The following is a 57,671-nucleotide window of genomic DNA, read 5'->3' as shown; positions in this document are numbered from 1 at the left end:
TCGAACTCGATTCCCTGTCCGATACGGTTTGGACCTCCGCCCAGAATCATGATCTTCGGCTTGTCTTCGTTTACCGGGTTTTTATCTTCTGCATTGTAGGTGGAGTAGTAGTAAGCACTGTCCGGCGTGCCGCTAACGTGAACGCCTTCCCATGCCTCTTCCACGCCGATCTCAATGCGGCGGTTTCTGATATCATCTTCCGGAATCTCCAGAATCTGGCTTAAATATTTATCGGAGAATCCGTCTTTCTTTGCAAAAGCCAGCAGTTCATCTGAAGGGAGGTGTCCTTTTTCTTTTGCGACAGCTTCCTCTTCCTCAACCAGTTCTTTCATCTGTGTAATGAACCATTCCTTCACTTTTGTGATCTCGTGGATCTCTTCCACGGATGCGCCCTTGCGGAGTGCCTCATACATAATGAAATGGCGCTCGCTGGATGGCGTGATCAGGAGGTGGAGGAGTTCTTCTTTTGTTTTGGAAGCGAAATCTTTTGCATAGCCAAGTCCGTAACGTCCGGTCTCCAGACTGCGGATTGCCTTCTGGAAAGCTTCTTTGTATGTCTTTCCGATACTCATGACTTCACCGACTGCGCGCATCTGTGTACCGAGTTTGTCCTCGACGCCTTTGAACTTTTCAAATGCCCAGCGCGCGAACTTGATGACTACATAATCTCCGTCAGGAACGTACTTATCCAGAGTACCGTATTTGCCGCACGGGATATCTTTTAAGGTCAGTCCGGTAGCAAGCATAGCGGAGACAAGTGCGATTGGGAAACCAGTTGCTTTGGAAGCAAGGGCGGAGGAACGTGAGGTTCTCGGGTTAATCTCAATGACGATGATTCTGTCGCTCACCGGATCGTGTGCAAACTGTACGTTTGTACCGCCGATCACTTGTACGGATTCCACGATCTTGTAAGCCTGCTCCTGAAGACGTTTCTGGCACTCTTCAGAGATTGTCAGCATCGGTGCGGAACAGAAGGAATCACCGGTATGTACTCCGAGCGGGTCGATGTTTTCGATGAAGCAGACGGTGATCATGTTGTTATCTTTGTCGCGGACAATCTCAAGCTCCAGCTCTTCCCAGCCAAGGATCGATTCTTCCACCAGTACTTGTCCGACAAGGCTGGCCTGGAGACCGCGTGCACATACGGTCCTTAATTCATCCCTGTTATAAACAAGTCCGCCGCCGGCGCCGCCCATCGTGTATGCAGGGCGCAGAACAACCGGGTATCCAAGCCCGTCAGCGATTGCAAGTGCTTCCTCAACGGTATAGGCAACTTCGCTTCTTGCCATCTCGATGCCGAGTTCATTCATGGCTTTTTTAAATTCGATACGGTCCTCCCCGCGTTCAATGGCATCTACCTGAACACCGATAACCTCTACGTCGTATTTTTCCAGAATACCTGCCGAAGCAAGCTCCGAACATAAATTCAGTCCGGACTGGCCGCCAAGGTTCGGGAGCAGCGCGTCAGGACGTTCCTTTGCGATAATCTGTTCCAGTCTCTCCACATTCAGCGGTTCGATGTAGGTAACATCTGCTGTTTCCGGGTCCGTCATAATAGTCGCGGGATTGGAGTTCACCAAAACGATTTCATAACCTAAATTTCTGAGTGCCTTACAAGCCTGGGTGCCGGAGTAGTCAAACTCACATGCCTGCCCGATGATGATCGGGCCTGACCCGATGATAAGTACTTTGTGAATGTCTGTTCTCTGTGACATACTTTGTCCTCCTATTTATTTTAAATTTATGAATTGGCATAACCTGTCAAATAACATTATAGTAGACAAGGGCAGTGGAAGTAAAGAAAATTATCGCGAAGATGAGCGTATATTGTAAAAAAATGTCTAAATATGAAAAGCATATAAAGGCCTGTAATAATTCTTAATAAGCAGATATAATAAATATAGAAGAAACAGGATCACTTATCCTGAAATACAAAATAAAAATATAAATCCCCACTTGACTTTGACGCTGCGTCAACTGGTATATTCGAATTACGGCAGGAGGTAAGACTTATGGAATACAGTATCAGACAGGTATCGGAAATCGCGGGTATCAGTGCACGTACCCTGCGTTACTACGACAGCATCGGATTATTGAAGCCGGCAGGTGTCCGGGAATCGGGATACCGTTACTACGGGGAGCGGGAACTGGAGCTGCTGCAGCAGATTTTATTTTACCGTGAACGCGGGCTTAAGCTGGAACAGATTGCGGAGATTCTGTATGGTGACGATTTTAATATTATGGACGCCCTCCATGAACATCTTGAGGAGCTTGAAAAAGAGCAGCTCAGGATCAACAGTATGATAACTGCCGTGAAGAAGACGATCTCGTCAATGAAGGGAGAAATTACGATGAGCAATCAGGAAAAATTCGAAGCATTCAAAAGGGATGCTGTTATGAAAAACGAGGAGGCTTATGGTCAGGAGATCAGAAGCAGATACGGGGATGCAGAAGTGGATGGATCAAATCAGAAACTGTTGAATATGACAGAAGAGGAATATGAAGACTTTCGGAGGCTGGAAAAAGAGATTTGTGAAAGTTTGAATGTAGCCGTACGTACCGGGGAAGAACCAGAGAGTGAAGCAGGAAAAAGAATTGCCGGGCTTCATAAGGAATGGCTGTGTATGACCTGGAAGAAATATTCCGTACAGGCACATATTGGTGTGGTGCAGATGTACACGGCAGATGAACGGTTTACGAAATATTATGACAGTGACGTACCGGGCTGTGCAGGATTCTTAAAGGCAGCAGTTGAATACTGGGCCACAAAATTGTCATAGGGTATGAAAAAGGGGATGCCTTCACATAAGAAGCGCATTCCCTTTTCGGGGTGTTTATTTATACATCGAGTATTTTTCCATCGGTAGTGAATGTGACAACCTGCCACGGGATCATTTTTTTACTGTTAATCAGCGCAGTTTTCACAGCCTGCTCAAGTCCGCCGCAGCAGGGGACTTCCATGCGTGCGACGGTGACACTCTGAAAATGGTTATGGGTCAGGATTTCGGTCAGTTTTTCTGCATAATCCACCGCGTCAAGTTTCGGACAGCCCACCAGTGTGATTTTCCCGCGCATGAAATCTTTGTGGAAGTTTGCATAAGCGTAGGCGGTGCAGTCGGCTGCGATCAGAAGCTTCGCATCTTCAAAATAAGGGGCTGTGACAGGGGCAAGCCTGATCTGTACCGGCCATTGACGCAGCTGGCCATCCGTTTTTTCTTCCTGATGCTTTTTTACAGCATCGGCGTCATAGGCAGCGGCCTTGCGCTCTACAAAACTGATGGCATTGGCGGGGCAGACCGGAAGGCAGTCCCCCAGTCCGTCACAATAATCGTCCCTCATGAGACGGGCTTTGCCGTCAACCATTTCGATTGCACCTTCGTGACAGGCTTCGGCACACAGACCGCAGCCGTTACACTTTTCTTCGTTGATTTCTATAATTTTTCGTATCATTTTGAATCCTCCTGGTTTTCAACAAGCATTTCTACAAGCATTCATACCCACAGTCTGATGCAGGACTTTGACTTGATATACGTATTGTACTATACTTTAAAATATAATCATGTTGCTAAAACAACGAAATTAGAAAAAGATTGTATAGGTGAAAAAAATGGATTATCAGTTTATTGCGGATACAGAATTATTTAAGGGCTGCACAAAGCAGGAGGCAGAAGAGATGCTGGGGTGCCTGGGGGCGCAGGAAAAATCTTTTCCGAAGGAGTACACCATCTTTCATGCGGGGCAGGCCATACACAAAATGGGACTGCTGCTGTCAGGCGGGATTCATATTGTGAGGACAGATGTGTGGGGGAACCAGAACATTATCGGGAATATAATGCCGGGGGAGGTGTTTGCGGAGACTTATGCCTGTATATCTGAAGAGCCGATGTTCGCGGATGTGATTGCGGTCAGGCCATCGGAAGTCCTGTTTCTGGATGTATGGAAGGTTATGAGCACATGTGCTTCCTCGTGCAGCCACCATCAGCGTCTGATCAGGAATCTGGTGACGATCATGGCGTCGAAGAACCTGAATCTGACGCAGAAGATCAATCATATTACACCGAAAACGATCCGGGAGAGGCTTTTGTCCTATTTGTCACAGGAGGTCCTGCGTCAGGGAGGACAAAGTGTGGTGATACCATTCAACCGGCAGCAGCTGGCCGACTATCTGTCAGTGGAACGAAGCGCCTTGTCGGCTGAACTGTCCAGAATGCAGAAGGATGGGCTGCTGACGTATAAGAAAAATCAGTTTAGGCTGGAAACCCGGTCCGAAGAGTAACGCTTCTTGTACAACACGTGAAAACAGGCTATAATATAAAACAGAGTGTGCTTTTTTCAAAAAGCACGAAAAAAGTATGATGTAAAAACAGGAGGCAGGTATGGATTTAAAATCAATAGGCCTTACCGGTATCGGCAATGCCAGACAGCTCGGCGGCTATACCGGGGCGGATTCAAGGCGCATTAAAAAGGACGTACTGCTGCGCACGGGAAAACTGGCGGATGCTAAAGAAGGGGATCTGGACCGTCTGAAGAATGTATATCACCTGACGGAAGTGGTAGATTTCAGGACAACATTTGAGAGAGAGGCGGCGCCTGACCCTGAGATTGAGGGTGTGTGCAGCTACCACTTTGGTATTCTTGACGAATCAGCGAAAGAGAATCAGGGAATGGCGGCGGCTGCGGCAGGAGGTGCGTTTCCGCTGGAAAAGGTGATGGGGTTCATTACGAGCGGTGCGATGGAGAATATGTATGTAGATATTGCACTAAGCCCGGTATCACAGAAAGGATATTCTAACTTTTTTGAGGTCCTTCTCAATCATGGGGAGGGAGCCATTCTGTGGCATTGTACAGCAGGAAAAGACAGGGCAGGATTTGGCTCTGTGCTGATTTTATCTGCGCTGGGTGTAGACAGGGAAACAATTTTGGAAGACTACATACTTACGAACCAGTATTACCGCGAAAACATTGAGCAGTTAGAACAGTTTATCCGAAGCAAAGGGCTCCCAGAAGAGGCCGTAAAAGCGGCGAAGTCAATGGCCGGGGCAGAACAGGCATATCTGGAAAAAGCACTGGATACGATTGATAAAAACTACGGGTCGATGGATGCTTATCTGGAAAACCAGCTTGGGCTTTCTGTTGATAATAAACAAAAACTCCGGGATAAATATCTCGAAAAATGACAGACTGTTACTTTACGTCTGGAAGTTTAATGTGGTACACTGTATGCTGTCACGGGCTGTTACTGTGCAGACCCGTACTGTACTGATGAAAATTTGTTTTGAGAAGGAGAATAAAACATGGGTGGTTTTTTTGGTGTGGCGTCTAAGACTAACTGTACATTAGAGCTTTTCTACGGCGTGGACTACCATTCTCATCTGGGAACCAGAAGAGGTGGAATGGCAACATTTGGAGAAGACGGATTTCAAAGAGCGATTCACAATATTGAGAACTCACCGTTCCGTACCAAGTTTGATAAAGATGTGGAAGAATTAAGTGGAAATTTAGGGATCGGCTGTATTTCCGATTATGAGCCGCAGCCGCTTTTAATCCAGTCACATCTTGGAAGTTTTGCAATTACAACGGTCGGTAAGATTAACAATATGGATGAACTGCTGGATAAGGTATATGAGAACGGACACACTCATTTCCAGGAGATGAGCGGCGGCCAGATTAACGCTACGGAACTGATTGCATCCCTGATCTGTAAAGCTGACACGATTACCGCCGGAATACAATATGTACAGAAGATTGTAGACGGGTCGATGACTCTGCTTCTGATGACGCCGGAAGGACTATATGCGGCCAGAGACAGGTACGGCAGAACTCCGCTTGTAGTTGGCAAAAAAGAGGACGCATACTGTGTTTCCTTCGAAAATTTCGCATACATTAATCTTGGATACAGTGATTATAAAGAACTGGGACCTTCTGAGATCGTATTTATCACACCGGACGGTGTTGAGACGGTAAGCCCTCCGGGAGAAGAGATGAAAATGTGTTCTTTCCTATGGGTATATTATGGTTATCCCACGTCTTCCTACGAAGGGGTCAATGTAGAGGAGATGCGCTACAAATGTGGAAGTATGCTTGCAAAGCGTGATGCCGGCAGTGTAACACCCGATGTTGTTGCCGGGGTGCCTGATTCCGGAATCGCCCATGCGATTGGTTATGCCAATGAATCAGGGATCCCCTATGCCCGCCCGTTTATTAAATATACACCAACCTGGCCCCGTTCTTTCATGCCGACCAACCAGAGCCAGAGAAATCTGATTGCAAAGATGAAGCTGATCCCGGTTCAGGCACTGATTGAAAATAAAAAACTGCTTCTCATTGATGATTCTATCGTAAGAGGAACCCAGTTAAGGGAGACGACGGAATTTCTTTACCAGAGCGGTGCAAAAGAAGTACATGTCCGTCCGGCATGCCCGCCGTTATTGTTTGGATGTAAATATTTGAATTTCTCCCGCTCTAAATCGGAACTGGACCTGATTACCAGAAGGATCATTGAGGAGCGTGAGGAGGAAGTAACGCCTGAAATCCTGGCCGAGTATGCAGACCCATGCTGCAAGCGCTATGAGGAAATGGTGGAAGAAGTTCGCAGACGCCAGAATTTCACGAGCCTGCGCTATCACAGGCTGGATGACCTGGTGGAATCTATCGGGCTTCCGGCATGCAAGCTCTGTACGTACTGCTTTGACGGAAAAGAATAGGACCTGATTAAAATGGATATAAGAAAACTCCCGGCAGAACAGGCTCTGCGGGGAGTTTTTTGTGGGAAAAGAACACGGACTATGCTTCTACAAATCCGTTGATATCACCATATGTGTAGTAAGCCTTCCCCTCTTCAGGTTTCAGATATACACAAAGCTTTCCAGCAGCCGAAAGCTCGGTTCCTTCAGCTTTGCATTTTTCCCTGATCTTGTCTATAATCTCCCTCTCCAGATATTCCTGATTCTGATATTGGATGAAGAAGTCTGTCTGCATGCAGGCCTTCGGATTGACGGATGGTGCCGGTTCAGATACTGGTGCGGCAAGTGTTGCGCCTGCATTGCCTGAGGTTAAGTCACTTTGTCTCTTCAGTTTTTTCTTATCGATTCTTTTGCTCATCTTTCACTACTCCCTTTTCTATTATGTCTTATGGAATTATATTACTTTTATCAGGATAAGTCAAAGAAGCATTTGTCAAATTTCCATGAATCTGTATAGGAAATCGTGAAAAAATATAGTATAATAAAAAGAATATCAGAGCATAGCAGTATACGTCTGGAAGATGGCAGCTCTTTTACATGCTGAATAATTAATATGAGATGCCTTATGTTTTATGCAGGCGCGGAAGGATAAACAGGTGAATGATATGGTTGAAAAAGAAAAGATATATCCTCTGATTGTGGATGAAAGTGAAAATATAGCCTATATCTCTGATCCGGAAACATATGAAGTGATTTATCTGAATCAGGCTATGCGGGAAACTCTTGACCTGGCTCCGGGGGAAGATTATAAGGGCAGATATTGTTATGAACTCTTTCAGAACCGGAAAACCCCGTGCCCCTTTTGTACGAATGACCGCATAACAAAAGAGCGTTTTTATACATGGAAACATTATAATGAAAAACTGGGGAAATATTTTAAATTGCGTGATAAGCTTGTTGAGATCGACGGGAAGGATTACAGGCTGGAGATCTGCGTGGATATCACGGATAGTGAGGTACACAATAAAGATCTGGAGCGGCAGCTTTCTGCCGAGGAGACAGTTGTACAGTGTATTCATGCGCTTTCAGGGAATGAAGACATGGATGTGGCGATCCATAGTCTTCTGGAGATTATCGGGGGCTTTTACAGGGCAGAGCATGCATTTATCTATGAATGTAATTATTCTGAAAACACGGTGTCTAATACCTATGAATGGCACAGGAAAGATCTGATGTCCAGAAAGGAGAAACTTCAGGATATACCGATGGAGTATGTGGCCCAGTGGAATGAGCATTTTGAGGAGGAAGAGGCGGTTTGTTTCCCAAAATACTGTGAAGAAGGGGAGGCCAAGCTGCCAGAGATACTTCAGGCGCTGGGCGTTAGGAGGCATATGGCGGCGCCGATCTGGGAGGAGACTTCTGAAAAGTATGGGGGTGAAAAGAAGATTGCCGGATTTATCGGTGTGGATAACCCGACGAAGGATATAGAACAGGTCAGCCTGCTTCATTCGGTTGCATTCTTTGTGAGTAATGATATTTACAAACGCCGGATGATTTATAAACTGAAGGATTTAAGCCATGTCGATGCGCTGACAGGATTGGGAAACCGGAACAGTTATCTGGAGAAAATCGAGGACCTAAAAGCTGCACACTTAAAGTCACTGGGCGTAGTATTCGTGGATATTAATGGTTTGAAGTATGCAAATGACCATTTTGGCCATCCATATGGAGATGAAATGATCCGGAGCGTGGCACAGGGGATACGGCGGTATTTCCCGGAATATTCCTACCGGATCGGTGGGGATGAGTTTATTGCATTGTATATAGACGGGACGAAGGAAGAATTTGAGGAGCGTCTGGACGGCCTGAGAGATTATGCGGAGGATGAATGTATCTGCGATTTCTCTATGGGTGTTAATTTTGGCAGGGGAAACGTCAATATTGAGGAGCAGATTGGTTACAGCGACAGCATGATGTATGTGGAAAAGCAGGTCTATTATGGATCCGTACTGGATGGCAGGCGTCTGCAGCATAAAGCACTTGCCAGAAAACTGGTCCGTGACATCGAGGCAGGACGGTTTGAAATCTACCTCCAGCCGAAGATCAATCTGGAAACGGGCGCGATGGTCGGTGCAGAAGCACTGATGCGGCGTGAGGGCGAAGACGGAGAAATCCTTCTTCCGGATAAGTTTATTTCCCTTTACGAAACGGAGGGCGTGATCCAGTATCTGGACTGCTATGCCTTCGAAGAAGTGTGTAAGCTGCTTCAGGAATGGATAAAAAGCGGGGGCACCCCGGTTCCGGTATCTGTTAATTTCTCACGGCTCAGCCTGATGGGAAGCCGCGTCGTGAACAGGCTTGCCGAGATCAGGGAACGGTATGAAGTACCGCCCGAGCTGCTCGTGATCGAAGTGACTGAGAGTGTCAGCCAGATGGAGCCAAGAGCCTTAAAGGGGCTGATGGAAGATTTTGAAAAGTACAAGTTTGTTGTATCACTTGATGACTATGGCTACCAGTATTCAAATCTGGCGATCCTTATTAACATGAATTTCGTGGAACTGAAGCTGGATAAAAGTCTGGTGGATGATCTGAAAAGTAATCCAAAGGCAAGGATTGTGGTTGAAAATTCGATTGATATGTGCAGGAGACTGAATCAGGTAATATCCACGGCAGAAGGTATTGAAAATGAAGACCAGCTAAATATCCTGAAAGAATTTCATTGTGATGTAGGGCAGGGGTACTTTTTTTCAGAACCGCTGCCCCGGGAAGTTTTTCTTGAGAAATTCGGGGGACACCACGTATTTTAAAAATACCGGGTGTCCTGCAAAACAGGGCATGATTCAGACGTTCATCTGCTGAATCATCTTCATAAGCTCAATATCCTCTTCCTTTAATTTAATATTAGAGCTGTAATGTTTCCCTCCGGGAGATGTTACAGCTATTTCTATAATTGTGCCTTCCACAAGGGCATCCTGTGCAACCGCCTGTACAAACATTGGAAATTTCGGATGGTTACTGCGGAACTGGTCGAAGCTGCTTTTGAACTTCTGGAGCATGGCAATCTGGTTCAGATTCATCTCTTTAACTCCTCTCTATATATTTTGGTTCAGGTATCTGGACAGTTATTAATATAAAACAATTTTCAGGGATTGGCAAGAGGGAAGGAGCGACACAGTCTGAAAAGGAACCACCAGTGAAAGGCGCATGGAAAAAATAAGAAATACAAAAAAATTAAAAAAATTTTAAATTAGGTATTGCAATATAAAAAAAGGTATGGTATGATATCACTCGTGTCAGAGATGACGCGGGTGTAGTTCAATGGTAGAACACTAGCCTTCCAAGCTAGATACGTGGGTTCGATTCCCATCACCCGCTTATAAAGAACAGTCGGAATAATCCGGCTGTTTTTTTGTGCCCTTCTATGATATACTTGCTTTATACAGTTTAAAAGAAAAGAAAGAATATAGAGGAGGACATCATATGAATCAGGCGGCAATGTTTAAGCTGACGTACGGCTTATTTGTACTGACGGCAAAAGACGGGGAAAAGGACAACGGATGTATTATCAATACGGCGATGCAGGTGACGGCGGAACCGAACAGGATCATTATTGTAGTTAACAAGCAGAACTATACGCACGACATGATTATGAAGACGAAGGAATTCAATGTTTCCATGATCGATACAGAGGCTGATTTTGAGCTCTTTAAACATTTCGGTTTCCAGAGCGGGAGAGATGTTGATAAGATGGCAGATTTCGCCTTTTCACGTGCAGCGAACGGGATCGCTTATCCGGACAATATGGTGAACGGATATATTTCAGGAAAAGTGATTTCTGAAACAGATCTGGGAAGCCATACGATGTTCCTTGCGGATGTTACAGATGCGGAAGTATTGTCCGATGCCGAATCGGTAACATATACTTATTACCACAAGAATATCAAGCCGGCTCCACAGCCGGTGAAGAAAAAGGGGTGGATCTGCAAGATCTGTGGATATGTATATGAGGGGGAAGAACTTCCGGCCGATTTTATATGTCCAATCTGCAAGCACCCGGCCTCCGATTTTGAGCCAATACAATAGGAATAAAAGGTAATAGCCGCCCGGCCCTTAAATCTTACAATTTACAGGCAGAGCGGCTATCAGTATCTAGATAAAAAAATTCTTGAAATGTGTGTTGTGTCCTTTGGCCTTTTCAAGTATAATTATTTTATGTTTCAAAATCCGGCGTGATTCGACAAGGTGTGACGGAATTCCATTTTGTCCAAATTGCGGACAGATATGGAAACAGAAAGTATAGTACAGCAAGAAAAGAGGAGTAACATGAATTGGACAGATAATGTAGTAATGCGGGCTTTGGGCAGACTTTGTGATTTTATGCTGCTGAATATTCTCTGGGTCGTATGTTCTATCCCGCTTGTGACGATAGGGGCATCGACCACGGCTCTTTATACAGTGATGCTGAAGGTCGTAAAGAATGAAGAAGGTTATATTGTAAAAGGGTTTCTGGGGGCTTTTAAAGAGAACTTTAAAAAGAGTACGCTTATCTGGCTGATTCTGGCCGTACTCGGTATCATAATCGGAATTGATTCCAGAGTGGCTGCAGGAATGTCGTCTACGATGAGGACCGTGTTCCAGAGTATTTTTATTATATTCAGCATTGTATGGCTCTGCGTAGTAATCTATGTGTTCCCGCTGACTGCCCGTTACGAGAACTCGATTCGGAATACATTTAAGAACGCCCTGATACTGTCAGTGGCAAAACTGCCTTATACACTTCTTATGCTCGTGATAACGGCGGGGCCTGTGATTCTGACATTTCTGAATACAAGTACCCTGATGATAGGGATTGCGCTTTGGATCGTGATAGGGGTGTCACTGGTCACATGGCTGAATTCTTATCTTCTGCGCAAGGTCTTTGAGATCTTCCATAAGGATGAAGAAGAAAATTAAAAGAGAGGTTATTTTATCATGGGGAACAGAGAAAAGAAATTTAAGATGCAGATGACGAAAGATTCACTGTATGATTTTATGCTGCACCACTCCTATTCGGGATTAACCGGAATTTTTTCCATAGTTTTTTCCATTGCATTTTTGATAGCAGGGGTGGTGATGTATGCGGTTGGGAGAATCAGTATAAGCTGGATGGTTGCACTGATCGTAATTGCCGCTGCAATGGCTTTTTCCACGCCGTTTCAGCTGAGGACCGATGCAGCAAGGCAGATGCGGAATAATCAGATTTACCGCGAGCCCGTTACATTTTCTGTTTCAGACCGGGGGATTGCTGTGATACAGAACAAGAATAAGAAGTTCTTTACATGGAAAGAGATCAGGAAGGTACGGATTACGAAAAAGGCAGCCGGTTTTTATTATGAGAGGCAGTATGCCCTTGTTATGACAAGAAAGGCGTTTGACGAGCAGGGCGTTTTGGAGATTGTACAGGCCAACATGCCGGAAAAGGATATTAAGATATTAAAATAAAGCAGGGATAAAGAACAAAAGGAGCCGCAGGGATGAATATTTTAGAGGAAAGAATTTTAAAAGACGGGATTGTGAAAGAAGGAAATGTACTGAAAGTCGACAGTTTCCTGAACCACCAGATGGACATCGATCTGTTTGATGAGATGGGAAAAGAGTTCAAGAGGCGTTTTGCGGATAAACCGATCAATAAGATTTTAACAATCGAGGCTTCGGGTATTGGCATCGCATGTGTCGTGGCACAGCATTTCCATGTTCCGGTTGTGTTTGCCAAGAAGGCAAAGAGCATCAATCTGGAAGGTGAGATGTATGTGGCCGAGGTGGAATCTTTTACTCATAAATGTAAGAACAATGTGATTGTGGCTCAGAAGTTCCTGTCACCGGATGACCATGTGCTGATTATCGATGACTTTCTTGCAAACGGGTGTGCACTGCAGGGACTGATCCAGATCGTACAGTCAGCCGGCGCCACGGTGGAAGGAATCGGGATCGCAGTGGAAAAGGGTTTCCAGACAGGCGGGCGCAGTATCCGTAATCTGGGATTCCAGCTGGAATCTCTGGCGATTGTGGAGAGTATGGACGCGAAGACAGGAAAGATTGTTTTCAGGGAACAGTAATATACAGAAGCAGACAAGCACGAAGGGAGAAGTCATTATGGCCAGTAAAAATCAGGAACTTATTCATATGCTTAAGGATGTAAAGAAATCTCTTGTTTCAAAGGACCTCCGCGGGGAAGAGCTGGAAGAAATGGAAACTGCAGTGGGGAAATTGGAAGCGGTTGTCACTTATATTAATGATTGTACAGGCAGAGGGATTTATTTTGAGTAATCAGTTTCAAACACCTATATATGGGCTTGTCTTCGATATGGACGGGCTCATTTTCAATTCCGAGAGAGTCGTCCAGCGCTCCTGGGATTATGCAGGTGAAGTGCTGGGGTATGAAAGGTTCGGCGAACATATTTATAATACGATCGGGTTCAATGTGAAGCGGAGGGAAGCATATTTCCGGGAGCATGTATGCCCGGACTTCCCAATGGACAGGTTTTCTGTCCTGACACGTGAAAAGTACCACCAGATCGTGGACGAGGAAGGGCTGGAGGTAAAACCGGGAGCAGAAGAGCTTTTGAGGTTTGCAAAGGAAGAGGGGTATAAGGCTGCTCTTGCAACTTCTTCCAGAAGGGCCCATGCCTCAAGCCTGATGGCAGAACACGGCCTTTTAAAGTATTTTGACGGTGCGGTTTACGGGGATATGGTTTCAGCCGGCAAACCAGACCCTGAAATTTACCAGAAGGCATGCGCCGGGATCGGGGTTGCCCCGGAGCATGCACTGGCACTGGAGGATGCCCCGTCGGGGATACGTTCTGCCGTGGCTGCGGGAATGAGGGCTGTCATCATACCGGATCTGGTAGAGCCGGATCAGGAGATTCTGAACATGGCATGGCACAGGTATGATACGCTTTTGGATGTTCTTTCGCTGTTAAAGGAAGGAGAGACATGTTAAGGTCATATATCGCATTTGATTTAGAGACAACAGGGCTTTGTCCTGACCAGAATGAGATTATAGAGATCGGGGCGCTGAAAGTCCGGGACGGCAGGGTACAGGACCGTTTCATGGAGTTTGCATGCCCGAAGGAGGAGATATCACCCGTGATCACGAATCTGACGGGGATTACGAATGACATGGTATCCGGCGCAAGATGCAGCAAGGATGTGGTCCGGGATTTCCTCGATTTTTGTGAGGAGGATATCCTGATTGGGCATAACGTGATCTTTGATTATAGTTTCGTGAAGGTCTGTGCGCTTTCCCAAGGGCTTACTTTTGAAAGAGAAGGAATCGACACACTGAAAATTGCCCGCAAGGTGCATAAGGACATGGAGTCCAAAAGCCTTGGAAGCCTGTGTAACTATTACCATATCGACAATCAGGCTGCGCACCGGGCATATCATGACGCGCTGGCTACGGCGAAGCTTTACCAGACGCTGGCGCACTATTTCGAGGAGAAGGAGCCTAAGCTGTTTCAGCCGGTAACCCTGAATTATAAACAGAAAAAGGAGACGGCTGCTACACCCAAGCAGATCGGATTCCTGAAACGCCTTATCCGCAACAATGGCGTGACTCTGGAATGGGATCCGGAGACGATTACAAAAAGTGAGGCATCCAGAATCATCGATGATATTTTAAATGGCGGGCGGAAATAAGAGTTCAGAAACAGGTTCATGGAAATTGAACATGTTTCTGAATTTTTTATTATATCCTGATTTACTGAATTTTCTTATAATGAACTCAACAGATACAACATAGGTTTTATCAAAAGGAGGAAGAAACTATGAAAAAGAAAAGATTGATTGCAGTTCTGTTGACAGCAGCAATGGCAGCGGGCCTTGTTGCAGGATGCGGCAGTAAAGGCGGGGAGGAAAAAGCCAAAACAGATGATAAGGGCGGCGGAAGCGGAAAGGTGTATTATCTGAACTTCAAGCCGGAGCAGGCAGACCAGTGGGTTGACCTCGCGAAGCAATATACAGATGAAACCGGGGTACAGGTAGACGTACAGACAGCAGCTTCTGGAACATACGAGTCACAGCTGAAATCTGAAATGGCCAAGGACGAAGCTCCTACGTTATTCCAGGTAAACGGTCCGGTAGGTCTGGCAACATGGAAAGACTACTGCTATGATCTTGCAGACAGTGATGTTTATAAAGATGTACAGAGCGATGATTATGTATTGAAGGAAGGCGATGAAGTCAAAGGAATCGCATATGTAATCGAGACTTACGGCATCATCTACAATAAAGCACTGCTGAATAAATATTTTGAACTGCCAGATGCAGAAGTGAAATCAATTGATGACCTCAACAGCTTTGATGCTCTTAAGAAGGTTGCAGACGGCATTCAGGCACATAAGGATGATCTGGGCGTAGAAGGCGCGTTTACATCAGCAGGAATGGACTCTTCCTCTGACTGGAGATTCAAGACTCATCTGGCTAACCTGCCGATTTATTACGAATATAAGGATGAGGGAATCACATCTACAGATGCAATTAAAGGAACATATCTGGACAACTACAAAAATATCTGGGATCTCTATATCACAGATTCAACATGTGAACCAAACCTGATTTCTTCTAAGACAGGTGATGATGCGGCATCTGAGTTTGCACTCGGTGAGGCTGTATTCTATCAGAACGGTACATGGGCTTATAATGATATTAAAGACAATGAAGTAGCAGACGAAGACCTTGGAATGCTTCCAATCTACATCGGTGCAAAGGGAGAGGAAGATCAGGGACTCTGCACAGGTTCTGAAAACTACTGGTGCGTGAATAAGAATGCATCCGAAGAAGATATTCAGGCAACTCTGGACTTTATGAAATGGGTAGTTGAGAGCGATGCAGGACGCGAAGCTCTGTCAACTGAGATGGGATTCGTAACACCGTTTACTACTTTTGATGATTACCTTCCATCCAATCCGCTTGTAGAAGCAAACGACGAGTACACAAAAGCAGGCAAAACACCTGTAAGCTGGAATTTCACAACAATGCCTTCCGAAAACTGGAAGAATAATGTGGGAAGCGCTCTTCTGGAATACGCACAGGGAACCGGAGAATGGGATGCAGTGAAGACAGCATTCGTTGACGGCTGGGCTGAAGAATACAAGGCAGCAAACGAGTAGATCTGAAGATATAGCATAGCAAAAAAAGCTCCGGCAGTTCTGGCGGAGCTTTTTATCTAAGTGAGGAGTGAGAAGATGGAAAAAGCGATAAAGAAATATTTTCCGGTGTTTGTACTTCCTACACTGATTGCATTTACAATTGGATTCATAGCCCCGTTTTTGCTGGGAATCTATTTATCCTTTTGTAAGTTTACAACGGTGACGGACGGAACATTTGTCGGTTTAAAGAACTATGTTAAGATACTGGATGACCCGACCTTTCTGCATTCGATGTGGTATACGGCGCTGTTCACGGTTGCATCCGTGCTGCTTATAAACGTGCTTGCTTTTGCGGTGGCGCTTCTTCTGACAAAAGGAATTAAGGGGACGAATATCTTCCGTACAGTCTTCTTTATGCCGAACCTGATCGGTGGTATCGTGCTCGGGTATATCTGGCAGCTGCTGCTGAACGGTATTCTGGCAAAGTTTGAGCGGACACTGACATATTCATCCGTCTACGGGTTCTGGGGGCTGGTAATCCTGATGTGCTGGCAGCAGGTCGGATACATGATGATTATTTACATTTCCGGTATCCAGAACATACCGGGGGAACTGATCGAGGCGGCCAAGATTGACGGCGCAAGCCCACGGCAGATTTTAAAGAGCGTTACAATTCCTATGGTTATGCCGTCGATAACGATCTGTACATTCCTGACGCTGACAAACGGATTCAAGCTCTTTGACCAGAACCTGGCACTGACGAACGGTGCTCCGTCCAAGATGTCTGAACTGCTCGCCCTGAATATCTATAATACATTTTATGGAAGGACCGGGTATGAAGGCGTCGGACAGGCGAAAGCCGTTGTATTCTTCATCATTGTAGGCGTCATTGCAGTCTTACAGAATAAACTGACGAGGTCGAAGGAGGTGCAGCAGTAATGAATCCAAGAAAAACGAAACACGGATGGCTCTTGACCCTGATATTTACAATCATCAGCCTGCTGTACTTATATCCGATCGCGCTGGTTATTCTCAATTCTTTTAAGAAGAAGGCATATATCAGTAAATTCCCGTTTAAGATCCCGACGGACAATATGTTTGTAGGTCTGGAGAACTATGTACGCGGTATCGAAAAAACTGGCCTGCTCGAGGCATTCGGCTGGAGTTTGTTTATCACAATCGGCTCGGTAGCTGTGATTATACTTTGCTGCTCAATGTGTGCATGGTATATCAGCAGAGTGCATACGAAGTTTACCAAGATCTTGTATCTGATGTGTCTGTTTGCGATGATCGTGCCGTTCCAGATGGAGATGTATACACTGTCCAAGATTGCAAACATGCTCAAACTGGGAAATCCCTGGGGGATTATTATTATCTATCTGGGATTCGGGGCGGGACTATCGGTCTTTATGTTTACCGGGTTCATGAAATCCATCCCGCTGGAGATCGAGGAAGCGGCAATGATGGACGGATGTACGCCGATCCAGACATTTTTCAGGATCGTTATGCCTGTCACGAAACCGACCTGTGTTACAGTCACCATCCTGCAGGCCATGTGGATCTGGAATGACTACCTTCTCCCGTCACTTGTACTGGATACAAGGAAGTATAAGACAATTCCGATCGCGGTGCAGTACTTAAAAGGCGGGTACGGCTCTGTAGATATGGGGGCAATGATGGGGACACTCGTACTGGCGATCGTGCCGATTATCATTTTCTATCTTGCCTGCCAGAAATACATCATCGAAGGCGTTGTCGCAGGGGCAGTGAAGGGCTAATAAGCTTGTAATCCTGAGTTATATGATTTACAATAAAAGGGACTCGTTAATATGGAAGCAGCAGTATTCTTCTGTCAGGTGTGGCAGAGGAATACTGCTGTTTTCGGACATGTAAAAGGGAATGGGAAATGATTACGATATTGATTGTAGACGATGAGAAACTGGAGAGAAACGGAATCAAATTTCTTTTGAAACGGGAGGAAGAAGAACTGGAGATCCTGGAGGCGGAAAATGGGAAGGCGGCCCTTGGGATTTTGAGCGCAGGGCCGGTTGATATTTTGTTTTCCGATATCAAGATGCCTTATATGAACGGACTGGAGCTGACGAAGAAGGCGAGGGAGATGTATCCCGATATGGAGATCGTGATCTTTAGCGGCTATAACGATTTTACATATGCAAGAGATGCACTGCGGTACGGTGTTGTGGATTACGTCCTTAAGCCGGTAGACCCCGCGGAGTTTCATAAAACATTTACAAGGATTACAGAGAAGCTTAAGGCACGGTTCGAACAGGAGAAAAAGCGGACTGTGGAAGAAAGTTATCTGAAGAAGTATTTTCTGCTGAATTATCTCTATACGGGAAATGAGGAGGAAGAACGGAAACTGGATGAAATAGCGGGCGGGGAGCTCGATGGATATGTGAGGATGATTCTTGCGGCGAGTTCCGATAATTTTTTCGAGACAGAGGAGGAGCATTTCGTTTCAAGCCTGAAAGAGCAGACCGGCAGGGCCTTTTTTTACCTGAACCTGAATTCGAATGAGTCCCTCTTTTTATTCAGGGAGAAGTACGCGGATTATGAAATGCTTGCGAACCAGATGTACCAGTTCTTCCGCCAGCGTTACGATACGGAGTGCTATTTTGTGATCAGTGAAGAGACAGGGGATACCTCGAAGCTGCCCGGACAGTTCCAGCGGATGGAAGAACTTTTGGAGGAGCAATTCTACCAGCCGAAGCAGCATGTGTTCACTGTGGGGCAGGAGCAGGAAGATGTTAGTACGGCGGCCGTGAAGGATGCAGAAATCCTCGGGAGCATTTCAGAGGATATCAAATATAAAGATATGACGCACCTGCGGCAGGATTTTCACAGGCTCGAACAGAAGTACCGCACGGAGAAGCAGTTTTCAGAGATGTATGTAAAATTTGTCTTTTCAAGCATTGTGAAAGAAATCTTTCAGGCCATGTCTTCTGATGCAGAAAAGGAACTGTCCAAAACCGTGGACAGGCTGTACCGTTGCAAGACAATCCGTGAGGTGCTGGATATTACCGAGAAGTCGATCCGGGAACTGGAGGCTTACCAGCAGGAGACGAATGAAGGATTCAGGAGAGAAATTACGCAGGTGAAAAGTTATATTTACCATAACTATGATAAAAACCTGAGTGTGGAGATGCTGGCCGAACAGGTTTACCTGTCCGCCGGTTATTTAAGTGCAGTTTTCAAAGAAGAGACCGGGATGAACCTAAACCGTTTTATAAGGGACGTGAGGATGAACAAAGCAAAGGAAATGCTGCAGGATACAAACATGAAGATTACGCAGATTGCAAAGTCGGTGGGATTTTCAAATACGTCTTATTTCTGCAGGAGTTTCCGGGAGTTCTTCGGGACTTCGCCGGAATCCTGCAGGCGGGGAGATGCGAATGAACAGGAAAATACTTCAGAAGTATAAAGATTTAAAATACCGCTACAAGATTGCGCTGCTTACGATCGCGGCGGGGATTCTGCCGGTTATTATCATTGTTGCCTACATGCAGACGGGCATGATCAGGCAGTTGAAGGAGCGGGAGACTGACAGTATGGATAAGTCAGTGAACCAGGCCGTGGAGAGTATCGAGAACCAGGTGCAGATCTATGAGAACCTGATTGATTATCTGTCGTATTCCCAGGATCTGCGCAATGTCCTGAGCCAGAAGGAGAGCCGGGACTATGAAACCTATATCCGCTATACGGATGTCGTTGACCCTCTCCTTGAGATGCCGCTTGTTTACCATCAGGAAATCAAGGGGATCACGATATATTCCGACAATATCGAGGTGGCGCACGGGACGACCCTGATTCCGATGTCTGAGATCCGTGATCAGGAATGGTATTCACGGCTGACAGGACGCAGCCTTCTGGAATGGTTTGTGAAGAGGGGGGCCGACCGTGAGATCGTGGCCGCGAGGAAGTTCTACGGGAATGAAGATATCTCGGCGGTCCTTGAGATGCGTCTGGACTATGCGAAAGTACTGGAGCCCTTCAGCAACCTGCTGAAGGACAATACGGGGGGACTTGTGTTTGACACGGAGGGGAATGTCGTCTATTCCAGTTATTCGATGGAACCGGACTACCGGCCAGAGAAGGCTGAGTCTTTGGAATACCTCCGTGAGAATTACGTCTGTTCCGAGCAGAAGATGTCCAATACAGACTGGACGTTCTGCATATACCGCCCGGAAAAAATCATTACGAAATCCACATATCTTCTGGTTATGCGCAACATTCCCATTATCGGAATCTGCATTATCCTGCTTGCGGCGCTTAGTTATTTCTTTTCCAAAAGGCTTGTGTCCTGTCTGGAACGCCTGACAGAAAATATGAACCAGGTACATCTGGGATTCCGCAAGGTAACTGTGCACAGTGACTCTAAGGATGAAGTCGGGACGCTGATCCGTTCTTTCAGCCGCATGATGGATGAGCTTGATAAGCTGATTTCAGAGGTATACGAGGCAAAGATCGAACTCCAGCATACAGAGATGCGTGCGCTTCAGGCGCAGATTAATCCCCACTTCCTGTATAACTCGCTGTCTATCATCAACTGGAAGGCAATCGAGGCAGGTGAGGATGACATCAGCAGGGTTACATTAGACCTGTCCACCTATTACCGGACAAGTCTGAACCGTGGAGAAACGATGACTACGGTTGAGAGTGAAGTGAACAATATCCGTGCCTATCTTCGGATCCAGCTGATCATGCATGACAATAGCTTCCGGGTAATCGAGGACGTGGATGAGGCGGTATATGGCTGTGAGATTCCGAAATTGATTCTCCAGCCGCTTGTTGAAAATGCGATCGACCACGGTCTGGACCCTTCGGAAAAGGATGACAGGCAGTTGTGGATTATCGTGAAGGAAGAACAGGACATGCTGTCGTTTATTGTCAGAGATAACGGAAATGGGATGCCAAAGGAACAGGCAGAACAGATTCTGGGATATCAGTCTCCCGGATACGGCGTACATAATGTATATGACAGGATTAAACTGCTTTATAAAGAGAAGGGCAGTGTGACGATTGAAAGCAGAGAAGGGGAAGGGACCAGCGTGGAGATCTGTATTCCAAAACAGATAGACGAACCACAGGAAAGGAGCGGGATTGAGACGGCATGAGGAAAAAAAGGTGTAAGAAGCGCTTGAGGAAATCCCTGCTGACCAAGTGTTTTATTTCTGCGGGGCTGGCTGCGCTTTTGCTGGGCAGCTGTGGAAAATCGGAGGGACAGGAACGTACAGCTTCAAAGGCTGATGTTCCGGCTGCATCAAGGACAGAACAGGAAAAAAAGGATTCCGTCCAGATGGTGGAGGCTATCCACACACCGTATGGCAAATATCCCGAAACGGTTACTTATACACTGGGGAAAATATCAGGGGCGAATCACGCTAATCTTCCCGTCGGGGCGACCTATGAGGACAATGCATATACCCAGTATTTAAAAAAGATGCTGAATATCCAGAATAAGGATGTTTTTGAACTGGAGGATGGTTCTACATATGAACAGGCGGTGGAGATGGCTATCGAGGACAACGATATTCCTGATGTGCTGGTCATTAAAGGGCGTGACACCCTGAAACGTCTGGCAGACAGGGGGATGATCGAGGATTTATCCCAGGTATACGAGGAATGCACAACAGACCGTATTAAGGAAATGTATGAAAGCTACGGGGACGGACTTCTTGGTTCGGCAACATTTGACGGGAAGCTGTATGCATTTCCGGATACGGTAATTGACCACGGTACGATGTTGCTCTGGATGCGCGCCGACTGGATCGAGGAGCTCGGCCTTCCGGAACCAGAGACAATGGAAGATGCGATGGAGATTGCCCGGCGTTTTGTGGAAGAGGACATGGCAGGGGACAACAGTACTGTGGGGCTGGCCTGCAGCACGGAGCTGATCTCAGGGAGCAGTTCGACTTACGGGGCGGACCCGATTTTCACAGAGTTCGGTGCAGTCCCGGGCAAATGGACACTGGATGATACGGGAAATGTCGTCTATGGTTCTGTGATGGAAGAGACAAAAGCGGCCCTTGGCTATATGCACGAATTGTATACAGAGAAGATACTTGACCCGCGGTTCCTCCTGCGCAGTACGGAGAATCTGGACCAGATGGTAGCGGAAGGAAAGTGCGGCGCCCTGTTCGGTTACTGGTGGGCGCCAAACAATCCGCTGAGCACGACAAGCAAAGGGAACAGAGCAGCAGTCTGGAAACCCTATCTCTTAAGTGGGCAGAAAAAAGCTGTACTGGAGTCTTATAACGACTGGCAGTATGTGGTTGTGAGGAAGGGCTATGAACATCCGGAGGTAGTAGGGAAGTATGTGAGTGTCCTCTTTGACTATACGAGGTATGAGGATCTCAATGCCCACGATATTAATGATTATTTCTCCATGAATGTAGACCCTACTGCCCGGCCTATGAATATCAATGTGGATTACTGGGACGGCCTTTACCGGACAACTGCGAATATCAAACAGGTGATGGATGGGGAGATGCGCGTTCAGGAACTAAACGGGATGGAGAGAGCTTATTATGAGACAAGTAAATCCTATATGAACGGAACGCTGACGACTGTAAATGCATGGGCGGCCTATGCATCCCGGATTCAGGCGGTCAGCCTGCTGTCCGAATCCGGAAGGGGGACGCTGCCGCTGCCGATGGGGGATGCAGACGGGGAGATTCCGCATCATTTGAAAAGGCTGGAAACCGAAACATTCCTGCAGATTATCTGCGGTGAGAAGCCGCTTAATTATTTTGATGAATTTGTGCAGAAGTGGTATGAAGAGGGAGGGGCGGAACTGACCGCTACTGTTCACACCGTGCCGTGTACCTAGCTGCACGGCATCGGGAACGATAAAGTGATTGATTCGTATTTACAGAAGAGCAGTGATGTTATATTTGAAAATAAGAATTATTCCTGTTTTTGTTGACCTTATGATTTTCCGGGTTTATAATGAAATCAATATGATGCAGATTACATTTGGTAAAAGGAGGATACGGCATGGCAAAGTTTAAGTGTGGAGTATGTGGATTCATTTATGATGAGGAGAAAGAAGAGGTTCCGTTTTCTGAGCTGACGGCATGTCCGGTGTGCAGACAGCCGGTACGTGTATTCCAGAAGGAAGAGGGGGAAGAGGAGAAAAAGGAACATGAGATTCCGTCCGTTGAGAAAGAGCAGGACCCTCTCGCTTATTCCCCGGAGTTCTACAGAAAGGATGATTCCTGCCGGTATATGGAAGAGATCCACCAGATGGCAGTGAGCGGGAAATCCATCATCGAGGCGATGGGGACAAAGATGCCGATGCCGAATTGGGATGATATCCTCTTGCTGGGGGCACAGCTGAATCCTCCTCCGCTGGATGAACATGCAGAAGTCAATATTAAGACTGTGATCGGTAAGAATGCGAAGAAGCCGATGGTGCTGGACGGGCCTGTATATATTTCCCACATGTCGTTTGGTGCGCTCTCCAGAGAGACGAAGATATCGCTGGCAAAAGGATCGGCTCTGGCAGGGACGGCAATGTGCAGCGGCGAGGGCGGTATTCTGCCGGAGGAAATGGAAGCGGCACATAAGTACATATTCGAATATGTTCCGAATAAATACAGCGTGACACCTGAGAACCTGCGCAATGCCGATGCGATCGAGCTGAAGATCGGGCAGGGGACAAAGCCCGGCATGGGCGGCCACCTTCCGGGAGAAAAGGTGACTCCTGAGATTGCGGCGGTCAGAAACAAACCGCTCGGCAAGGATGTGATCAGCCCTTCAAAATTTGAAGAGGTCAATTCCAAGGAAGACCTAAAAGATCTTGTCACACAACTGCGCATTGCGTCAGACGGCCGGCCGGTTGGAATCAAGATTGCGGCGGGAAAGCTGGAGAAGGACCTTGAGTACTGCATGTATGCTGAGCCGGACTTTATTACCATTGACGGCCGCGGCGGCGCCACAGGTGCAAGTCCGCGCCTTGTGCGTGATGCAACAAGTGTTCCGACTATTTATGCCCTGTACCGTGCAAAGAAGTATCTGCGCGAGCACGGCGCCGATGACATCAGTCTTGTGATTACCGGGGGGCTCCGCGTATCTTCTGATTTTGCGAAGGCGATCGCAATGGGGGCAGATGCCGTGGCTGTTGCTTCCGCAGGATTAATCGCTGCGGCATGCCAGCAGTACCGTATATGTGGAAGCGGCAACTGTCCGGTAGGAGTTGCGACACAGAATCCGGAACTGCGGGAGAGGCTGAAAGTAGATGCTGCATCGAGAAGGGTCGGAAACTTTTTAACGTGCAGTTTTGAGGAACTGAAGACATTCGCCAGAATCACAGGACATGAAGACATCCATGATCTGAGTACAGAAGACCTGTGTACGATCAGCAGGGAGATTTCCGAATTTACAGATATCCCCCACGCTTAGAAACGAGCGATAAGGTGCAGCAAAAGACAAAGGCATTACAAGAGGGAGCGTCAGAAGATGAATGAAGATACACCGATCCGCAGACAATTATTTTCAATACCTAACTTAATGGGCTATTTCAGAATCATATTGATTCCGTTTATTGTGTGGAGATATGTAACAGCAGAGACAATCAACGATTACTACGCGGCAGCGGTCATTATAGGGATTTCGGGCATTACTGACTTTCTGGACGGTTTTGTGGCTCGCAAATTCCATATGATTACGAAGGTCGGCAAAGCATTGGACCCGATTGCGGATAAGCTGACACAGGGAGCGATCGTGCTGGCACTTTCCTTCCGGTTCCGCTGGATGATACCTTTGATTATTTTGTTCATTGTAAAAGAAGGATTCATGGCCATCATGGGAATTGTTATGCTTCGCAGAGGAAAGATGCTGGACGGGGCAAAATGGTTCGGGAAAGTCTGTACGGCTGTCCTGTATGTGGTTATGTTCATCCTGATCCTGTTTCCGCAGATCCCGATGGGCGCGGCGAATGGAATGATTGCTCTTTGCGGGGCGCTGATGCTTTTCTCTTTTGTTTCTTATATACCTGTGTTCTGGAAGATGGCACACGATTCATAAATTCTTATAACTTATTAAGAAATTCTTTTGATTCTTATGTAAGCCTCCTTTAGAAATCTGTTTTATTCTATAAACAGTTAAAGGAGGCTGATTCTATGAATATCCAAACATTAACTCAATATTTTTTGCAGTATGGTGCCTTTTTTATCTACCTGATTGTCCTTTTGGAGTATATGAACCTCCCGGGATTTCCGGCAGGCCTGATAATGCCGCTGGCGGGAATCTGGGCAGCGAAAGGAGAAATTAGTTTTCCGGTCGTGATGATATTGACTCTGGCAGCAGGGCTGACCGGGAGCTGGGTTTTATATTTCCTTGGAAGACTGGGCGGACCGAAAGTGATGGGATTCTATTTTAAAAAGTTCCCAAAGCAGCAGGCCGTGATTGAAAATAAGATGGAGATGATCCGTGAGAAGGGAAGCACCGGTGTTTTTGTCAGCAAACTGCTCCCAATGGTAAGGACGATCATTTCTATCCCGGCAGGTATGGTAAAAATGGATTTTATGAAATATACAATAAGCTCGGCAATGGGGATCTTTATATGGAACCTGGTATTTGTAGGGGCCGGGTATTTCTTCGGTGAAGCAGCTATAAAGGTTTTGGGATAAAGGAGGAGTAACAATGAGGATTGCAATGTTGACGAATAATTATAAACCATTTGTAGGCGGCGTGCCGATCTCGGTAGAGAGGCAGGCAAAGGAACTGGTAAAGCTCGGACATCAGGTGATGGTTTTTGCCCCTGAATATAAGGAGTTACCGCAGGATTGTGACGAGTACAGTGAGGAACACGTTATCCGGTACCGGACCAGCAGGCGGAAGATGGATAACGGAATGGTATATCCGCGTATGATAAGCAGAGAGATTCTCGAAGCATTTGAAACAGAGAAATTTGACTGCATCCATGTGCACCACCCGATGTATGTAGGACCGATGGCCCTGTACCTTGGAAAAAGATATAATCTCCCGGTAATCTATACCTACCATACGAAGTACGAAGATTATCTGCATTATATACGTCTTTTTGAAAATGTGGAGGAAAGAAGCGCTGCAAGGCAAAATGTTTACAGGTTCGGAAAGGAAAAGCTAGTACCCGGATATATGAAATGGTTTACGAATCAGTGTGACCTGATACTTGCGCCGACGGCCAGCATGCAGGAGGCTATGAGAAAAGGCGGGACAAAGACTCCCACGGCTGTTTTCCCGACAGGGCTGGAAGATTCATTTTATATTAAAGATGAAGAGAAGTCGGCAGAACTGAGGGAAAAGTACCTTCAGGGAAGAAAGCATCTGTTTTGTTCGGTATCCCGTCTGGAGGCGGAAAAGAATCCGAAGTTCCTGTTAAGAGGAATTGCAAGGCTGAAAGAGAGAATGGACGAATCTTTCAGGCTGCTTCTTATCGGCGAAGGAAGCATGAGGGACGAGTTAGAAGAAATGGCGGCAGAACTTGGTATTTCTGAAGAAGTTGTATTTGTCGGGAATGTAGAAAATACAGAAATGAAGCATTATCTGAATGCCTGTGAATTATTCCTTTTTGCATCAAAATCAGAGACACAGGGAATCGTATTGGCAGAGGCTTTTGCAGCCGGGAATCCGGTAGTCGCGGTTAAGGCAACCGGTGTGGAAGATATCGTGGCAGATGGGAAGAACGGTTATATGACGAATGAAGATATTGAAGAATGGACGGGAAAAGTTCTAGAAGCGCTGAATGAAGAACGGTATCAGAAATTAAAACAGCAGGCAGAGATAACAGCAGCCGGTTTCCGCTCATCCAGCCTGGCAGTATATGAGGAACTGCTTTACACACAGTGTATCAATCAGAGAAAAGAAGAGGGAAGAGAATATGAGAATGAGACAAATTGGGCAGGAAATCTTAGTGCATCTATTTACAGGTTATTTAAAGCTTCTTGAAAAAACGGTAAACGTACAGTGGGCCGAAAATTCCATGTGCGGAGGCAGCCAGATATTCGGTTTCTGGCATGAAGACAGTTTCTTTATGAATCTCGTGCTCGCGGAGCTGGCAAAGCAGACCAGCCCGGTAGATGTGATTGTGACCGCAGATAGAAGGGGCGATTATATAGAAAAGATGATAAAGCGCTGCGGCGGCAGTGCACTCAGGGTTCCGGACGGCTTCGCAAGTTTCGGCGCATTGAAAGGAATTTTACAGAATGCTTATGAAAGGACACGTTCCATTGCAGTTGCACTGGACGGACCGCTGGGACCAAGACATGAGCCGAAGAAACTGGCATTCTACTTGTCAGAGCAGGCACAGGAGGATTTTGTCGGCATATCCGTATCTTATTCCTCCAAGCTGCGTCTGGGCTGGAGATGGGATAAATACGTGATACCGCTTCCGTTTTCTACCGTAACAGTAGCCGCCCATAACTATGGAGAAGTTGATAAAAAGCATATTCCGGAGCTTCCTACAAGTGCAAATGCACCAGAATGTGGTATACTGGTAAAAGAAATCTAAGCAAAGGGGTCAGACCCCTCTGCAGACATCATTGAATTGCTGAAAGTACTTTCAGCATAAATACTCATTTAATATATACCAGGGAGGAAGAGATGGAAACAAATCATATTTTAATTGTAGAAGACGACAAAGAGATCAGAGAAGGTGTACAGATTTACCTGCAGAGCCAGGGATATCAGGTGTTTCAGGCGGCAGATGGTGTGGAAGGACTTGAAGTGATGGAGAGGGAAGAAATCCATCTTGCTATTGTAGATGTTATGATGCCGAGAATGGATGGAATCCGCATGACGATGAAACTGCGGGAGAAGTACGATTTCCCGGTGATTATGCTTTCCGCAAAATCAGAAGAAGTAGATAAGATTATGGGATTGAATATTGGCGCCGACGATTATGTGACGAAGCCTTTTACGCCGATGGAGCTTATGGCCAGAGTAAATTCACAGCTTCGGCGTTACAGGCGGTTTATGGAAAAACTGGAACCGAAGGAAAATGTGCATGTGATCGGCGGGCTTGAGATAAACGAAGATACGGTGGAGGTTTCGGTGGATGGGAATCCGGTGAAAATGACTCCGATAGAATATAAGATTCTGCTGCTGCTTGCGAAGAATCCGGGGCGTGTATTTTCTGCCGAGGAGATTTATGAAAGAGTGTGGCAGGAGAAGGCGATCAGTACAGATACGATCATGGTGCATGTCAGGAACATCCGTGAGAAGATTGAAGTAGATCCAAAGAATCCAAAATACTTGAAGGTGGTGTGGGGAGTTGGATACAAAATTGAAAAACAGTCATAGGCTGGCAGTCATACTGGCAGTGGTCGTACTGCTCATCTGTTCTCTGGGGATGATTGCGGCATACCCTGTTTTTTCGGATCAGATGCAGGACGGACTGGACGGGAATGATGCCAATCTGGATTCTCTCAGGAATATGTCAGTAGCGCTGATCGAGGGGAACTATATTTTATACAACGAAGTAAATGAAGAAACGGACAAAGCATATATACTGCAGGAGTACGGGGGAGACCAATTCGATCTCCTGCGCAAATACATGGATTATGAAATCTTTGACTGGAGTGGTGATGCACTGCTGGATAAGAACAGCGGTGATGTGATAGCCGATCTGGGAAAAAGGAATAATACCCCGTATGCGTTCAGGGCAGCATTTACTTTCGATGAAGACGGTGAACTGACAGATATTGAAGTTGGCGGGAACCAGTTGAATGCCCGCTCACAGTATGAGGTGGAACAATATCTTTTGGAGTCACAGACGGATGCGAATGAATGGCAGTCGATTTCAGAACCATCCACAGTACAGGTGATTTATGGTTTTACAGAAGAGAATCTGAATGCCTATTTAAATGATAATGAATTTACCCAGGAATATCACATCTATGATTTAAATGGGAATATCACTTATAACGGCTTTATTACTGCATTTGTTGTTCTTCTTGCATTCACAGCGGTATTCCTGACTGTGAAAGAGAGCTTTGCATTTGGCAGGGGGAAGATAAACAATGTACCTTTTGAAATTGTACTGTGCGTAATGGGATTTGTAACTGGCAGCGGATATCTGATGTCAAAATTAGTGTGGCTTACAATCAGCAGCCAGCTCCCTTTGATATCATCCAATGCCGGATATCCCGCAAAGGATATTCTGTCATTTGTAATAAATGCGGCGGCATGGCTGCTCGTATATGGTATTGTTTTCTGGTGCTTTGTCTGTCTAAGTTCTATATTTACAATGAAAAAGGAGTATTGGATGCAGAGGACATTATGTGCGAGAGTGATACGCTGGTCGAAAAGAGGTGGAGACGCGTATGGTAAAAAAGTAAAGGATGGGGCAGACAGTCTCTGGAGCAGGGGAAAAGCGTTTTTCAAAAAACAGTATAACGCGCTGATACATCTGGATTTCCAGGACCGGACCAACCGCACGATTTTAAAGATTGTACTGATAAACTTTGCAGTTCTGATTGTTGTTTGTGCACTCTGGTATTATGGAATGGTGGCACTGGTTATTTATTCCATCGTCCTGTTTTTATTCCTGAGGAAGTATTTCCACGATACCCAGAAGAAGTATAAGCTGCTATTGCGGGCGACGAACCAGCTGGCAGAAGGGGATCTGGATACACCGATCGAGGGCGACATGGGAATCTTCAACCCGATCGAGGAGGAACTGAAAAAGATTCAGAATGGCTTTAAAAAGGCGGTGGAGGAAGAAGTAAAGAGTGAACGTATGAAGACAGAACTTATCACAAATGTCTCTCATGATTTAAAGACTCCGCTGACAGCGATTATCACCTATACGGATTTGCTGAAGAATGAGAAGAATGAAGATAAGAGAAAGGAGTATATCGAAGTATTAGACAGAAAATCCCTGAGGCTGAAGGTCCTGATCGAAGATTTATTCGAGATCAGCAAGGCAGCCAGCAAGAATGTCGCCATGAACTTTATGGATGTAGACATTGTGGGCTTGCTTAAACAGGTAGGTTTAGAGTATGATAATAAGATAAAAGAATCAAATCTGGATTTCAGATGGAAACTGCCTGAACACAAGATCGTACTCTGGCTGGACAGCCAGAAGACCTATCGGATTTTTGAAAATATGATCGTAAACATTACCAAATATGCAATGCCGCATACACGGGTATACATCGATATGCAGGAGACAGATCAGGAGGTACGCATCTCCATGAAGAATATTTCAGCCACAGAACTGAACTTCAATACAGAAGAGATTACCGACAGGTTTGTCCGCGGAGACTCCTCAAGAAATACCGAGGGTTCAGGACTTGGGCTTGCGATCGCAAAGAGCTTTACAGAGCTGCAGTATGGCACACTGAAGATATCCACTGAGGCCGATTTATTCAAGGCGGATATCATATTTCCGAAGCGGGAGAAGCCTCCTGAGGAAAAAGTGGAGGAGCAGATACAGATCACCGCAGATACCATGTTCGGCCAGAATGCGGAAAAAGAAGAAGATGGCTGTAAATACAGGAGCGTGAGGTCAGATACTTAAGTGGAGGGGGGAAACCCTTCCGCGAAGGGGTCTGACCCCTTTGCGTTCCGTTTTCAGAATTGTTTATCATGAAGTCAGGCTTTTATGGTTGGGAGGTAAAATGGATAAAAATTATAAACAATTAAAACTATGGCAGGGACTGGTCGTGCTGGCTTTTGCAGCATTGATCATTTTTGTTGTTTCGCCGAAGATGCTGGCGCCTTTCGGGTTATATGGAACGCTGCTTGCGGAGTGGCTTATGCTTGCCGGGGCGCTGCTGCTCGTTCTGGTATTCAGGGGAGATCCTAAACAGCTGTTTCCGGTGAAAAGGCCGTCTGCCGGCGGGATTTTTGGTACGGTTCTGATGTGGGTGGGAGCGCTTTTGATTGAAATGACATTAGTGCTGCTGCTGAGTATCTTCTTTCCGGAACGAATCCTGAATGTGAATATCGGGTTAAGTACCCAGATGATCAATGTTCCCTTTATAGCCGCATTTCTGATTGTTGCGGTTACTCCGGCCATCTGTGAGGAGGCCATATTCAGGGGCGTCTTTTTGCGGAGCATGAATCCGGAAAAACATAGGTGGGCCGCAATCGTCGTCTGTGCAGCGGTATTCGGAATTTTCCACGGGGACCCGGTCCGGTTTGTGCCGACAGCGATCGGTGGTGCAGTGATGGCCTATATTCTGTTGGAAAGTGAAAATATGGTCTATAATAGTATTTTTCACTTTATCAATAATCTTCTCCCAATCATCCTGCTGTTTGGAATGAGCGGGGTATATGAGAAGCTGGGAGTGTGGGATTCCCAAGGTTCATTGAATATGGCGGCGGTGCAGGGCAGCTATACGTTTATGCTGAGTGCGGGCCTCTATATGATGATGTGTGCTGCCGCGCCATCGTGTCTGTACATAGGAAATTATCTTCTTCACAGCGGCAGGCCGGGATACCGGGATAAACTTTTCCCGGGCGGAAAGCCCGGGATCGTTATTTTTCTCGTGGCCGCATCGGGAATACTGTTTATCGGAGGTTTGGTGCTATTTTTGTTCGGCATGATGCACATGCCTGTTACTTTGATTTAATCCGGCCTTTTGTTTTTGTGGATTTACAGGTCTGGAAACATTTCTATGCTTCTTTTTAGAATCCCGTTCATATGAGCTATGGCAATCCCGTAGTTTGTGATCGGGATTTCCTGATCTCCGGCACATTTCAGACGGTATTTCATCTCGCGCTCGTTTAGGGTACAGCCGCCGCAATGGATGATCATTCTGTATTTTGAAAGGTCCAGAGGAAACTCGGTCCCGCTCGTAAACTCAAAGTTTATTTCTTTTCCTGTATGTTTCTTTACAAGGAGGGGAAGTTTTACCGTGCCGATATCCTCGCATTGGCGGTGGTGAGTACAGCCTTCGGATATCAGGATTGTATCACCGTCCTGCAGTTCGTCCAGCGTGCCTGCGCCATGTACCACGGTTTCCAGATTTCCTTTATACCTTGCGAAGAGGATGGAAAATGATGTGAGAGGGACGTCTGCAGGGACTTCTCTGGAAACCTTTCCGAATGCCTGGCTGTCCGTTATGACAAGGGACGGTTTTTTCCCCAGACCGGCAAGCGTATCTTTCAGCTCGCTGTCCCTGACAACGATGGAAACGGCACCCGTATCCAGAATGTCGCGGATCGTCTGCTGCTGCGGCAGAATCAGACGACCTTTAGGTGCGGATTTATCAATAGGAACCACGAGTACGATGAAATCTGACGGCCTGATCAGATCAGCCACGATCCGGTGCTGCTCGTCGGAAACGGGGGCCTGGCGCGCAATCAGTTCTTTCAGTTCATAGATGTTTTCCCCAGTGACTGTGCTTACGGCGATAAACTGGCCGGCGGCAATCTTGGCGGTGCCTGACAGACTGCCCAGCTGTTTTTCGGAAGACAAATCTGCCTTATTGCATACGACGACATACGGGATTTGCTTTTTCTGTATCCGCCCGAGGATTTTTTCATCTGCCGCAGTCATTCCGACGGATGCATCGATAACGAGTACGGCAATGTCTGTCTTGTTCAGTACCTGGTAGGCTTTCTGGATCCGCAGCAGGCCAAGTTCGCCTTCATCGTCCAGCCCGGGGGTGTCGATGATGACAACGGGGCCCAGAGGCAAAAGTTCCATCGCCTTAGTCACAGGGTCTGTTGTTGTGCCTTTGATGTCTGAGACGATTGCAAGATTCTGCCCGGTTATCGCGTTGATAATACTGGACTTTCCTGCGTTTCGCCTGCCAAATATTCCGATGTGGATCCGGTCGGATGAGGGTGTGGAATTTAAGCTCATGTAAAACCTCCTTAAGTCTGTCTGAAAAATTTAGAATCCAGAGTCGTTATGAATCTGGATTCCAAAATTTATAACCATATGTTAAAATCTGAAATCCCTGCGGTTATCCTGTGCGATCAGGCGCAGGTTTTCCTCTACTACCGCACGGGCTTTTTCATTAGGTACATTTAACACTTCTTTTTCGATCAGTTTGTCACCGATTGCCTTTGTTTCAGGAGATGCATAGTCCATCAGATATTCTTTTAATGTCATCAGTGCGTTAGGATGGCAGCAGTTCTGGATCTGGCCGCTCTTGCATAAAGACATGAAACGGTCACCGGTACGTCCCTCACGGTAGCATGCCGTACAAAAACTCGGTATGTAATCCATTTCCATCAGCCAGCGCACAACTTCATCCAGAGTTCGTTTATCGCTGACGTCAAACTGTTCAGATTTTTCATCGTCCGGTTCCGGCTCGCAGTAACCGCCTACACTTGTGCGGGACCCGCCGCTGACCTGGGAAATCCCGAGGTGAAGTACACGCTCACGGCATTTCTGGCTTTCTCTTGTAGAAATGATCATGCCGGTGTAAGGCACGGCAATCCGGATACAGGCTACGATCTTGGCAAACGTATCATCATCGATCCCGTTGTCAAATGCATCGGCGTCGATATCATCTGCATGGCGCAGTCGGGGAACGCTGATTGTATGAGGCCCGACTCCGAAAGCAGCTTCCAGATGCTCGGCGTGCATCAGAAGTCCTGCAAATTCGTAGCGGTACTTATCCAGCCCGAACAGTACGCCAACACCAACATCATCGATGCCGCCCTCCATAGCGCGGTCCATAGCCTCTGTGTGATAATCATAGTCGTGCTTCGGCCCGGTCGGATGAAGCTGAAGATAGCTCTCCTTGTGATATGTCTCCTGAAACAGGATGTAAGTTCCGATTCCGGCTTCTTTCAGCAGGCGGTAATTATCGACAGTTGTTGCCGCAATATTAATATTGACACGGCGGATTGCCCCGTTTTTATGCTTGATACTGTAAATAGTCTTGATTGATTCCAGATAATAATCCATCGTATTGCGGACCGGGTCTTCACCTGCTTCCAGTGCGAGACGCTTGTGCCCCATATCCTGCAGCGCGATAACCTCGCGGCGGATTTCATCCTGCGAAAGCTGTTTTCTGGCAATGTGTTTGTTCTTACTGTGATACGGGCAGTATGTACATCCATTGATGCAGTAATTGGAGAGGTAAAGAGGGGCAAACATAACGATTCTGTTGCCATAGAAATCTTTTTTGATCTGCTCCGCCAGCTTAAAGATTTCCTCGTTCTTTTCCGGAATCTGACAGGCTAAAAGAACAGAAGCCTCCCTGTGCGTAAGTCCCTTCCTCTTTTTTGCCTTCTCGATCAGGGCATCGATTAATTCCACATTGTCTTTGTTTTCGTCTGCGTAAGCGAGTGTTTCTTCGATTTCCTCATGGTTAATAAAATCGTCCGCATGTTTTGAGTTTACATCATACATATTTTGTTACCTCCATCTTTCATTGAAAATTGTATTAGGGTTCAAATATTTTTTAAAAGCTGTCATATATCGTTACACTTACGGCCGTGTATCCACATTCAGTGAATCCCCGCGTGCGACAACTACATCGTAACCAATCGAGTTCATCCGTCTTTCCATACAGCCCCTGCATTCGGCGGCTTCATCCCCCGTACAGATTTTGTTGTCATAGAGTAAATAATCTTTCCGGACATCGGTAGGGGACAGGTTCGGCATCACCACATTTGCACCCGCGAGGATCCCTCTTTCCCTGCCGTCCGGGGCAATTGTGCCGAGGGCAGTTGTTGAAGGGAGGAGGACTTTTGGAAGCATCAGCCGGATCAGTCCCAGCATAAACAGTGTCAATTCCAATGTACCGGCTTTCTGGTCTGCAAAGGGGGTATCGTGGTGCGGGATAAAGGGCCCGATCCCAACCATCTGCGGATTAAGCTCTTTCAAAAACAACATATCATCCGCCAGATTTTCTGGCGTCTGCCACGGAGAACCGACCATAAATCCGGTTCCAACCTGGTATCCGATCTCCTTTAGATCCCGGAGACACTGCTGCCGGTGGGCGGCTGTCAGCTCCTGCGGATGAAGCTTACTGTAATGCTGGGGATCATAAGTCTCATGGCGCAGGAGATACCGGTCGGCCCCGGCTTCAAACAACAGCCGGTAACTCTCATAAGAACGTTCACCGACCGAAAGCGTGATGGCACAGTCAGTATACCGGCTCTTGATTGTCTTCACAATATCCGCCAGCATCTCATCCGTATAGTGTCCGTCTTCCCCGCCCTGCAGGACGAAAGTCCGGAAACCAAGCCGGTAGCCGGTTTCACAGCAATCCAGAATCTGCTCTTTGGAAAGCCTGTACCTGTGCGCATTCCGGTTACTTCTGCGGATACCGCAGTAATAACAGTCATTTTTACAATAATTTGTGAACTCAATCAGTCCACGGATATACACATCATGTTGATAATACCTGTGCCTGACCTCACGGGCCCGTTCAAACAAGTAATCCGCCGTTTTGGGCGTCCGGCCGCGGATAAGAGCAGACCATTCTTCCTTAGAAAGAGACTGCGTTTGCTCTAATTTATTCACCAAGTTATTCATATTTGAGTACCTCATTGGGGACGTAGTAAACCTTAGAAATACTACGTGCAAAGTTAATAATTTAACGAGCTTCATTTGTTAATCTGTCTGTTTTGTTTTTGCATATATCGTCTTTGTGCTGACTCCGGGCAGCATTCCGAGCTTGCCGGAGAGGGCGCTGATGACATCACCCGGCGCATCCATTGCGATGCTGATGATGGAGATGTTTTTCTCACGGTACGGAATCCCCATCCTGCCGATGATATACTGTGCGTACTGGCTGAGCAGGTGGTTCAGTTCATCTACGGATTCGTTACTGTTGAGGATGATTCCTACCTGAGCGATTCTTGTTTCCATAAGACCTCCTTGTTTTCAAGTCAAATATTTGTTACTGTTCACTTATCTCGTTGCCCGAGGGAACAAAATTGAGTTTCGCTTGAAATAAAAAATACCCGCACCAGAAGGCGCAGGTATCCAAAGGGTAAACTTTCCCCCTAATTATCCACAAAAAGTGATAAGGGACCCCATTTTGTATGTTGTCTGTGCGCCTTTTTACTCAGGTGTGACCCTTCGTAATCAGAACAAATATATAATAAACTATAACACAGAGGATCATTATTCACAATATCAACAGGGAAATGTTTTTCTTTTTGTGCAAAGTGTTCAAAAATGTGCTTCTATAACGATGGTGTTTTCGTTGTCTAACTACAGGACTTAAGTGACCGGGTATGGGACAGGATGTGGTATGATATATACGAATAAAAAGTTTAGAAAGAAGGCGGAATATGCAGGGTATCGTTTTAAGAAATATGGACTTATCCGGCATGGATCTCAGGGGGATAGATTTTTCGCGTGCTTCGTTTCATCATATCTGTTTTGACAGGGCAGACCTCTCGGGCTGTATTCTGAAAAATGTCTTGTTTGAGCAGTGTTCCCTCTGCGGTGCAGTGCTTCGGGAAGCTGATCTGGAAGCAAGTGCGCTTCGCGGGGCGGACATGAGGGCGTGTGACATCCGGGGTGCGAACCTGTTTTGCGCGGTACTGGAGAAGGCAAAGCTGGAGAACTGTATTTCGGATGAAAATACAAAATTTTTCCGGCTGTACTGTCCGGAAGAAGGGGCGTTTGTTGGCTATAAAAAATGCTGTGACAATAGGATTGCGGAACTTCTGATTCCAGCAGATGCGAAGAGGACATCTGCAACCCGCAGTTCATGCAGGTGCAGCAGGGCAAAGGTGCTTGTGATTAAGAGTATTGACTGCTCGGTTTATTTTGACGAGGCATGGTCTACGGTGGATGAGAATTTTGTTTACCGGACAGGGGAGTGGGTGGAAGTACAGGACTTTGATGAAGACAGGTGGAATGAGTCTACGACCGGGATTCATTTCTGGATGACCAGGGAAGAGGCGGTACGTTACTAAAATTAAGAATAAAAAGAAAGTTATAAAATGTTTATAAAAAGTGCATTTTTATATTGATAAATTATTGACAAACAATGGTTTATATGTTACTTTTAGACTATAGTACGAACGGCAGTCTAAAAGGAGAAAAACTGCTGTTCCCGACAAGTTTAAGAGAGGGATTAAATCATGAGTCTGATCACTGATATCCAGAAGTATTCTATCCATGACGGAGACGGGATACGGACGACGGTTTTTTTCAAAGGATGCCGTCTTAAGTGTGTCTGGTGCCATAATCCGGAGACACAGAATTATAAAAAAGAGCTGCTTTTTGATCAGGAGAAGTGTGTAGGCTGCGGAGCATGCGCGGCGGCCTGTCCGAACGGGGCAGTCACGATATCTGGCGGGAAAGCGGTCACTGACCGGGAGAAGTGCACGGTGTGCGGACAGTGTATAGACGTCTGCAACCTGAATCTGCGGGAGATCGCAGGTGATGAATATTCCGTGAATGACCTGGTTAAAGAACTGAAAAAAGATGAGATGTTTTATGAAGAGTCAGGCGGCGGCGTCACTTTGTCAGGCGGAGAGGTTATGACAGCAGACATGGATTATGTGGAAGCACTTGTCAAAAAGCTGCACCGCATGGGGATTTCCGTCATGATCGATACCTGCGGCCAGGCGCCTTATGGGAACTTTGAGCGGATACTGCCCTATGTGGATGCGTTTTTATATGACATCAAGACGATGGATAATGAGATACATAAGCGATACATGGGTGCGGGAAACGAAGTTATACTCGGAAATCTGGAAAAACTAAGCCAGGCAGGGGCAAGGATCTATATCCGTATCCCTACGATAAAAGAAGTAAATGGAAATGACGAAGCAATGAAAGCAATTATTGCATGGCTTCAGGAAAAGAACATTCATGCGGCGAAGGTAAACCTTCTCCCTTATCACAATACAGGATCAGGAAAATACCCGAAAGTCGGGATGTGTTACGAAGGCAATGACCTTCATGCACCGGATAAAGAAGAGATGAATCATTTTGTGGAGTTGTTCCAACAGGCCGGATACCATAATGTAAAAATAGGAGGTTAAGAAAATGGAAGAAAGAGGAATGAACGAACGTATCAAAAAACTGAGAAAGTTAAGTCTGGATACTCCTGCGCATATTGATCTGGAGCGTGCGCTCAGTGAGACGGAGACTTATAAGAAGTATGAAGGAGAACTGTCAGTGCCGGAACTGCGCGGACAGGTGCTGAAGGATTATTTTTCAAATAAAACATTATATATCGGTGAAGGAGAACTGATTGTCGGAGAAAAAGGTGACTCTCCGCAGGCGGCGCCTACTTTCCCGGAGCTTTGCTGCCATACAGTGGAAGATATGCATGTCATGAATGACAGAGACCTGATCAACTTCAAAGTTAAGGAAGAAGATTATAAGATTCAGGAAGACGTTATGATCCCGTACTGGGATAAGCGTTCTATGAGAAACAAGATCCTGCGCCAGATGACACCGGAATGGAAGGACGCTTATGAGGCAGGAATTTTCACGGAATTTATGGAACAGAGAGGACCCGGGCATACAGTCGGATCTGTTAAGATTTATGAGAAAGGTTTCCTTGACTACAAAGAAGATATCCAGAAGTCAATCGACAGTCTGGACTTCATGAATGATCCGGAGGCACTGGACAAGAAGAATGAGTTAGAAGGTATGAAACTTGCCTGTGATGCCATCATGATCCTGGGCGAGAGATATGCAGCCTATGCAAGGGAATTAGCCGAAAAAGAGACGGATGCAAAGAGAAAAGAAGAACTGCTCCAGATTGCGGTAAACTGCGATGTCGTGCCGGCACATAAGCCGGAGACCTACTGGCAGGCAATCCAGATGTACTGGTTTGTACACCTTGGAGTTACAAGCGAATTAAACCCGTGGGATGCGTACAGCCCAGGACGCCTTGACCAGCACCTGAATCCGTTCTATGAGAAAGATACAGAAGCAGGAATCATGGACGACGACAGAGCCCTCGAACTGCTGGAATGCCTGTGGGTGAAATTCAATAACCAGCCGGCACCACCGAAAGTAGGAATTACGCTAAAAGAGAGCAGCACATACACCGATTTCGCAAACCTGAACACAGGCGGAATCACACCGAACGGGGAAAATGGCGTCAACAATGTCAGCTACCTGATTCTGGACTGCATGGACGAGATGAAACTCCTCCAGCCAAGCTCCAATGTCCAGATCAGCAGAAAGACACCACAGAAGTTCCTCAAACGTGCATGTGAGATTTCCAGAAAAGGATGGGGACAGCCTGCATTCTACAACACCGAGGCAATCGTGCAGGAGCTTTTGAACGCAGGAAAATCTCTGGAAGACGCAAGACGCGGCGGAACAAGTGGATGTGTGGAGACAGGGGCATTCGGAAACGAGGCTTATATCCTCACAGGATATTTCAATATCCCGAAAGTATTTGAACTGACACTGAACAATGGTTTCGATAAAATGACGGGCAAACAGCTCGGACTGAAGCTGGGGAATGCAGTAGATTTCAAGTCATATGAAGAGCTGTTTGAAGCTTTCCAGAAACAGATGAAGTATTTCATAGACATCAAGGTGCAGGGAAGCAACGTGATCGAGAAGATCTATGCAGAAAATATGCCAGTTCCGTTCCTCTCTATCATCACAAATGATTGTATTTCCAAAGGGAAGGATTACAACGGCGGCGGTGCAAGGTACAATACCAAGTATCTGCAGGGCGTAGGTATCGGAACAATCACAGACTGCCTTGCAGCTGTAAAATATAACGTCTACGACCAGAAGACATTTACAATGGAAGAACTGATGAAAGCGCTGGATGACAACTTCGAGGGACACGACAGAATCGCAAATCTGGTTCGCAACAAGACGCCGAAATACGGTAATGACGATGATTATGCAGATGATATCATGAGATCCGTGTTTGAATATTACAGGAGCCAGGTAACGGGACGGCCGAATATGCTGGGCGGAATGTACAGAATCAACATGCTGCCGACAACCTGCCATGTTTACTTCGGTGACGTCATGATGGCAAGCGCCAACGGACGTCTGGCACACAAACCGGTATCCGAAGGAATTTCCCCGGAGAAGGGTGCAGATACAAACGGTCCTACAGCTGTTGTAAAATCCTGCGCGAAGATGGACCACCTGCAGACAGGCGGTACACTGCTGAACCAGAAGTTTACCCCAAGTGTCGTGGCAGGAGAAGAGGGTCTGGAACAGATGGCGAACTTAGTCCGTGCGTACTTCAACATGGACGGACACCATATTCAGTTCAATGTTATTGATAAAGAGACATTAATTCAGGCACAGAAGCATCCTGAGGATTATAAAGACCTGATCGTGCGTGTGGCAGGTTACAGTGACCACTTCAGAAATCTGAGCAAGGCACTGCAGGATGAGATTATTGAAAGAACAGAACAGAGTTTTAATTAAGAACCAATCTGAACAGAACATTGATTCATAAATGAAAAAAGAGACTGCCTGGCTATCCCAGTGCGGTCTCTTTCCCTATTGTAAAATGATCTGCTTTCAGTATTGCGTAGGCTTTTTCATAATTATTTTCGCGCATGTACTGGACCATTGTTTTTAAATTTTCATTCGTTTTTACAATATCCATTCCGTTCTTTACGGAATTCTGTCCCATGCGGATGAGTTCTGAGAGATTGTTTTCATAAATACGGTTAATGCGGTCGTTTTCATAGACGCTGACGATCTCCAGATGCATGTTCGTATCGGCGACCTCCCACTGGTAAATATCCCCGGCCGCGGCGCACATACGCACGATTTTTTCCTCGATCCGGTAGGAGTACTCTTCATAGCGGCCGGAGGTGAATATGAGCTGGAATGCATTGCCCTCCAGAAGTTCCCGCAGCTGGTAGATTTCCCGGATGTCCTTTTCCGTGATTTCCTTCACGGTCATGGACTTATAATAATCGGTGACGATCAGCCCCTCTGCCTGCAGCATTTTGATGGCTGTGCGCACTGGATTCCGGCTCATATTGAGATCGGCGGTGAGCTTTGCCTCGGTCAGCTGCATGCCGGGCGGATAAGTAAGATTCAGAATATTCGTGCGGATCGTCTCGTAAGCCTGGTCCGCCAGAGAAACATGTTTTTCGGCCATAATGATACCTCGTTTATATAGATTATGATGCCGCGCAGCAGGGTGCACGGCACGGAAAAATCCTAATTGTATACAAATTATAAAGTAAATCAGGACAGAATGCAATATTATTCCAGATATGTTATGATATAGAGTAGCAGAATGGAAGATATAAAGGGAGGGGGAAGAAAATATGGCAGAGGTAAGAAAGCATATTACCTTCTACGGAAGAGTGCAGGGTGTAGGTTTCCGCTATACGGCAAAATATCTTGCCCAGTCACTGCAGCTTACCGGATGGGTGAAAAATGAATGGGACGGCACCGTTACGATGGAAGTGCAGGGACGTGAGCCAATGATTAATAAGCTCCTTGTGGGCCTGAATCAAGGCAGCTTTATTTCTATAGAATGGATGGACACAAAGGAGATACCATTGGAGAAGGAGAGCAGCTTCTATGTACGATAGAATTTCATGAAATAACGATTGACATAAAGCACTGAAAATGCTATATTGTATGCAAGAGAAAGAATTGTATACAAATTATGAATATGTATACAATTACGAAGCTTTAAGACAGACTCGGAGAGAAATACTCCCTTTGGATCTGATGAACAAAAAAGAAACGAGGAGAATGATTATGAAATTAGGATTTATTGGTACAGGTAACATGGCAGGAGCCATCATGGGCGGAATCATCAAAAAAGGAATCTTCAAACCAGAGGAGATTATCGGTTCTGACATCTTTGAGCCGGGAAGAGAAAGAGCGAAGGCTGAATACGGCATCAATGTGACAGCAGATAATAAAGAAGTAGTAGAAAGTTCTGAGATTGTAGTCCTTTCTGTAAAACCACAGTTCTACGCATCTACAATTGCAGAGATCAAAGATAGTGTAAAAGAAGGCCAGATCATCATTACGATTGCACCGGGCAAGACTCTGGAATGGCTGGGAGAGCAGTTTGGCAAAGCAGTGAAGATCATCCGTACAATGCCGAATACACCGGCTATGGTCGGCGAAGGTATGACGGCAGCATGCCCGAATGAGCATGTAACAGAAGAGGAACTGAAGTATGCGGTCAGCATTTTGAGTGCGTTCGGTAAAGTCGAAGTAGTTCCGGAAAGACTGATGGATGTTGTTGTTTCTACAAGTGGAAGTTCACCGGCATACGTGTTCATGTTCATCGAAGCGATGGCGGACGCAGCAGTTGCAGACGGAATGCCGAGAGCACAGGCTTACAAGTTCGCAGCACAGGCTGTATACGGAAGTGCGAAGATGGTACTTGAGACAGGCAAACACCCGGGCGAATTAAAAGATATGGTATGCTCACCGGGAGGAACCACGATCGAAGCTGTTAGGGTTCTCGAGAACATGGGATTTAGAAGTGCAGTAATCGAGGCAATGAAAGCGTGTGCCGAGATTTCCAAAAACATGTAATCTGTTTAAAGATTAAGATTTTTTATCATACAAGGACAGGCCCACTCCAAATGCATATAGAAGCATTTGGAGCGGGCCTGTCCTGTTTTAGGATATTTATCATCTTCTGCATCAGGTGCGGAACCGCCTTCGATATGACAACGGACTACAGTATACATATTTTTTAAACACGGAACAGAAGTAGTTGCTGGATGAGAACCCAGTATCAAAAGCAATGTCTATGATCGGCCGTGATGTAAGTTCCAGCTGCTGCTTGGCGTATTCCACCCTTCTCCTGGTCAGGAACTCGGCGGGGGTTATACCGACCTCTTCCCTGAATTTCATCTTAAAACGCGAGAGTGAATATCCGGAGACATCAGCGAGCTGTTCCAGACTGAGCTCCTCGCGGAAATGCCCGTCTATGTAAGAAACAACTTTTTGTATTGGGGTGTCAGAATGGGCCTCTTCTTCCGTCACCGGTTTTAGGTTCTGCAGTTCGAACAGAAAGCAGCAGAGATACTGGACACCGGCATAGTAGCGGGCCGTGTTCTTGGATTGAAGCCCCTCGAATGCCTTTTTCAGCATATGGATCCCGGTGCTTGTTACTTTCAGATGCCTGTTAGGGAGTGAGGTGAGCATGTCGGCTAAAAATCGGCTGTACTTGGCATCCAGCCCGAGCAGGCTCTGCTTCTCCTTAAGGTCGATCTGGAATCCGTAGAATTCACAGGGGGATTCTGCGCTTGCAGTGGTCTGGTGCAGTTCATAGGGGAACGTAATAAACAGCTCGTTCCCTGTAATGATGTAATGATTATTGCCTACCGTAGTCTCCCGGGTGCCCTTGGCCAGACAGTGGATTTCAACGATGTCAGAATGATAATGAAGGGGAGTCGGCTTTGAGGCATGGTTGATATTCCAATGTGCAAAGTTTTTAAGCCCTACAATCTGATGAAAGTCAAATGTAAGGACCTGCTTATGTTTCTCCCAGCAATACTCGTCAAATATTTCCCTCAATATGATCATCCTCCTGTCTGATATTATAATTTATGATACCATAAAAAACAACTTAATTATGCAAAAATGATAAAAACAGCTCCTGAAATGAAAAAAAGTACAGCAAAAACATATGCATTATGCACAAATAGTATAAAATTGTACTCGGGATGATGTTAAATGCGCAAAAAATAAAACGATATTATAATTGTTTTATACAAAATAATCAATTGGACTTCAAAGATGTTACAGATTTGACCAAAGAAAGTGAGGGTGTATATGAGAGTAATTCAGGACGGTGTATGGCCGGTCATGATCACACCATTTACAGAAGACAACAAAATCGACTATAATCAGGTACTGAAACTTCTGGAATGGTATGAAGGACAGGGAGTAGCCGGGGTCTTTGCAGTATGTCAGTCAAGTGAGATGTTTTTCCTGACAAAGCAGGAGAGATTTGAACTGGCTAAGTTTATCATCGACAATGCCCCGGAAAATATGGGGGTTGTTGCTTCCGGACATGTTGCAGAAACGGTGGAAGATCAGGTAGAAGAAGCAAAAGCCGTAATTGATGCAGGTGCAGATTCTTATGTGTTTATATCTAACCAGTTTGCGAAGGAAGGCGGAAGTGAGGATGAGGCAAAAAGAGGAATTGAAACTCTGATCAGCCAGATCCCGGCGGAGAGTTTTGGCATTTATGAATGCCCATTCCCTTATAAGCGGGTACTGTCGCCGGAACTGCTGAAATTCTGTGCGGAAACCGGAAAGTTTTCATTCCTGAAGGATACGTGCTGTGACCTGGCCCAGTTAAAAGCGAAGACAGATGCTGTGAAACATACAGACCTTAAGATTTTTAACGCGAATGCAGCTACACTGCTTGAAAGCCTGAAAATGGGATGTGCGGGATACAGTGGTGTGATGGCAAACTTTCACGCGGACCTATATACATGGCTCTGTGAGAATTTTGAAAAAGAGCCGGAGAAGGCGGAGAGAATGCAGAACTTCTTAGGAGCTGCGTCATTGGTGGAATGCCAGGTCTATCCGGTCAATGCAAAATACCATATGCAGCTGGAAGGGCTTGAAATGTCTACATACTGCCGGACAAAAGACGCCGCAGAGCTGACTGCAAGTAAACAGATGGAAATTGTACAGTTCAGGGCAATGGAGCAGGCGTTCAGGGAGAATTTTTTTAAGTCATAATACCGCTGGATAAATACGGCGGGAACAGGAAAGAGAATAAAAAAGAATCATAGCTCCGGCGCGGCTCAGTAGGCAGCCATCTGTGCAGGAAGGGGCATGAGATAAACGAAAATAGGATTCCTGAAAAGGAAAATCATGAAAGAGGTATGGAGGATATTATTATGAGAAAAAAATTAGTGACAGTATTGTTGACCGTGGCAATGACAGCAAGCTTACTGGCAGGGTGCGGAAGTGGAAAGTCTGAGGACGCAGGAGACAAAAAAGCTGACGGTGCATCTTCCGGGGAAAAGGTGGAGCTGATCTTCACATCTGTATCTGTATCAGGCGATTCCCATACAAAGGCAATGCAGGAGTTTGCCGATAAGGTGGAAGAGCTTTCTGACGGAAGCGTGACATGCAAGACATATTCAGATGGCACACTGTTTTCTTCTGAAAACGAATTTGATGCACTTCTCTCCGGGGAAGCGGATCTGGCGTATATTTCCTTCCAGACACTTTCCACGCAGTCAGGGCTGGAGTGGTGTTCCATGTTTGGTTCCGGATATTTCTGGGATTCCTATGACCATATGACAGGAACATTAAACGGTGAGACCGGACAGGAAATCTTTGATAAGATTTCAGACAATGTAAACTGCAAGCCGCTTTCTGCATTCTATCTGGGAAGCCGTATCATCAATACAAGGGCAAAAGAAGTAAATAAATATGAAGATATGTCAGGACAGCTTTTGAGAATGCCAAATTCCGAGGCATGGCTGAACTTAGGGGAAGCACTCGGCGCGAACCCGACCCCGCTTTCCTTCTCAGAGCTGTATACCGCGCTACAGACAGGTGCCGTGGATGCGCAGGACAACCCGCTTCCGACATGTATCAGTGCAAAATTCTATGAAGTTGCACCTTACTTTGCAATCACTAACCATGTAGTAGACTCTGTCATCCCATGCATCAACACAGATACATGGAACAGCATGTCAGAAGACCAGCAGAAGGCAGTGACAGAGGCAATGGAATACGCAAGGACAACCAATGACGAGGCAAGAATCGCCGACGAGGAATCTGCCATCGAGACTCTTGAGTCTGAAGGCTGCACAGTTACTTATCCGGACCTGAAGGCATTCAAAGAAAAGGTTACAGCTTATTACGAAGGCCATGATGACCAGACATCCACATGGGACATGGATATGTATAACAAGATTCAGGATGAAGGCGCGAAATACGAGTAAACGTATCTGAAATAAAAGAGATAGAGAAATACAGCGATCCGTGAGGCTTCGCTGTATATTCTCCGACTGAGAGGAAGGGAGGCTTTACATTGGAGGCATTCAAGAAGGCGGGAAAGAAAATCATGGATTTTCTGGGATATTTTGTGCCCAGCGTCACATTCACTGTGATTTTCGTTGTGTTCATGGTTTCTATTATCTGCAGATATTTCTTAAAACAGCCCGTGACATGGAGCTATGAAATATCCGTGCTGGGTTACATGTGGACGATGTTTTTCGGGGTGGGGCAGGCAATTAAGGCGGACGAGCATGTCGTGTTCGGGCTCGTATACGACACATTGAAGCCAAGAGGGCAGTTTATCTGCATGGTAGTTTATAATGTCGCCCTGGTTATACTGCTGGCGATTACGTTTATACCATGCTGCAGGACACTGCTTGGAAAGCAGATGGTGACGGGGGTACTGAAACTGCCTTATACTGTTATATTTGCACCATTTATCTACATGCTTGCAGAAATGATTATCCGATCTGCACTGAAAATCGTCGAGGCATTTAAGACATACAAAGAATCACAGGGAGGTGCGAAATTATGAATACAGCCGTGATTGTACTGTTCGTAGTTATGGCAGTCTGTTTTATAATACGTATGCCGGTATCGTTATCTATGCTGGCGGCGTCTATCGTGTATTTCCTGATTTCCGCACCGGATAATTTAGGACAGGTATTTTCTGTTATTACGGGAAACATGTTTTCAAACTACACCATGCTGGCAGCGCCGCTGTTCATCTTCATGGCAAATGTGCTGAATGAGGGTGAGGTTACGGATAAGATATTTTCTTTCTGCAACGGACTTCTGGGACGGCTGAAGGGTGGCACGGCACAGGTAAATGTATTTATTTCCCTAATCTTCTCTGGAATGACAGGATCGGCGATTGCAGATGCATCCGGAATCGGCCTGATGGAGATTGAACAGATGAAAAAAGAGGGATATGATCCAGAATTCAGCTGCGCGATTACGGCAGCATCCGCAACGGTCGGACCTATTTTCCCGCCGTCTATCCCGATGGTCATCTATGCCATGCTTTCCGGTGCATCCGTAGGCAAGCTGTTCATGGGCGGTATGGTGCCCGGAGTGCTTCTGGCAATCCTGCTGATGATCTATGTAGGATTCGTTTCACATAAACGTAACTACCCGGCAGGGGTAAAAATGAGCCTGAAACAGTTCGGACGTGCGACCCTTGTTGCAGCACCAGCACTCTTTACTGTAATCCTCCTGCTGGGAGGTATTTACTCAGGTATATGTACACCGACAGAAGCCGGGGCGGTTGCATCAGCGTATGCGTTACTGATCTCTGCATTTGTATACAGAACTCTGGGATGGAAAAAACTGTTTGGAATCATTAAGAAATCAGCGGCGAATACGGCAACACTTGCACTGCTGTGTGGTACCTCCATGCTGTTTTCCTACATCATTTCACTGGAGCAGGTGCCGAACGCAGTTGCAGCCCTGTTTACAGGACTGACAGACAATAAGTATATCTTCCTTTTTGTTGTGAATATTATTTTCCTTCTGCTGGGATGTGTACTGGATGTCAGTACGATCCAGCTTGTATTCGTACCGATGGTGCTGCCTCTTGTGAATGCATTCGGCATCGATCTGGTCCACTTTGGCGTAGTGATCTGCCTGAACATGATGATCGGACTGTCAACACCTCCTTTCGGCATGCTGCTGTTCATCGTATCCGGTCTTGGGCGGACGAAGATACAGGGCGTCATAAGGGAGATCATTCCGATGGTCGCAATCATGATTGGCCTGTTGTTCCTTGTGACTTATATACCGGACATTATCCTGTATATACCGAATCATTTTATGTAACTAAAATAAAAATTTTAAGAAGGCTCCGTTCTGAGGGATGAGGGCCTTCTTGCTGTATGGAGACTGATATGGGATTAAAAAGCTTGAAAGAAATACAGGAAATGCTTGCAGACCCGGACAACACTTACAGGAGTGCACCTTTCTGGGGATGGAATGCAAAATTAGAAAAACAGGAACTGCACCGGCAGATGCAGGAGATGAAAAAAGAAAAAATGGGGGGATTCTTCATTCATTCCCGGGAGGGACTGGAGACAGAGTACCTGTCAAAGGAGTGGATGGACCTTGTAAGAGATTCCGTGGCGTATGCAGAATCACACGGGCTGGAGGCATGGATATATGACGAGGATAAATGGCCTTCCGGTAGTGCGGGAGGGATGGTGAGCGCTTCCGATCCGGAGCGGTTTACTGCAAAGGGACTGACACTGGAGGTACTGGACGGAAAAAATGCCCGGGTGGTGGAAGACGGTGATATCCTCGGCATATTCCGGCAGGAGGGAAAGACGCTGGTATTCCGGCAGGAGACCTCAGGCCCGAGTGAATGGTACAACGGGATGGCCCCGACGGATAATCTGAATCCGGATGCCGTGAAGACATTCATCCAAATGACCCATGAAATGTATCAGGAGGCATGCGGGGATGCATTTGGAAAAACGGTAAAGGGATTTTTCACGGATGAACCTAATTTCTGCGATTTTTTCAGCGTTTTTACTAAGGGGCGTCCCTGGCTTCCCTGGAGCGGGGGATTTGCGAAAGAATTCAGAAAACGCCGCGGGTATGACCTGCTGGAAAAGCTTCCCGGACTGTTCTATGACTGTGGGGACTGCAAGAAAACCCGCCATGATTACTGGTGGACCCTGACAGAGCTGTTCGGGGAAAACTATATGAAACAGCTGTATGACTGGTGCAGTGACCGTCAGCTTATGCTGACCGGACATGTGCTGTATGAAAACGACTTGGGTTATGGGGTCCGGGTCAGCGGGGGCGCTATGCCGCACTACCAGTATATGCATGCGCCCGGAATTGACATTTTGGGGGAGCAGGCGCAGGAATATCTGACGGTGAAACAGTGTACCAGTGTGGCAAACCAGTATGGCAGAGAGATGGTTGTATCTGAGACTTATGGATGCACAGGCTGGGGGCTGACCTTTGAAGGACAGAAGTGGCTGGGGGACTGGCAGTTTGTGCTCGGCGTGACGAGGCGATGCCAGCACCTTGCACTTTACTCTATTACCGGATGCAGGAAACGGGATTATCCGCCGGTGTTCAACTATCAGAATACCTGGTGGAAGGACCTGCATGTGCTGGAAGACTATTTTGCAAGGCTTGCCGTATGCACCACGGCGGGGAAAGCAGTAAGGGATGTTCTGGTGATCCACCCGCTGACAACGATATGGACAAAAAGCCGTTCGGCGCCGTGGGAAGATTTGAACCGGGTGGAAATGAACATGGGATGGCTCGATGAGAATCTTTTTGGCCTGAACAGGGAAGGCGAGCGCTATAACCGTCTGGCAGCGGCACTGGCAGGGATGCACTATGACTTTGATTTCGGGGATGAAATGGTCATGGCAAAGGAAGCTCGTGTGGAATCAGGGAAGTTCTGGGTGAAGGAGGCGGCGTATTCAGTTGTAATTGTCCCCCCAGTTATTACATTATTCGCTTCGACTGTGGATAAGTTGGAGGAATTTCTCCGTGCAGGTGGAAATGTAATCTGGATCGGCGGCATGATCGGCATGATTGAGGGGGCGCCGTCAAGAATGGCCGGCGTGCTGAGAAATTATGAAGGGTTCTGTCAGGCGGAGGATGAGGAGCATGCTTACCGGATGCTTGAGAAAGTGCAGCCGCGCATCATTTCCCTGAAAGACCCGAAAGGCTGTGAGGCAGGGGATATCCTGACGATGGTAAGGAAAACAGTGGATGGATATGTTGTATTTCTGGTCAACCACAACCGGGAACATGGAGTATCGGTCAGAGCTTCTTTCCCAGACTGTAACCAGATTGAAGAATATATACCGCTGACAGGAAAAATAAAAAAAGCATCGTTTTACGCGGATCAGAACCGGACCAGATTACAGATCCATTTCTCACCTGCTGAAAGTAAAGTGTTCTTTTTAAAGTGTGGAAAGAAAACGGAGGCGTCTGCCTGCGGACAAGGGCCGGGAGTATTGGAATTCCCTTACCTTCATCCGCACAGGGCAGACAAAGTATGGTGTGTGCTGGGACCAGAGGCGGACATATCCTTAAATATGGAGAATGCACTGACGTTAGATACATGCAGGGTGTATATGGGGGAAAACTGTCTCAAACTGTTGTCGGAGGAGGAACTTCCGGTGTGGAAAGCACAGAAGCTTTTGAGGGAAACACTGGGGATGCGGCAGGTTTACTATAACGGTGCACCCCAGAGATATACGTGGGTCCACACACCGTGTGAGAACGGCGGAACCGCATTTAAGCTGGAATTTGAAGCCAAGGTGCAGGACGTGCCGGAAGGAGACGTTTTTCTGGCCGTGGAGCACCCGGAAGGACTGGAAGTATCCTGCAACGGTGTAATATGCCCGGCATCCGGAGACTGGTTCCTTGAGCGGGGGATACAAAAATTTAAGGTGTCCGGGCTGACGGAAGGGACCAACACATTGACTGTATCCGGTAATTATAAGAATGATATGGAACTGGAGGACATATACCTGACAGGAGATTTCGGTGTCGATGTCAGGAGGTACATCGTAAAGCCGGTGAGACACCTTTATTTTGGAGACTGGTGCCTGCAGGGGCTGTTCCACTATGCGGGTGATGTCTCTTACCGGTTCCTGATACAGGAGGAAGTTCCGGCAGGGGCACGGATTATGCTGAAAGCAGGTGCATATAAAGGAGTGCTTGTCAGCGTCCGGGTCAATGGTGAAGAGGCGGGGGTCCTGATTGGCAGGTCGTGTGAAGCTATGGAAATCACGCCGTATCTGAAGAAGAAAGTGAATGAGATAACCCTGACAGTCACCGGCAGCCTGAGGAACCTTATGGGGCCGTTCCACCAGACGTATACCGGATGCAGCAGGTTAAGCTGGGAAGATTTCAGGACAGAAGGGAATCTTTATACCCCGCAATATGTAACAGAGCCTTATGGACTCATGGAACAGATCGTACTGTCAGTTGAGGAAGGAGAGGGACGATGATCGTTGATAAGATAGAACATTTGCCACAGTACCAATTATTCAGGGAGGATGAATTGGACTTTATCCTGGATTTCTGTAGAAAAGCAGTGGAAGAAGATACAGAAGAGGGAAGAGCAGACTTTTATGGCGGGGGTTTATATGCCCTTGTACAGATCTATGATACAAGGAAGAGAGAAGAGTCCGTCATGGAGGCGCACAGGGAGTATCTGGATTTGCAGTATATTGCAGAAGGAGAAGAATATTTTTATATCCACGAGACTTCTGAATGTAAAGTAAAAGAGGATATGACGCCGGAAAAAGATGTCATATTCCTTGAGTGTGGTGAACCGGATGTGAGGGTGAAAGCAAAAAAAGGAATGTTTGTGCTGCTGTTCCCCCAGGACAGCCACATGCCCTGTATTCAGACGGGGCGGAAGGAAAAAGTGAAGAAGATTGTATTTAAAATCCGTATAAAAGACAGGAATCAAGAATAAGTCAAAAAAATTGTCCCTTAACTTCCGATTGCAGACTTGTGATTTTATGGTAGAATGGTATATATGAAATCTATGAAAAAGAAGGGCTGGGGATTATGGAAACTACGGAGAATAAAGGTGTAAAAGCCAGAATCGTGTCGGCGGCATGGCAGCTGTTCCATGATAAAGGATATGATCATACGACAGTGGATGATATTATTGAATTATCGGGAACTTCGAAGGGATCTTTCTACTATTATTTTAATACAAAGGATGAGCTGCTCAGCACGCTGTCCACGGTTCTGGATGATTACTACGAAGAACTGCATGTAGATATGGACAAGGAGATGAATAATTACGACAAGCTCCTGTATCTGAATTATAAAGTACATTCCATGATTGAGGAGCGGATCAGCATCGATCTTCTTGCTTCTCTTTATTCTACACAGCTGATTGCAAAAGGACAGAGGCACCTTCTTGACCAGAACAGGGTATATTACCGGCTGATATCAGGAATTATCGAGGACGGGCAGAAAAAAGGGCAGATACGTCAGGACAAGTCAATTAGTGAGATTACAAAATATTATTCGCTGTGTGAGCGAGCGCTGATTTCTGACTGGTGTCTGAGCAGGGGGGATTATTCACTGGGAGAGTACAGCAAGGCTTATATGCCGATTATGATGGAGCACTTTAAGGCCTGAAGCGGTTTTTAACAGAATATCCGTATGAGTTACAGATGCATACGGCGCATGAACAGGGAAGGAGAACCGTGATGAATATTCAGGGATTACAGAAACTTACACTTTTAGATTATCCGGAAAAGGTGGCCTGCACGATTTTTACTGCCGGCTGTAACTTCAGATGTCCGTTCTGCCATAATGCTTCACTGGTTACTCATGTAGATCCGGATAATCATATACCGGAAGAAGAGGTGCTGGCCTTCCTGCAAAAAAGGAAGGGAGTCCTCGACGGTGTATGCATTACAGGCGGGGAGCCACTGCTGCAGCCGGATCTCGCAGCATTTATGGAAAAAGTGAAGGCACTCGGCTATTCGGTCAAGCTGGATACAAACGGAAGTAATATTGGCAGGCTTAGACAGCTTGTGGAACAGAATCTGGTTGATTATGTTGCTATGGATATTAAAAACGCCCCGAATAAATATGGTGAGACGATCGGAATCAAGGAATACAATCTGGAAAATATTCTGCAGAGTGTGGATTACTTAAAGTCGGGGGCAGTCTCTTATGAATTCCGGACGACCGTTGTCAGGGAATTCCATAAAAGGGAAGACTTTGCCGCGATCGGCCGGTGGCTGAAGGGGGCAGAGCGCTATTACCTTCAGGGGTTTGTGGATTCGGGGGACCTGATCCGGCCCGGACTGCGGGCGTATACAAAGGAAATTATGGAGCAGGCTCTGGAAATTGTGAAAAGGAATATACCGGGTGCAGAACTGCGCGGTGTGGAATGACACATTTCGTTTGGATAAGTGAACAACAATATGTAGTTAGAAACTAAAAAGTTGCATACTACATATTGTTGTTTTATATTGACAAGATATTAGCTCAGTGATAGAATAATTTCAGATGCCCAACTGAAAAGGTTGGGCAAAAATTATCTCAATTCGATTCGAGTATAAGAGAAAGGGGCGACCGTACAGTATGTATCAGGTTACAAAAAGAGACGGAAAAATAGCGGACTTCAATCTGGCTAAGATCAGCGAGGCGATCAGAAAAGCATTTGAGGCCCAGGAGAGGGAGTACAATCAGGACATTATTGATCTGCTTGCATTGAAAGTTACAGCAGATTTTGAACCAAAAGTAAAGAACAGCCTTGTGTCAGTGGAGGATATTCAGGACAGCGTAGAGTCTGTGCTGATCAAGACCGGTTATGCAGATGTAGCGAAAGGCTATATCTTATACAGAAAGCAGAGGGAGAAGATTCGTAATCTGAACTCTACACTGCTCGACTATAAAGAAATCGTGGACAGTTATGTTAAGATCACGGACTGGAGGGTAAAAGAGAATTCTACAGTCACATACTCTGTCGGGGGACTGATCTTAAGCAACTCCGGTGCAATCACGGCTAACTACTGGCTCTCTGAGATTTATGATGAGGAGATCGGGAAGGCACATAAGAATGCGGATATCCATATCCACGACTTGTCCATGCTGACAGGATACTGCGCGGGATGGTCACTGAAGCAGCTGATTCAGGAAGGGCTTGGCGGCATTACGGGAAGGATCACATCATCACCGGCAAAGCATCTGAGTGTACTTTGTAACCAGATGGTAAACTTCCTTGGCATTATGCAGAATGAATGGGCCGGAGCTCAGGCATTCTCATCCTTTGATACCTATCTGGCGCCGTTTGCAAAGGCCGATAACCTGACTTACCCGGAAGTAAAAAAATGCATTGAATCCTTTATTTATGGTGTGAATATCCCGTCACGCTGGGGAACACAGGCACCATTTTCAAATATCACTCTGGACTGGACCGTGCCGGACGACCTGGCAAACCTTCCGGCAATTGTCGGCGGGAAAGAGCAGGACTTCACCTATGGCGACTGTAAGGAAGAGATGGATATGATCAACAAGGCTTTCATCGAGACGATGATCGAGGGAGATGCAGACGGACGTGGATTCCAGTATCCGATTCCGACATACTCTATTACAAGAGATTTTGACTGGGCGGATACAGAGAATAACCGTCTGCTGTTCGAGATGACTGCCAAGTATGGTACACCTTATTTTTCAAACTACATCAATAGCGACATGGAGCCGAGCGATGTAAGGAGTATGTGCTGCCGCCTGCGTCTGGACCTGCGTGAACTTAGGAAGAAATCCGGCGGATTCTTCGGAAGCGGTGAGAGTACAGGTTCTATCGGTGTCGTTACGATTAATATGCCGAGAATTGCCTATCTGGCGGCGAATGAAGAGGAATTCTACAAGAGGCTGGACAAGATGATGGACATTGCGGCTGACTCCCTCCATACAAAGCGGACTGTCATTTCCAAGTTAATGGATGAGGGATTATATCCGTATACAAAGAGATATCTCGGCTCATTCGAGAACCATTTTTCAACGATCGGGCTGATCGGTATGAACGAAGCCGGACTGAATGCAAAATGGATCAGAAAGGACATGACAAGTACCGAGACGCAGGAATTTACAAAGGAAGTTCTGAACCATATGAGGGCGCGCCTCTCCGATTATCAGGAAATGTACGGCGAATTATATAATCTGGAGGCAACTCCTGCCGAGTCAACGACATACCGCCTTGCTAAGCATGACGTGGAACAGTTCCCGGATATTATCACAGCTGCAGAAGGCGACGGAACACCGTACTATACGAATAGTTCCCACCTGCCGGTAGGATATACGGAGGATGTATTCGAGGCACTGGATATTCAGGACGAGCTCCAGACATTATACACATCAGGAACCGTATTCCATACATTTCTGGGTGAAAAGCTTCCAAGCTGGAAGTCGGCGGCGTCACTGGTGAAGAAGATTGCAGAGAATTATAAACTTCCTTACTACACGATGTCACCAACATATTCGATCTGTAAGAACCACGGGTATATTTCCGGCGAGCACTTCAAGTGCCCGGACTGCGGGGAAGAGACAGAGGTTTACAGCCGTATTACGGGATACTACCGTCCGGTAAAGAACTGGAATGACGGAAAAGCACAGGAGTTCAAGGACCGTAAGGTATATGATATTTCCAATTCTCATTTGAACGTGCATACGTCAGAGGCAAAAAAAGTGGAGTGTGAGACTGCGGCACCGGAAGGTGAGATGAGAACACTTCTGTTTACAACAAAGACCTGTCCGAACTGCAGGATAGCGAGCAGTTCGCTGGAAAAGGCAAATATTGCATATGAAGTAGTTGATGCCGAGGAAAATGAGGAGTTAGTAAAGAAATATGGTGTGATGCAGGCACCGACCCTGATCGTAATCAGCGAGTCCGGTGTGCAGAAAATGGCAAATGCTTCGAATATAAAAGCATACGCTGAGAAACACTAGAATAAGAATATAAACGGCAGTTTTGAAATGGCATGGAGGAATAACTATGTATGATATTGGAATTATCGGAGGTGGTACGGCAGGCATGACGGCTGCCATATACGGCCAGAGGGCCGGGAAACGCACGGTGATCATCGAAAGCATGAACTTTGGCGGACAGATCACGGCATCCCATAATGTAGAGAATTACCCGGGAATTGCCAGTGTAAGCGGAAGTGAATTTTCCATGAATCTTCTGGACCAGGCTATGAAACTTGGAACCGAGACTGTCATGGAACAGGTGACAGGAATCCGCGACGAAGACGGAATCAGGATCATAGAGACAACAGGCAAAGAGTATCCCTGCAGAACGGTGATTCTGGCAACAGGGGTGACACACAGACATCTTGGCATCGAGAAAGAAACGAAACTGACAGGGTCCGGAGTTTCCTACTGTGCGACATGTGACGGGGCGTTTTTCCGGGGGAAAGATGTAGCAGTGATCGGAGGCGGGAATACCGCACTGCAGGATGCAGAGTTTTTGTCTAATTACTGCAGCAAGGTTTATGTGGTTCACAGGAGAGACGAGTTCCGCGGAGACAGCAGTCTTGTGAATGTGTTAAAAGGAAAAGACAACGTAGAGTTTGTTTTAAGCGCAACTGTAAAGGATATTGTCGGTGAGACAATGGTAGAAGGACTGATCCTGAATAATAAAAAGACAGGGGAGGACTTTACAATAGATGTGTCAGGGGTCTTCGTCGCGATCGGCCAGATTCCACAGAATAACATCTTCAGAGAATATGTCAGACTGGATGCGGATGGTTTCATTCAGGCCTCGGAAGACTGCATGACCTCACGTCCGGGCGTCTATGCAGCCGGTGACTGCCGTACAAAAGAAGTACGCCAGCTGACAACGGCTGCAGCTGATGGAGCAGTTGCGGCGCTCGCTGCATGCAAGTATCTGGCAGGGGCATAATAGTATATAGACAATAAAAAACGTTCTGTCTGCTGACTTTCTTAACCGAATCAGCAGGCGGAACGTTTTTTTGTTTTAATTCTATCAGGACCTAATCCATATAAAACTTGGAGCCCATCCAGCCGCGGATGTGTCCGAGCATTGTCTGGTCAGGTTCGATAATGATACATGTATTCTTCTGGTCCAGAGAGATCATGATGGCGTATGCTTTCGCACTGGCATCTCCGGAAGAATAGTCAATCGTCTTCTCCGGATGGCTGGAGCCCAGTCTCGGAGATCCTTTCGGGGCGATAATCTCGGCCTGCTGGATATCAAAAGTGATTAGTTTCTTTCTTTTGGCCTTATTGTAAATCGCATCTACCTGCATATCATGATTCAGCAGAGTATATTCATATTCTACGTTTAATTTTGGAAACACGAAATAATAGGCGAGGAAAGCAAGGACCACAGTGATGAGGATTCCCAAAAAGCCTAACAGGGGAAAGGTAATAAGCAGGATGAGCGCAAGAAGCACAATAATCGCAATGCGGATTACCATATCTGTGGGACGGGATTTGCGGGCTACAAGTTGTTCGTAAAAAGCATCATTCATATCAGGAATTCCTTTCTGTCTGTAAATAGTTGATAACCATAGTGGCTATTTTAAATGTCATGGCGTCTTCGAACTTTCGGATGTCCAGGCCTGTCCGTCTTTCAATCTGTTCGAGGCGGTAAATCAGGGTGTTTCTGTGCATATGCAGCTGCCGCGAAGTCTCGGCGATATTCAGGTTATTCTGAAAAAACTTGTTGATCGTGGCAGTAGTCTCTTCATCAAATGTATCGGGAACCTCACCGCGGAAAATTTCTTTCAGGAAGTTCTCGCAGATGGTTACAGGGAGCTGGTAGATCAGACGGCCAATCCCGAGCTGGTTGTGCGGAAAAACAGTCTGCTCGGAGTAGAACAGTCTGCCGACTTTCAGCGCAAGGCTTGTCTCCCTATAGGCACCCGGCAGATCCATGAGTGTGTCTATCGTGCCGCTGTATGCTACCTGAACATGGGCCAGTGCCTCCATATTGAGCGTATCCACGATCATATGTGCAATATGGCTGATATCCTCCGGTGTCTCAGATGATTTCAGAGGGCGCAGGATGACAAGGCTGCGTTCCCCCATGCTGACCTGATAAGTCTTGGACTGAGAGGGGAACAGGTTCTTCAGGACCTCTGTAATGGTGTCGTCCACAGGGTTCTTTGTCTCAATCAGAAACAGGACTCTGGAGGTCTCTGGTTCGATATGGAGGCGCGCCGAGCGTTCGAATATATCATATGCCGGTATCCCATCTGCCATTAAATTCTGCAGAAAGTGGTTCTTATTATACTTCTCCTTATAGGCAAGCGAAAGACAGTGCACCTGATTGAGGGCGAGTTCCAGTTCTTCCGGGGTATCTGCCCTGACTTCAAGGGTAATACCGGTAATCCGTTTTAATTCCGCCAGTGCCTTTTCGAGTTCCTGCGCAGGTCCCATACGAATCTCCTTTTGTCTAAGAATTATAGATATCAAATAATAGAATCAAAATGGTTACTGTTCACTCCCAATGTCAGTTAGTTAAGTTACAAG

The 57,671-nt window shown here is 46.4% G+C and carries 53 protein-coding genes and 1 tRNA gene (1 of these 54 running past the window's edge); 42 read left to right on the top strand and 12 right to left on the bottom strand.

The features are described from left to right. A protein-coding gene (carB, locus tag DWX43_RS18615; protein ID WP_118621398.1) for a carbamoyl-phosphate synthase large subunit crosses the window boundary here: on the bottom strand, positions 1–1,715 show its 5' portion. It extends 1,510 nt beyond the left edge of the window; only the first 1,715 of its 3,225 coding nucleotides appear in the window; its start codon is at positions 1,713–1,715; its stop codon lies beyond the left edge, outside the window. Between the two features lie 297 nt (positions 1,716–2,012). Here carB and DWX43_RS18610 point away from each other — a divergent pair, with 297 nt between their 5' ends. Beyond that, a complete protein-coding gene (locus tag DWX43_RS18610; protein WP_118621397.1) occupies positions 2,013–2,780 on the top strand; it encodes a MerR family transcriptional regulator in 768 nt (255 codons plus the stop codon). A gap of 58 nt (positions 2,781–2,838) precedes the next feature. Here the strand turns inward: DWX43_RS18610 and DWX43_RS18605 are convergent, their stop codons facing one another. Then, entirely contained in the window at positions 2,839–3,450 is a 612-nt protein-coding gene (locus DWX43_RS18605) for a 4Fe-4S binding protein (RefSeq protein WP_109730155.1), read from the bottom strand. Positions 3,451–3,607: 157 nt separating this feature from the next. Between DWX43_RS18605 and DWX43_RS18600 the strand changes: the two genes are divergently transcribed. The 3 genes from DWX43_RS18600 to DWX43_RS18590 all read left to right on the top strand — a co-directional run bounded on the left by DWX43_RS18600 (position 3,608) and on the right by DWX43_RS18590 (position 6,704). Continuing rightward, on the top strand, positions 3,608–4,276 hold the full coding sequence (locus tag DWX43_RS18600; protein ID WP_118621396.1) for a Crp/Fnr family transcriptional regulator: 669 nt from the start codon (positions 3,608–3,610) through the stop codon (positions 4,274–4,276). A gap of 100 nt (positions 4,277–4,376) precedes the next feature. Beyond that, complete coding sequence (locus DWX43_RS18595; protein WP_109730157.1) at positions 4,377–5,177, top strand: tyrosine-protein phosphatase; 801 nt, start codon at positions 4,377–4,379, stop codon at positions 5,175–5,177. 117 nt (positions 5,178–5,294) lie between these two features. Continuing rightward, positions 5,295–6,704, top strand: a complete 1,410-nt coding sequence (locus DWX43_RS18590; protein ID WP_109730158.1) for an amidophosphoribosyltransferase — start codon at positions 5,295–5,297, stop codon at positions 6,702–6,704. A 79-nt stretch (positions 6,705–6,783) separates the two neighbouring features. Here DWX43_RS18590 and DWX43_RS18585 read toward each other — a convergent pair whose 3' ends face one another. Next, positions 6,784–7,101: a DUF6465 family protein gene (locus tag DWX43_RS18585; protein WP_118621395.1), complete on the bottom strand. Its 318-nt coding sequence runs from the start codon at positions 7,099–7,101 to the stop codon at positions 6,784–6,786. A gap of 247 nt (positions 7,102–7,348) precedes the next feature. On the opposite strand from DWX43_RS18585, the gene DWX43_RS18580 reads away from it, so the two are divergent. Then, positions 7,349–9,490: an EAL domain-containing protein gene (locus DWX43_RS18580; protein ID WP_118621439.1), complete on the top strand. Its 2,142-nt coding sequence runs from the start codon at positions 7,349–7,351 to the stop codon at positions 9,488–9,490. Positions 9,491–9,523: 33 nt separating this feature from the next. Here DWX43_RS18580 and DWX43_RS18575 read toward each other — a convergent pair whose 3' ends face one another. After that, positions 9,524–9,760, bottom strand: a complete 237-nt coding sequence (locus DWX43_RS18575) for a hypothetical protein (protein ID WP_118621394.1) — start codon at positions 9,758–9,760, stop codon at positions 9,524–9,526. Positions 9,761–9,987: 227 nt separating this feature from the next. On the opposite strand from DWX43_RS18575, the gene DWX43_RS18570 reads away from it, so the two are divergent. From DWX43_RS18570 to DWX43_RS18470, 22 genes are all read left to right on the top strand, one after another. Further along, positions 9,988–10,058, top strand: a tRNA-Gly gene (locus tag DWX43_RS18570). Between the two features lie 105 nt (positions 10,059–10,163). Then, the gene (locus tag DWX43_RS18565; RefSeq protein WP_118621393.1) at positions 10,164–10,766 is read left to right on the top strand and encodes a flavin reductase; all 603 of its coding nucleotides are present in this window, start codon (positions 10,164–10,166) and stop codon (positions 10,764–10,766) included. Between the two features lie 240 nt (positions 10,767–11,006). Then, on the top strand, positions 11,007–11,636 hold the full coding sequence (locus DWX43_RS18560) for a DUF624 domain-containing protein (RefSeq protein ID WP_118621392.1): 630 nt from the start codon (positions 11,007–11,009) through the stop codon (positions 11,634–11,636). 18 nt (positions 11,637–11,654) lie between these two features. Beyond that, positions 11,655–12,164, top strand: coding sequence for a hypothetical protein (locus DWX43_RS18555; protein ID WP_118621391.1), 510 nt, complete (start codon positions 11,655–11,657; stop codon positions 12,162–12,164). A gap of 32 nt (positions 12,165–12,196) precedes the next feature. Next, positions 12,197–12,778, top strand: coding sequence for a xanthine phosphoribosyltransferase (locus DWX43_RS18550; RefSeq protein ID WP_118621390.1), 582 nt, complete (start codon positions 12,197–12,199; stop codon positions 12,776–12,778). Between the two features lie 37 nt (positions 12,779–12,815). Then, entirely contained in the window at positions 12,816–12,989 is a 174-nt protein-coding gene (locus DWX43_RS27045; protein ID WP_181368593.1) for a hypothetical protein, read from the top strand. Continuing rightward, positions 12,982–13,662: an HAD family phosphatase gene (locus tag DWX43_RS18545; RefSeq protein ID WP_330405260.1), complete on the top strand. Its 681-nt coding sequence runs from the start codon at positions 12,982–12,984 to the stop codon at positions 13,660–13,662. The genes DWX43_RS27045 and DWX43_RS18545 overlap by 8 nt, the downstream gene beginning before the upstream one ends. Further along, a complete protein-coding gene (locus tag DWX43_RS18540) occupies positions 13,656–14,360 on the top strand; it encodes a 3'-5' exonuclease (RefSeq protein WP_118621389.1) in 705 nt (234 codons plus the stop codon). Before DWX43_RS18545 ends, DWX43_RS18540 begins: the two co-directional genes overlap by 7 nt. 128 nt (positions 14,361–14,488) lie before the next feature. Beyond that, positions 14,489–15,832, top strand: a complete 1,344-nt coding sequence (locus DWX43_RS18535; RefSeq protein WP_109730167.1) for an ABC transporter substrate-binding protein — start codon at positions 14,489–14,491, stop codon at positions 15,830–15,832. A gap of 75 nt (positions 15,833–15,907) precedes the next feature. After that, positions 15,908–16,750 (top strand): sugar ABC transporter permease, encoded by an 843-nt coding sequence (locus DWX43_RS18530; RefSeq protein WP_109730168.1) that lies wholly within the window; start codon positions 15,908–15,910, stop codon positions 16,748–16,750. Continuing rightward, positions 16,750–17,589 carry a carbohydrate ABC transporter permease gene (locus DWX43_RS18525; protein WP_109730169.1) on the top strand — a complete coding sequence of 280 codons (840 nt, stop codon included), beginning with the start codon at positions 16,750–16,752 and terminating at the stop codon, positions 17,587–17,589. The genes DWX43_RS18530 and DWX43_RS18525 overlap by 1 nt, the downstream gene beginning before the upstream one ends. Positions 17,590–17,717: 128 nt before the next feature. Beyond that, a complete protein-coding gene (locus tag DWX43_RS18520; RefSeq protein ID WP_109730170.1) occupies positions 17,718–19,253 on the top strand; it encodes a response regulator in 1,536 nt (511 codons plus the stop codon). Continuing rightward, positions 19,225–20,946 (top strand): sensor histidine kinase, encoded by a 1,722-nt coding sequence (locus DWX43_RS18515; protein WP_118621388.1) that lies wholly within the window; start codon positions 19,225–19,227, stop codon positions 20,944–20,946. Before DWX43_RS18520 ends, DWX43_RS18515 begins: the two co-directional genes overlap by 29 nt. Further along, a complete protein-coding gene (locus DWX43_RS18510) occupies positions 20,943–22,661 on the top strand; it encodes an extracellular solute-binding protein (protein WP_118621387.1) in 1,719 nt (572 codons plus the stop codon). Before DWX43_RS18515 ends, DWX43_RS18510 begins: the two co-directional genes overlap by 4 nt. Positions 22,662–22,828: 167 nt before the next feature. Then, the gene (locus DWX43_RS18505; protein WP_118621386.1) at positions 22,829–24,235 is read left to right on the top strand and encodes a glutamate synthase-related protein; all 1,407 of its coding nucleotides are present in this window, start codon (positions 22,829–22,831) and stop codon (positions 24,233–24,235) included. A 57-nt stretch (positions 24,236–24,292) separates the two neighbouring features. After that, positions 24,293–24,859: a CDP-alcohol phosphatidyltransferase family protein gene (locus DWX43_RS18500; RefSeq protein ID WP_118621385.1), complete on the top strand. Its 567-nt coding sequence runs from the start codon at positions 24,293–24,295 to the stop codon at positions 24,857–24,859. A 95-nt stretch (positions 24,860–24,954) separates the two neighbouring features. Then, positions 24,955–25,464 (top strand): DedA family protein, encoded by a 510-nt coding sequence (locus DWX43_RS18495; protein ID WP_109730175.1) that lies wholly within the window; start codon positions 24,955–24,957, stop codon positions 25,462–25,464. Positions 25,465–25,477: 13 nt separating this feature from the next. Further along, positions 25,478–26,764, top strand: coding sequence for a glycosyltransferase (locus DWX43_RS18490; protein WP_118621384.1), 1,287 nt, complete (start codon positions 25,478–25,480; stop codon positions 26,762–26,764). Continuing rightward, on the top strand, positions 26,703–27,326 hold the full coding sequence (locus DWX43_RS18485) for a hypothetical protein (protein ID WP_243099393.1): 624 nt from the start codon (positions 26,703–26,705) through the stop codon (positions 27,324–27,326). Before DWX43_RS18490 ends, DWX43_RS18485 begins: the two co-directional genes overlap by 62 nt. A gap of 92 nt (positions 27,327–27,418) precedes the next feature. Then, positions 27,419–28,117 carry a response regulator transcription factor gene (locus DWX43_RS18480; RefSeq protein WP_109730177.1) on the top strand — a complete coding sequence of 233 codons (699 nt, stop codon included), beginning with the start codon at positions 27,419–27,421 and terminating at the stop codon, positions 28,115–28,117. Next, positions 28,089–30,338 (top strand): HAMP domain-containing sensor histidine kinase, encoded by a 2,250-nt coding sequence (locus DWX43_RS18475; RefSeq protein WP_118621383.1) that lies wholly within the window; start codon positions 28,089–28,091, stop codon positions 30,336–30,338. The genes DWX43_RS18480 and DWX43_RS18475 overlap by 29 nt, the downstream gene beginning before the upstream one ends. Before the next feature lie 100 nt (positions 30,339–30,438). After that, positions 30,439–31,395 carry a type II CAAX endopeptidase family protein gene (locus DWX43_RS18470; RefSeq protein ID WP_118621382.1) on the top strand — a complete coding sequence of 319 codons (957 nt, stop codon included), beginning with the start codon at positions 30,439–30,441 and terminating at the stop codon, positions 31,393–31,395. A 23-nt stretch (positions 31,396–31,418) separates the two neighbouring features. Here the strand turns inward: DWX43_RS18470 and hydF are convergent, their stop codons facing one another. From hydF to DWX43_RS18450, 4 genes are all read right to left on the bottom strand, one after another. Further along, positions 31,419–32,633 (bottom strand): [FeFe] hydrogenase H-cluster maturation GTPase HydF, encoded by a 1,215-nt coding sequence (gene hydF, locus DWX43_RS18465; protein ID WP_118621381.1) that lies wholly within the window; start codon positions 32,631–32,633, stop codon positions 31,419–31,421. Positions 32,634–32,714: 81 nt separating this feature from the next. Then, complete coding sequence (gene hydG / locus DWX43_RS18460; RefSeq protein ID WP_109730181.1) at positions 32,715–34,136, bottom strand: [FeFe] hydrogenase H-cluster radical SAM maturase HydG; 1,422 nt, start codon at positions 34,134–34,136, stop codon at positions 32,715–32,717. Between the two features lie 78 nt (positions 34,137–34,214). Then, the gene (gene hydE, locus DWX43_RS18455) at positions 34,215–35,267 is read right to left on the bottom strand and encodes a [FeFe] hydrogenase H-cluster radical SAM maturase HydE (protein ID WP_118621380.1); all 1,053 of its coding nucleotides are present in this window, start codon (positions 35,265–35,267) and stop codon (positions 34,215–34,217) included. Positions 35,268–35,345: 78 nt separating this feature from the next. Further along, complete coding sequence (locus DWX43_RS18450; protein ID WP_109730183.1) at positions 35,346–35,603, bottom strand: TM1266 family iron-only hydrogenase system putative regulator; 258 nt, start codon at positions 35,601–35,603, stop codon at positions 35,346–35,348. 428 nt (positions 35,604–36,031) lie between these two features. On the opposite strand from DWX43_RS18450, the gene DWX43_RS18445 reads away from it, so the two are divergent. The 3 genes from DWX43_RS18445 to hypD all read left to right on the top strand — a co-directional run bounded on the left by DWX43_RS18445 (position 36,032) and on the right by hypD (position 40,121). Then, positions 36,032–36,664 (top strand): pentapeptide repeat-containing protein, encoded by a 633-nt coding sequence (locus DWX43_RS18445; RefSeq protein ID WP_118621379.1) that lies wholly within the window; start codon positions 36,032–36,034, stop codon positions 36,662–36,664. A gap of 168 nt (positions 36,665–36,832) precedes the next feature. Continuing rightward, positions 36,833–37,741 (top strand): trans-4-hydroxy-L-proline dehydratase activase, encoded by a 909-nt coding sequence (locus DWX43_RS18440; protein WP_118621378.1) that lies wholly within the window; start codon positions 36,833–36,835, stop codon positions 37,739–37,741. A gap of 4 nt (positions 37,742–37,745) precedes the next feature. After that, complete coding sequence (gene hypD, locus DWX43_RS18435; RefSeq protein ID WP_109730185.1) at positions 37,746–40,121, top strand: trans-4-hydroxy-L-proline dehydratase; 2,376 nt, start codon at positions 37,746–37,748, stop codon at positions 40,119–40,121. Positions 40,122–40,173: 52 nt separating this feature from the next. Here the strand turns inward: hypD and DWX43_RS18430 are convergent, their stop codons facing one another. Continuing rightward, positions 40,174–40,809, bottom strand: coding sequence for a GntR family transcriptional regulator (locus DWX43_RS18430; protein ID WP_109730186.1), 636 nt, complete (start codon positions 40,807–40,809; stop codon positions 40,174–40,176). A 172-nt stretch (positions 40,810–40,981) separates the two neighbouring features. On the opposite strand from DWX43_RS18430, the gene DWX43_RS18425 reads away from it, so the two are divergent. Both DWX43_RS18425 and proC read left to right on the top strand, forming a co-directional pair. Beyond that, complete coding sequence (locus DWX43_RS18425; protein ID WP_109730188.1) at positions 40,982–41,251, top strand: acylphosphatase; 270 nt, start codon at positions 40,982–40,984, stop codon at positions 41,249–41,251. A 166-nt stretch (positions 41,252–41,417) separates the two neighbouring features. Continuing rightward, a complete protein-coding gene (gene proC / locus DWX43_RS18420) occupies positions 41,418–42,218 on the top strand; it encodes a pyrroline-5-carboxylate reductase (RefSeq protein ID WP_347559309.1) in 801 nt (266 codons plus the stop codon). A 111-nt stretch (positions 42,219–42,329) separates the two neighbouring features. Here the strand turns inward: proC and DWX43_RS18415 are convergent, their stop codons facing one another. Beyond that, positions 42,330–43,208 carry an AraC family transcriptional regulator gene (locus tag DWX43_RS18415; RefSeq protein ID WP_182440757.1) on the bottom strand — a complete coding sequence of 293 codons (879 nt, stop codon included), beginning with the start codon at positions 43,206–43,208 and terminating at the stop codon, positions 42,330–42,332. 258 nt (positions 43,209–43,466) lie between these two features. Here DWX43_RS18415 and DWX43_RS18410 point away from each other — a divergent pair, with 258 nt between their 5' ends. The 10 genes from DWX43_RS18410 to trxB all read left to right on the top strand — a co-directional run bounded on the left by DWX43_RS18410 (position 43,467) and on the right by trxB (position 56,076). Then, positions 43,467–44,387: a dihydrodipicolinate synthase family protein gene (locus DWX43_RS18410; RefSeq protein ID WP_109730190.1), complete on the top strand. Its 921-nt coding sequence runs from the start codon at positions 43,467–43,469 to the stop codon at positions 44,385–44,387. A gap of 161 nt (positions 44,388–44,548) precedes the next feature. Beyond that, a complete protein-coding gene (locus tag DWX43_RS18405) occupies positions 44,549–45,607 on the top strand; it encodes a sialic acid TRAP transporter substrate-binding protein SiaP (RefSeq protein WP_181368596.1) in 1,059 nt (352 codons plus the stop codon). A gap of 89 nt (positions 45,608–45,696) precedes the next feature. Further along, positions 45,697–46,197, top strand: coding sequence for a TRAP transporter small permease (locus DWX43_RS18400; protein ID WP_118621376.1), 501 nt, complete (start codon positions 45,697–45,699; stop codon positions 46,195–46,197). Then, entirely contained in the window at positions 46,194–47,480 is a 1,287-nt protein-coding gene (locus DWX43_RS18395; RefSeq protein WP_109730193.1) for a TRAP transporter large permease, read from the top strand. Before DWX43_RS18400 ends, DWX43_RS18395 begins: the two co-directional genes overlap by 4 nt. A 68-nt stretch (positions 47,481–47,548) precedes the next feature. After that, positions 47,549–50,644 (top strand): glycosyl hydrolase, encoded by a 3,096-nt coding sequence (locus DWX43_RS18390; RefSeq protein ID WP_118621375.1) that lies wholly within the window; start codon positions 47,549–47,551, stop codon positions 50,642–50,644. Further along, positions 50,641–51,117 (top strand): YhcH/YjgK/YiaL family protein, encoded by a 477-nt coding sequence (locus DWX43_RS18385; RefSeq protein WP_118621374.1) that lies wholly within the window; start codon positions 50,641–50,643, stop codon positions 51,115–51,117. The genes DWX43_RS18390 and DWX43_RS18385 overlap by 4 nt, the downstream gene beginning before the upstream one ends. A gap of 95 nt (positions 51,118–51,212) precedes the next feature. After that, positions 51,213–51,797 carry a TetR/AcrR family transcriptional regulator gene (locus tag DWX43_RS18380; protein ID WP_181368597.1) on the top strand — a complete coding sequence of 195 codons (585 nt, stop codon included), beginning with the start codon at positions 51,213–51,215 and terminating at the stop codon, positions 51,795–51,797. Between the two features lie 71 nt (positions 51,798–51,868). After that, on the top strand, positions 51,869–52,564 hold the full coding sequence (locus DWX43_RS18375) for an anaerobic ribonucleoside-triphosphate reductase activating protein (protein WP_109730197.1): 696 nt from the start codon (positions 51,869–51,871) through the stop codon (positions 52,562–52,564). Positions 52,565–52,754: 190 nt separating this feature from the next. Further along, positions 52,755–55,121, top strand: a complete 2,367-nt coding sequence (locus tag DWX43_RS18370; RefSeq protein WP_118621373.1) for a ribonucleoside triphosphate reductase — start codon at positions 52,755–52,757, stop codon at positions 55,119–55,121. A 46-nt stretch (positions 55,122–55,167) separates the two neighbouring features. After that, positions 55,168–56,076, top strand: coding sequence for a thioredoxin-disulfide reductase (gene trxB, locus DWX43_RS18365; RefSeq protein WP_109730199.1), 909 nt, complete (start codon positions 55,168–55,170; stop codon positions 56,074–56,076). Positions 56,077–56,167: 91 nt separating this feature from the next. Here the strand turns inward: trxB and DWX43_RS18360 are convergent, their stop codons facing one another. Together DWX43_RS18360 and DWX43_RS18355 are read right to left on the bottom strand one after the other, a co-directional pair. Further along, positions 56,168–56,668, bottom strand: a complete 501-nt coding sequence (locus DWX43_RS18360) for a DUF6106 family protein (RefSeq protein WP_118621372.1) — start codon at positions 56,666–56,668, stop codon at positions 56,168–56,170. A 1-nt stretch (position 56,669) separates the two neighbouring features. Next, a complete protein-coding gene (locus DWX43_RS18355) occupies positions 56,670–57,578 on the bottom strand; it encodes a helix-turn-helix domain-containing protein (RefSeq protein WP_118621371.1) in 909 nt (302 codons plus the stop codon). Positions 57,579–57,671 lie beyond the last annotated feature (93 nt).

Source organism: Clostridium sp. AF19-22AC (assembly GCF_003479085.1).
Lineage (GTDB): Bacteria > Bacillota > Clostridia > Lachnospirales > Lachnospiraceae > Faecalicatena_A > Faecalicatena_A orotica.
Note: the sequence above shows the minus strand (reverse complement) of the source record. Positions and strands in the feature narration are given on the sequence as shown.

What these genes read in the sequence shown, in the direction of transcription:
- DWX43_RS18610 (WP_118621397.1), top strand. Translation starts at nt 2,013, where the DNA reads ATGGAATACAGTATCAGACAGGTATCGGAAATCGCGGGTATCAGTGCA.
- DWX43_RS18605 (WP_109730155.1), bottom strand. Translation starts at nt 3,450, where the DNA reads ATGATACGAAAAATTATAGAAATCAACGAAGAAAAGTGTAACGGCTGC.
- DWX43_RS18600 (WP_118621396.1), top strand. Translation starts at nt 3,608, where the DNA reads ATGGATTATCAGTTTATTGCGGATACAGAATTATTTAAGGGCTGCACA.
- DWX43_RS18595 (WP_109730157.1), top strand. Translation starts at nt 4,377, where the DNA reads ATGGATTTAAAATCAATAGGCCTTACCGGTATCGGCAATGCCAGACAG.
- DWX43_RS18590 (WP_109730158.1), top strand. Translation starts at nt 5,295, where the DNA reads ATGGGTGGTTTTTTTGGTGTGGCGTCTAAGACTAACTGTACATTAGAG.
- DWX43_RS18585 (WP_118621395.1), bottom strand. Translation starts at nt 7,101, where the DNA reads ATGAGCAAAAGAATCGATAAGAAAAAACTGAAGAGACAAAGTGACTTA.
- DWX43_RS18580 (WP_118621439.1), top strand. Translation starts at nt 7,349, where the DNA reads ATGGTTGAAAAAGAAAAGATATATCCTCTGATTGTGGATGAAAGTGAA.
- DWX43_RS18575 (WP_118621394.1), bottom strand. Translation starts at nt 9,760, where the DNA reads ATGAATCTGAACCAGATTGCCATGCTCCAGAAGTTCAAAAGCAGCTTC.
- DWX43_RS18565 (WP_118621393.1), top strand. Translation starts at nt 10,164, where the DNA reads ATGAATCAGGCGGCAATGTTTAAGCTGACGTACGGCTTATTTGTACTG.
- DWX43_RS18560 (WP_118621392.1), top strand. Translation starts at nt 11,007, where the DNA reads ATGAATTGGACAGATAATGTAGTAATGCGGGCTTTGGGCAGACTTTGT.
- DWX43_RS18555 (WP_118621391.1), top strand. Translation starts at nt 11,655, where the DNA reads ATGGGGAACAGAGAAAAGAAATTTAAGATGCAGATGACGAAAGATTCA.
- DWX43_RS18550 (WP_118621390.1), top strand. Translation starts at nt 12,197, where the DNA reads ATGAATATTTTAGAGGAAAGAATTTTAAAAGACGGGATTGTGAAAGAA.
- DWX43_RS27045 (WP_181368593.1), top strand. Translation starts at nt 12,816, where the DNA reads ATGGCCAGTAAAAATCAGGAACTTATTCATATGCTTAAGGATGTAAAG.
- DWX43_RS18540 (WP_118621389.1), top strand. Translation starts at nt 13,656, where the DNA reads ATGTTAAGGTCATATATCGCATTTGATTTAGAGACAACAGGGCTTTGT.
- DWX43_RS18535 (WP_109730167.1), top strand. Translation starts at nt 14,489, where the DNA reads ATGAAAAAGAAAAGATTGATTGCAGTTCTGTTGACAGCAGCAATGGCA.
- DWX43_RS18530 (WP_109730168.1), top strand. Translation starts at nt 15,908, where the DNA reads ATGGAAAAAGCGATAAAGAAATATTTTCCGGTGTTTGTACTTCCTACA.
- DWX43_RS18525 (WP_109730169.1), top strand. Translation starts at nt 16,750, where the DNA reads ATGAATCCAAGAAAAACGAAACACGGATGGCTCTTGACCCTGATATTT.
- DWX43_RS18520 (WP_109730170.1), top strand. Translation starts at nt 17,718, where the DNA reads ATGATTACGATATTGATTGTAGACGATGAGAAACTGGAGAGAAACGGA.
- DWX43_RS18515 (WP_118621388.1), top strand. Translation starts at nt 19,225, where the DNA reads ATGAACAGGAAAATACTTCAGAAGTATAAAGATTTAAAATACCGCTAC.
- DWX43_RS18510 (WP_118621387.1), top strand. Translation starts at nt 20,943, where the DNA reads ATGAGGAAAAAAAGGTGTAAGAAGCGCTTGAGGAAATCCCTGCTGACC.
- DWX43_RS18505 (WP_118621386.1), top strand. Translation starts at nt 22,829, where the DNA reads ATGGCAAAGTTTAAGTGTGGAGTATGTGGATTCATTTATGATGAGGAG.
- DWX43_RS18500 (WP_118621385.1), top strand. Translation starts at nt 24,293, where the DNA reads ATGAATGAAGATACACCGATCCGCAGACAATTATTTTCAATACCTAAC.
- DWX43_RS18495 (WP_109730175.1), top strand. Translation starts at nt 24,955, where the DNA reads ATGAATATCCAAACATTAACTCAATATTTTTTGCAGTATGGTGCCTTT.
- DWX43_RS18490 (WP_118621384.1), top strand. Translation starts at nt 25,478, where the DNA reads ATGAGGATTGCAATGTTGACGAATAATTATAAACCATTTGTAGGCGGC.
- DWX43_RS18485 (WP_243099393.1), top strand. Translation starts at nt 26,703, where the DNA reads ATGAGACAAATTGGGCAGGAAATCTTAGTGCATCTATTTACAGGTTAT.
- DWX43_RS18480 (WP_109730177.1), top strand. Translation starts at nt 27,419, where the DNA reads ATGGAAACAAATCATATTTTAATTGTAGAAGACGACAAAGAGATCAGA.
- DWX43_RS18470 (WP_118621382.1), top strand. Translation starts at nt 30,439, where the DNA reads ATGGATAAAAATTATAAACAATTAAAACTATGGCAGGGACTGGTCGTG.
- hydF (WP_118621381.1), bottom strand. Translation starts at nt 32,633, where the DNA reads ATGAGCTTAAATTCCACACCCTCATCCGACCGGATCCACATCGGAATA.
- hydG (WP_109730181.1), bottom strand. Translation starts at nt 34,136, where the DNA reads ATGTATGATGTAAACTCAAAACATGCGGACGATTTTATTAACCATGAG.
- hydE (WP_118621380.1), bottom strand. Translation starts at nt 35,267, where the DNA reads ATGAATAACTTGGTGAATAAATTAGAGCAAACGCAGTCTCTTTCTAAG.
- DWX43_RS18450 (WP_109730183.1), bottom strand. Translation starts at nt 35,603, where the DNA reads ATGGAAACAAGAATCGCTCAGGTAGGAATCATCCTCAACAGTAACGAA.
- DWX43_RS18445 (WP_118621379.1), top strand. Translation starts at nt 36,032, where the DNA reads ATGCAGGGTATCGTTTTAAGAAATATGGACTTATCCGGCATGGATCTC.
- DWX43_RS18440 (WP_118621378.1), top strand. Translation starts at nt 36,833, where the DNA reads ATGAGTCTGATCACTGATATCCAGAAGTATTCTATCCATGACGGAGAC.
- hypD (WP_109730185.1), top strand. Translation starts at nt 37,746, where the DNA reads ATGGAAGAAAGAGGAATGAACGAACGTATCAAAAAACTGAGAAAGTTA.
- DWX43_RS18430 (WP_109730186.1), bottom strand. Translation starts at nt 40,809, where the DNA reads ATGGCCGAAAAACATGTTTCTCTGGCGGACCAGGCTTACGAGACGATC.
- DWX43_RS18425 (WP_109730188.1), top strand. Translation starts at nt 40,982, where the DNA reads ATGGCAGAGGTAAGAAAGCATATTACCTTCTACGGAAGAGTGCAGGGT.
- proC (WP_347559309.1), top strand. Translation starts at nt 41,418, where the DNA reads ATGATTATGAAATTAGGATTTATTGGTACAGGTAACATGGCAGGAGCC.
- DWX43_RS18410 (WP_109730190.1), top strand. Translation starts at nt 43,467, where the DNA reads ATGAGAGTAATTCAGGACGGTGTATGGCCGGTCATGATCACACCATTT.
- DWX43_RS18405 (WP_181368596.1), top strand. Translation starts at nt 44,549, where the DNA reads ATGAGAAAAAAATTAGTGACAGTATTGTTGACCGTGGCAATGACAGCA.
- DWX43_RS18395 (WP_109730193.1), top strand. Translation starts at nt 46,194, where the DNA reads ATGAATACAGCCGTGATTGTACTGTTCGTAGTTATGGCAGTCTGTTTT.
- DWX43_RS18390 (WP_118621375.1), top strand. Translation starts at nt 47,549, where the DNA reads ATGGGATTAAAAAGCTTGAAAGAAATACAGGAAATGCTTGCAGACCCG.
- DWX43_RS18385 (WP_118621374.1), top strand. Translation starts at nt 50,641, where the DNA reads ATGATCGTTGATAAGATAGAACATTTGCCACAGTACCAATTATTCAGG.
- DWX43_RS18380 (WP_181368597.1), top strand. Translation starts at nt 51,213, where the DNA reads ATGGAAACTACGGAGAATAAAGGTGTAAAAGCCAGAATCGTGTCGGCG.
- DWX43_RS18375 (WP_109730197.1), top strand. Translation starts at nt 51,869, where the DNA reads ATGAATATTCAGGGATTACAGAAACTTACACTTTTAGATTATCCGGAA.
- DWX43_RS18370 (WP_118621373.1), top strand. Translation starts at nt 52,755, where the DNA reads ATGTATCAGGTTACAAAAAGAGACGGAAAAATAGCGGACTTCAATCTG.
- trxB (WP_109730199.1), top strand. Translation starts at nt 55,168, where the DNA reads ATGTATGATATTGGAATTATCGGAGGTGGTACGGCAGGCATGACGGCT.
- DWX43_RS18360 (WP_118621372.1), bottom strand. Translation starts at nt 56,668, where the DNA reads ATGAATGATGCTTTTTACGAACAACTTGTAGCCCGCAAATCCCGTCCC.
- DWX43_RS18355 (WP_118621371.1), bottom strand. Translation starts at nt 57,578, where the DNA reads ATGGGACCTGCGCAGGAACTCGAAAAGGCACTGGCGGAATTAAAACGG.